The 57671-nt window shown below is 47.5% G+C and carries 47 protein-coding genes (2 of these 47 cut by a window edge); all 47 read left to right on the top strand.

Annotated features, from left to right (window positions below):
- Positions 1–565, top strand: partial view of a dihydroxy-acid dehydratase gene (gene ilvD, locus H9Q78_RS07320; RefSeq protein ID WP_249304776.1) — the 3' end only. It extends 1103 nt beyond the left edge of the window; the window shows 565 of its 1668 coding nt (coding positions 1104–1668); its start codon lies off the left edge, out of view; the stop codon is at positions 563–565.
- Positions 566–594: 29 nt separating this feature from the next.
- A complete protein-coding gene (ilvB, locus tag H9Q78_RS07315) occupies positions 595–2283 on the top strand; it encodes a biosynthetic-type acetolactate synthase large subunit (protein WP_330595098.1) in 1689 nt (562 codons plus the stop codon).
- Positions 2284–2440: 157 nt separating this feature from the next.
- Positions 2441–3526 (top strand): 3-phosphoserine/phosphohydroxythreonine transaminase, encoded by a 1086-nt coding sequence (gene serC / locus H9Q78_RS07310; protein WP_249300573.1) that lies wholly within the window; start codon positions 2441–2443, stop codon positions 3524–3526.
- Positions 3527–3540: 14 nt separating this feature from the next.
- Positions 3541–4713, top strand: a complete 1173-nt coding sequence (locus tag H9Q78_RS07305; protein WP_249300571.1) for a phosphoglycerate dehydrogenase — start codon at positions 3541–3543, stop codon at positions 4711–4713.
- A gap of 10 nt (positions 4714–4723) precedes the next feature.
- A complete protein-coding gene (locus H9Q78_RS07300; RefSeq protein ID WP_249300570.1) occupies positions 4724–5959 on the top strand; it encodes a DUF1015 domain-containing protein in 1236 nt (411 codons plus the stop codon).
- A 118-nt stretch (positions 5960–6077) separates the two neighbouring features.
- Entirely contained in the window at positions 6078–7835 is a 1758-nt protein-coding gene (locus H9Q78_RS07295; RefSeq protein ID WP_249300568.1) for a single-stranded-DNA-specific exonuclease RecJ, read from the top strand.
- A gap of 145 nt (positions 7836–7980) precedes the next feature.
- A complete protein-coding gene (locus H9Q78_RS07290; RefSeq protein ID WP_249300566.1) occupies positions 7981–8505 on the top strand; it encodes an adenine phosphoribosyltransferase in 525 nt (174 codons plus the stop codon).
- A 12-nt stretch (positions 8506–8517) separates the two neighbouring features.
- Positions 8518–9900 (top strand): TrkH family potassium uptake protein, encoded by a 1383-nt coding sequence (locus tag H9Q78_RS07285; RefSeq protein WP_249300564.1) that lies wholly within the window; start codon positions 8518–8520, stop codon positions 9898–9900.
- Positions 9901–10002: 102 nt separating this feature from the next.
- Positions 10003–10653: a potassium channel family protein gene (locus H9Q78_RS07280; protein ID WP_147596236.1), complete on the top strand. Its 651-nt coding sequence runs from the start codon at positions 10003–10005 to the stop codon at positions 10651–10653.
- Positions 10650–11441 (top strand): TrmH family RNA methyltransferase, encoded by a 792-nt coding sequence (locus H9Q78_RS07275; protein ID WP_249300562.1) that lies wholly within the window; start codon positions 10650–10652, stop codon positions 11439–11441. The genes H9Q78_RS07280 and H9Q78_RS07275 overlap by 4 nt, the downstream gene beginning before the upstream one ends.
- 345 nt (positions 11442–11786) lie before the next feature.
- On the top strand, positions 11787–13310 hold the full coding sequence (locus H9Q78_RS07270) for an SH3 domain-containing protein (RefSeq protein WP_249300560.1): 1524 nt from the start codon (positions 11787–11789) through the stop codon (positions 13308–13310).
- Positions 13311–13484: 174 nt separating this feature from the next.
- Complete coding sequence (locus H9Q78_RS07265; protein ID WP_147596233.1) at positions 13485–13916, top strand: NfeD family protein; 432 nt, start codon at positions 13485–13487, stop codon at positions 13914–13916.
- 39 nt (positions 13917–13955) lie between these two features.
- Positions 13956–14894 (top strand): SPFH domain-containing protein, encoded by a 939-nt coding sequence (locus H9Q78_RS07260; RefSeq protein WP_408635201.1) that lies wholly within the window; start codon positions 13956–13958, stop codon positions 14892–14894.
- 99 nt (positions 14895–14993) lie between these two features.
- Positions 14994–15941 (top strand): ornithine carbamoyltransferase, encoded by a 948-nt coding sequence (gene argF, locus H9Q78_RS07255; RefSeq protein ID WP_334298676.1) that lies wholly within the window; start codon positions 14994–14996, stop codon positions 15939–15941.
- Between the two features lie 5 nt (positions 15942–15946).
- Complete coding sequence (locus H9Q78_RS07250; RefSeq protein ID WP_249304677.1) at positions 15947–16258, top strand: DUF6637 family protein; 312 nt, start codon at positions 15947–15949, stop codon at positions 16256–16258.
- Positions 16259–16262: 4 nt separating this feature from the next.
- Positions 16263–17252 carry a biotin--[acetyl-CoA-carboxylase] ligase gene (locus tag H9Q78_RS07245; protein WP_249304675.1) on the top strand — a complete coding sequence of 330 codons (990 nt, stop codon included), beginning with the start codon at positions 16263–16265 and terminating at the stop codon, positions 17250–17252.
- A gap of 1 nt (position 17253) precedes the next feature.
- Positions 17254–17571, top strand: coding sequence for a DUF6145 family protein (locus H9Q78_RS07240; protein WP_249304671.1), 318 nt, complete (start codon positions 17254–17256; stop codon positions 17569–17571).
- A 30-nt stretch (positions 17572–17601) separates the two neighbouring features.
- On the top strand, positions 17602–18579 hold the full coding sequence (dusB, locus tag H9Q78_RS07235; RefSeq protein WP_249304669.1) for a tRNA dihydrouridine synthase DusB: 978 nt from the start codon (positions 17602–17604) through the stop codon (positions 18577–18579).
- Between the two features lie 245 nt (positions 18580–18824).
- Entirely contained in the window at positions 18825–19310 is a 486-nt protein-coding gene (gene greA / locus H9Q78_RS07230; protein WP_147596229.1) for a transcription elongation factor GreA, read from the top strand.
- A gap of 25 nt (positions 19311–19335) precedes the next feature.
- Entirely contained in the window at positions 19336–21273 is a 1938-nt protein-coding gene (gene lysS, locus H9Q78_RS07225; protein WP_249304668.1) for a lysine--tRNA ligase, read from the top strand.
- 297 nt (positions 21274–21570) lie between these two features.
- Positions 21571–21999 (top strand): hypothetical protein, encoded by a 429-nt coding sequence (locus tag H9Q78_RS07220; protein ID WP_249304666.1) that lies wholly within the window; start codon positions 21571–21573, stop codon positions 21997–21999.
- A complete protein-coding gene (locus tag H9Q78_RS07215) occupies positions 21996–23144 on the top strand; it encodes an ABC transporter permease (protein ID WP_249304665.1) in 1149 nt (382 codons plus the stop codon). Before H9Q78_RS07220 ends, H9Q78_RS07215 begins: the two co-directional genes overlap by 4 nt.
- Entirely contained in the window at positions 23128–24009 is an 882-nt protein-coding gene (cdaA, locus tag H9Q78_RS07210) for a diadenylate cyclase CdaA (protein ID WP_147596208.1), read from the top strand. The genes H9Q78_RS07215 and cdaA overlap by 17 nt, the downstream gene beginning before the upstream one ends.
- Positions 23987–25384 carry a CdaR family protein gene (locus tag H9Q78_RS07205; protein ID WP_249304663.1) on the top strand — a complete coding sequence of 466 codons (1398 nt, stop codon included), beginning with the start codon at positions 23987–23989 and terminating at the stop codon, positions 25382–25384. The genes cdaA and H9Q78_RS07205 overlap by 23 nt, the downstream gene beginning before the upstream one ends.
- Before the next feature lie 39 nt (positions 25385–25423).
- Complete coding sequence (locus H9Q78_RS07200) at positions 25424–25687, top strand: HPr family phosphocarrier protein (RefSeq protein ID WP_249304662.1); 264 nt, start codon at positions 25424–25426, stop codon at positions 25685–25687.
- Between the two features lie 5 nt (positions 25688–25692).
- Entirely contained in the window at positions 25693–27069 is a 1377-nt protein-coding gene (locus H9Q78_RS07195; protein ID WP_249304660.1) for an O-antigen polymerase, read from the top strand.
- Positions 27070–27309: 240 nt separating this feature from the next.
- Complete coding sequence (gene leuA, locus H9Q78_RS07190) at positions 27310–28965, top strand: 2-isopropylmalate synthase (protein WP_249304658.1); 1656 nt, start codon at positions 27310–27312, stop codon at positions 28963–28965.
- Between the two features lie 183 nt (positions 28966–29148).
- The gene (gene glf, locus H9Q78_RS07185) at positions 29149–30270 is read left to right on the top strand and encodes a UDP-galactopyranose mutase (protein WP_249304656.1); all 1122 of its coding nucleotides are present in this window, start codon (positions 29149–29151) and stop codon (positions 30268–30270) included.
- Between the two features lie 63 nt (positions 30271–30333).
- The gene (locus tag H9Q78_RS07180) at positions 30334–32160 is read left to right on the top strand and encodes an aminotransferase class I/II-fold pyridoxal phosphate-dependent enzyme (RefSeq protein ID WP_249304654.1); all 1827 of its coding nucleotides are present in this window, start codon (positions 30334–30336) and stop codon (positions 32158–32160) included.
- A 38-nt stretch (positions 32161–32198) separates the two neighbouring features.
- Positions 32199–33056 carry a LicD family protein gene (locus H9Q78_RS07175; RefSeq protein WP_249304652.1) on the top strand — a complete coding sequence of 286 codons (858 nt, stop codon included), beginning with the start codon at positions 32199–32201 and terminating at the stop codon, positions 33054–33056.
- 7 nt (positions 33057–33063) lie between these two features.
- Positions 33064–34338, top strand: coding sequence for a lipopolysaccharide biosynthesis protein (locus H9Q78_RS07170; protein ID WP_249304650.1), 1275 nt, complete (start codon positions 33064–33066; stop codon positions 34336–34338).
- Complete coding sequence (locus H9Q78_RS07165) at positions 34335–35330, top strand: glycosyltransferase (RefSeq protein ID WP_249304647.1); 996 nt, start codon at positions 34335–34337, stop codon at positions 35328–35330. Before H9Q78_RS07170 ends, H9Q78_RS07165 begins: the two co-directional genes overlap by 4 nt.
- A complete protein-coding gene (locus H9Q78_RS07160) occupies positions 35330–36055 on the top strand; it encodes a glycosyltransferase family 2 protein (RefSeq protein WP_249304771.1) in 726 nt (241 codons plus the stop codon). The genes H9Q78_RS07165 and H9Q78_RS07160 overlap by 1 nt, the downstream gene beginning before the upstream one ends.
- Positions 36052–36423 carry a DUF2304 domain-containing protein gene (locus H9Q78_RS07155; RefSeq protein WP_249304646.1) on the top strand — a complete coding sequence of 124 codons (372 nt, stop codon included), beginning with the start codon at positions 36052–36054 and terminating at the stop codon, positions 36421–36423. The genes H9Q78_RS07160 and H9Q78_RS07155 overlap by 4 nt, the downstream gene beginning before the upstream one ends.
- On the top strand, positions 36420–37253 hold the full coding sequence (locus H9Q78_RS07150; RefSeq protein WP_249304644.1) for a glycosyltransferase: 834 nt from the start codon (positions 36420–36422) through the stop codon (positions 37251–37253). The genes H9Q78_RS07155 and H9Q78_RS07150 overlap by 4 nt, the downstream gene beginning before the upstream one ends.
- Positions 37254–37271: 18 nt before the next feature.
- Positions 37272–38858: a DUF2142 domain-containing protein gene (locus H9Q78_RS07145; RefSeq protein WP_249304643.1), complete on the top strand. Its 1587-nt coding sequence runs from the start codon at positions 37272–37274 to the stop codon at positions 38856–38858.
- A gap of 10 nt (positions 38859–38868) precedes the next feature.
- Positions 38869–40815, top strand: coding sequence for a DUF2142 domain-containing protein (locus H9Q78_RS07140; protein WP_249304642.1), 1947 nt, complete (start codon positions 38869–38871; stop codon positions 40813–40815).
- Between the two features lie 237 nt (positions 40816–41052).
- A complete protein-coding gene (gene rfbC, locus H9Q78_RS07135; RefSeq protein WP_249304640.1) occupies positions 41053–41607 on the top strand; it encodes a dTDP-4-dehydrorhamnose 3,5-epimerase in 555 nt (184 codons plus the stop codon).
- Positions 41608–41641: 34 nt separating this feature from the next.
- A complete protein-coding gene (locus H9Q78_RS07130; RefSeq protein WP_249304638.1) occupies positions 41642–43090 on the top strand; it encodes an ABC transporter permease in 1449 nt (482 codons plus the stop codon).
- 19 nt (positions 43091–43109) lie between these two features.
- Positions 43110–43850 carry an ABC transporter ATP-binding protein gene (locus H9Q78_RS07125; RefSeq protein WP_249304770.1) on the top strand — a complete coding sequence of 247 codons (741 nt, stop codon included), beginning with the start codon at positions 43110–43112 and terminating at the stop codon, positions 43848–43850.
- An 11-nt stretch (positions 43851–43861) separates the two neighbouring features.
- Positions 43862–46357 (top strand): glycosyltransferase family 2 protein, encoded by a 2496-nt coding sequence (locus H9Q78_RS07120; RefSeq protein WP_249304636.1) that lies wholly within the window; start codon positions 43862–43864, stop codon positions 46355–46357.
- Between the two features lie 110 nt (positions 46358–46467).
- On the top strand, positions 46468–47319 hold the full coding sequence (locus H9Q78_RS07115; protein ID WP_249304635.1) for an NAD-dependent epimerase/dehydratase family protein: 852 nt from the start codon (positions 46468–46470) through the stop codon (positions 47317–47319).
- Positions 47320–47324: 5 nt separating this feature from the next.
- Positions 47325–49535 (top strand): rhamnan synthesis F family protein, encoded by a 2211-nt coding sequence (locus tag H9Q78_RS07110; RefSeq protein WP_249304633.1) that lies wholly within the window; start codon positions 47325–47327, stop codon positions 49533–49535.
- A 511-nt stretch (positions 49536–50046) separates the two neighbouring features.
- Positions 50047–51384, top strand: coding sequence for a DUF6020 family protein (locus H9Q78_RS07105; protein WP_249304631.1), 1338 nt, complete (start codon positions 50047–50049; stop codon positions 51382–51384).
- Positions 51381–52313, top strand: coding sequence for a glycosyltransferase family 2 protein (locus H9Q78_RS07100; protein ID WP_249304628.1), 933 nt, complete (start codon positions 51381–51383; stop codon positions 52311–52313). The genes H9Q78_RS07105 and H9Q78_RS07100 overlap by 4 nt, the downstream gene beginning before the upstream one ends.
- 47 nt (positions 52314–52360) lie before the next feature.
- Complete coding sequence (locus H9Q78_RS07095) at positions 52361–56491, top strand: GH25 family lysozyme (protein ID WP_249304626.1); 4131 nt, start codon at positions 52361–52363, stop codon at positions 56489–56491.
- A 10-nt stretch (positions 56492–56501) separates the two neighbouring features.
- Positions 56502–57671 carry the 5' portion of a GBS Bsp-like repeat-containing protein gene (locus H9Q78_RS07090; protein WP_249304624.1) on the top strand. Its footprint extends 1149 nt past the window's final position, so the window shows 1170 of its 2319 coding nt (coding positions 1–1170); it begins with the start codon at positions 56502–56504; the stop codon falls past the right edge of the window.

Raw genomic sequence — 57671 nt, 5'->3', positions numbered from 1 at the left:
CCAGACCGGCGGTCTTGCTATCCTGAAGGGAAATATCGCTCCTGATTCTGCGGTGGTGAAGCGTTCGGCAGTGGTCCCGGAGATGATGCAGCATGAAGGGCCCGCCAGAGTCTTCGACTGCGAAGAGGATGCTATCGCGGCCATCAAGGAAGGAAAGATCGTATCTGGAGATGTGGTTGTTATCCGTTATGAGGGCCCGAAGGGCGGGCCGGGCATGAGAGAGATGCTGAATCCCACTTCTGCCATTGCCGGCATGGGTCTGGGCTCCAGTGTCGCGCTGATCACGGACGGACGGTTTTCCGGCGCTTCCAGAGGGGCTTCCATCGGCCATGTATCTCCGGAGGCAGCTGTGGGCGGCCCCATCGCTCTGATTGAAGAAGGAGATATTATTCAGATAGATATTGACGCCAATTCTCTGAACGTAAAGGTTTCGGATGAGGAGCTGGCCGCAAGACGAGCGAAATGGCAGCCCAGGGAACCGAAGATCACAAGCGGCTATCTGGCCAGATACGCGGGCCTCGTGACGTCCGGAAACAGAGGAGCGATTCTGGAGATCAAGAAATAGACGGAAGTTTTTGGAGAGGAGGACGGATTATGAAATTGACAGGTGCGGAGATTGTAGTTGAGTGCCTGAAGGAGCAGGGTGTGGATACCGTTTTCGGCTATCCCGGCGGCACGATACTGAATATATATGATGCGTTATACAAACATTCCGATGAAATCCACCATATCCTGACGTCCCACGAACAGGGAGCCTCCCATGCGGCTGACGGATATGCCAGGGCCACAGGAAAGGTAGGAGTCTGTCTGGCCACTTCCGGCCCCGGCGCGACTAATCTGGTGACCGGGATTGCCACGGCGCAGATGGATTCGGTGCCCATGGTGGCGATCACAGCCAATGTGGCGGTGGATCTGCTGGGAAGAGATACGTTTCAGGAGGTGGACATTGCCGGGGTGGTGATGCCGATCACGAAGCACAGTTTCATCGTAAAGGATGTGACGCAGCTGGCCGATACGCTCCGCAGAGCGTTCCGCATTGCCATTGAAGGAAGGCCGGGGCCTGTACTGGTGGATATCACCAAGGATGTGACGGCAGTGGAGACGGAGTATACGCCCCAGAAACCGGCGCCGGTGCTTCCAAAGGTGAATACGATAAAGGAAGCTGATATCGAAAATGCAGTGAAGCTCATTGAGAGATCCAAACGTCCCTTTATCTTTGTGGGAGGCGGTGTGGTCATTTCAGGCGCTTCTGAGGAGCTGCGGGAATTTGTTGAAAAAGTGGATGCTCCTGTGGCCGATACCCTGATGGGAAAAGGGGCGTATCCGGGAGAGGACGCGAGATATACCGGTATGGTAGGCATGCACGGGACTAAGACATCCAACCTTGGAATCACGAAAAGCGATCTGCTGATCACCATCGGAGCGCGGTTCAGCGACCGGGTTACTGGAAACACCAAGCGCTTTGCCAGGGACGCGAAGATACTCCATATTGATGTGGACGCCGCGGAGATCAACAAGAATGTAAAGACTGAGGCTTCCGTCATAGGAGACGCCAAAGCTGTTCTTAAGATCCTCAACGACCGGCTTACGAAACAGGATCATCATGAATGGGTGGCTGAGATTGAGGAGATGAAGGAGAAGCATCCTCTGACCTATGATCATGAGATGCTCACCGGCCCTTTTGTGGTGGAGACGCTTTATAAGCTGACCGGAGGCGACGCGATCGTGACGACTGACGTGGGCCAGCACCAGATGTGGGCGGCTCAGTTTTATAAATATAAAAAGCCCAGGACGTTTATCACGTCGGGAGGCCTTGGGACTATGGGGTATGGCCTGGGAGCCGCGATGGGCGCGAAAACGGGATGTCCAGATGTCCCGGTATTCAATATCGCCGGTGACGGCTGCTTCCGAATGAATATGAATGAGGTCGCAACGGCGGCCCGCTATAATATCCCTGTGATCGAGATTGTCATCAATAACCATGTGCTGGGTATGGTGCGCCAGTGGCAGACATTGTTTTACGGGAAACGCTATTCCTCCACAATCATCCAGGATAAGGTTGATTTCGTGAAAGTGGCGGAGGCCATGGGAGCCAAGGGCATTCGGGTGACAAAGAAGGAAGAAGTGGAACCGGCCATTAAAGAGGCGATGGCGGCCGGAGGCCCTGTGGTGATCGACGTACAGATTGACTGTGACGATAAGGTATTTCCGATGGTCGCGCCTGGCGGAGCCATTGCAGAAGCCTTTAATCAGGAAGATTTGGACAAGAAAGAGGGTAATTAAGGCAAGAATTTAACAAAAAATGAACCGGGCGGCTTTACAGCTTCCCGGTTTCTGTATTATACTTAAAGCCAGGCGTAAAATATGGCTGCGTAAGGTTAAACTGCCTCAGGGCAGATAAAAGATATGATATGCGGCAGAGACTGCGAGGAGGATTTTGATGAAAAGAGTTTACAATTTTTCGGCGGGACCGGCGACACTGCCGGAGGAGGTACTGAAAGAGGCGGCGGATGAGATGCTGGATTTTCAGGGCACCGGAATGTCGGTGATGGAGATGAGCCACCGTTCTAAAGCGTTTGATAAGATCATAAAGGACGCGGAGCAGGATTTGCGGGACCTGATGGGAATCCCGGATAATTATAAGGTGCTTTTCCTTCAGGGCGGGGCGCATCTGCAGTTTGCCATGGTTCCGATGAACTTTATGAAAAATGGAGTGGCAGATTACATTGTGACCGGAAACTGGGCGAAACGGGCCTGGAAAGAAGCCTCTAAGTTCGGGAAGGCCAACTGCGTGGCATCCAGCGAGGACAGGAACTTCAGCTACATACCGGACTGTTCCGATCTTCCCATTGATGACGATGCCGACTATGTTTACATATGTCAGAACAATACGATTTATGGGACTCAGTTCCACACGCTTCCCAATACGAAGGGCAAGACTCTGGTGGCGGATGTGTCCTCCTGCTTTTTGTCTGAGCCGGTGGAAGTGGAGAAATACGGAATGCTGTACGGCGGCGTACAGAAGAATATCGGCCCGGCCGGAGTGGTGATCGCGATTATCCGCGAGGATCTGATCACAGAGGACGTATATCCGAATACTCCCACCATGCTGCAGTATAAGACTCATGCAGATAAGGAATCTCTGTATAATACACCGCCGGCATATGGCATATATATCTGCGGTAAGGTGTTTAAATGGTTAAAGAAGATGGGCGGCCTGTCCGCCATCAAAGAGCGGAATGAGAAGAAGGCGTCGCTGCTTTACGATTTCCTGGATGGGAGCAGCCTGTTTAAGGGTACGGCTGAAAAGGATTCCCGTTCCTATATGAATGTGGATTTTGTGACTGGAGACAAGGAGCTGGACGCGGAGTTCGTGAAAGAAGCGGAGGCGGCGGGCCTGGCAGGCCTCAAAGGACACAGAAGCGTGGGCGGCATGAGAGCCAGCATCTATAATGCCATGAGCGTTGAGGGAGTAGAGGCGCTTGTGAAGTTTATGAAAGAATTTGAAAAAAGACACAGCAAATAGTGGAGGAAAAAAACATGACTACAAGGATTCATTGCTTAAATCCAATCTCGGAGCATGGTCTTAAGCTTTTGACAGAGGATTATGAGCTGACTGATAAAATAGAAGATGCGTCTGCGGTTCTGGTGAGGAGCGCCAGCATGCATGAGATGGAGCTGCCGGAGAACCTGGAAGCAATCGCGAGGGCCGGCGCCGGTGTGAACAACATCCCCCTGGACAAATGTACGGAAAAGGGAATTGTCGTATTCAATACTCCGGGGGCCAATGCCAACGGGGTAAAAGAGCTGGTGATCGCAGGTATGCTCATGGCTGCCCGGGATATCTGCGGCGGAATCGACTGGGTGAGAGAAAATAAGGAAGACGAAAATATCTGCAAGGATATGGAGAAGAGCAAGAAAAAGTTTGCTGGTACGGAGATCCAGGGCAAACGCCTTGGCGTCATCGGCCTCGGGGCCATCGGCGTAGAAGTGGCCAACGCGGCGGCCGGCCTTGGGATGAAGGTATATGGCTATGATCCTTTTATTTCCGTAAACGGCGCATGGCAGCTGTCCTGCTTCGTAAAGCATGTGACAGACCTGAACAAGATATTTGAAAAATGCGATTATATCACCCTTCATGTTCCGCTTCTGGACAGCACGAGGGCGATGATCAACAAAGAGGCGCTGGCGAAGATGAAGGACGGTGTGGTAATCTTAAATTATGCCCGTGACCTGCTGGTTGATGATGATGACATGCTGGAAGCATTGAAGAGCGGGAAGGTACATCGTTACATGACCGACTTTCCCAATCCTAAGGTCACCCATATGCCCGGCGTCATCGCGACCCCTCATTTGGGCGCTTCGACGGTGGAATCGGAAGAAAACTGCGCGGAGATGGCGGTGAAGGAGCTGATGACTTATCTGGAGACCGGTTCCATCCGGAACTCCGTAAATTATCCCAGCTGTGAAATGCCGCCTTGCCGGGGAATCTGCAGACTCTGTGTCTTTAACATCAATAAGCCGAATATGATCGGGCAGTTTGCGTCCGTGCTGGCAGAGGAAGGCATCAACATTCCGGATATGCAGAATAAGAGCAAGGGAGAGGTCGCGTACACTATCATGGACGCGGATCAGGAAGTGCCCCAGAGAGTGATTGACCGTTTGATGGAAATTGACGGAGTTTATAAAGTCCGCGTGATGAAAGCAGAATAAGGAGATAACGATGGCAGCAGTTAAACCGTTTTTATGTATCAGGCCGGAGGCCTCTGTGGCGTCCAGAGTCGCGGCGCTTCCCTATGACGTATATAACCGGGCCGAAGCAAAAGCTGAGGTGGCCAGAGAGCCCTTGTCATTTTTGAAAGTCGACCGGGCAGAGACACAGTTTTCCGATGAAGTGGATACCTATGCGGACTGTGTGTACGAAAAGGCGAGAGAGCTTCTGGATGGAATGATAGCCGACGGCACGTTTGTGAAAGAGGAAAGTCCGTGCTATTATATCTATGAGCTGACCATGAATGACAGGGCGCAGACGGGAATCGTGGCCTGTTCCTCCATAGACGATTATGCGGGCGGCATCATCAAGAAACACGAGAACACCAGGGCGGACAAAGAAGTGGACAGAATCCGCCATGTGGATACTTGTGACGCCCAGACCGGCCCCATATTTTTGGCTTATCGGGCCAGAGCCGATATCAATGCGGTGGTGGAGGAAGTGAAAGCGGAGAAGCCTCTTTATGACTTCACGGCTCCCGACGGCGTGCGCCATACGGTTTGGAGAATCGGTGAGACAGACAAGGTGAAGGCGTTGGAAGAGGGATTCTCCAAGGTCCCCAATACATATATAGCAGACGGACATCACAGAGCGGCTTCTGCGGTAAAGGTCGGCCTTAAGAGAAGAGAAGAAAACCCCGGATATCGGGGGGATGAGCCGTATAATTACTTCCTTTCTGTGCTGTTTCCCGATGAACAGCTGATGATCATGGATTACAACCGAGTGGTCAAAGACCTTAACGGACTGAGCGAGCAGGAATTCATGGCGAAGGTGAAGGACTGCTGTGAGGTACGTGAGGTGGGAAAGGAACCGTATCGCCCTTCCAGGAAAGGGGAATTCGGTATGTTCCTGAACGATGTCTGGTACTGTCTGACCACGAAGCGTGTCCCGAGCGGGGATCCGGTGGCAGATCTTGATGTATCCGTTCTTCAAAATACGCTTCTTGAACCGGTCCTTGGCATCGGAGATCCAAGAACGGATAAGAGGATTGACTTCATCGGAGGTATCCGTGGACTTTCCGAATTGGAGAGACGGTGCCATACGGATATGAAGGTGGCTTTTTCCATGTATCCGACATCCATTTCCGAGCTGTTTCAGGTGGCGGATGCGTCGAGGCTGATGCCGCCGAAATCCACATGGTTTGAGCCGAAGCTCAGAAGCGGCATTTTTATTCACAAATTAAGCTGAACACTATTTATATAGAAGAAACTCGTACAGAAAAATAAAAAGGCCCCCTGCAGGATGCAGGGGGACCTTTGCAGTTTACCGGGAGTCAGGGACTTGCGCGCTGCAAATGAGGTGACAAATGAAAGAACAGTGGATGGTATATGCAAAAAAAGCGGACTTTAAGGGAATTTCCGAAAGGTTTGGCATTGATCAGGTGACGGCCCGTATCATTCGGAACCGGAACGTGAAGGGCGAGGATGAAATTCAGGATTACCTTTATGGTACGCTGCCCGGCTGCCCGTCTCCCTTTCTCATGAAGGATATGGAAGAGACCGTAGATATTCTGGGAAAAAAGATCCATGACGGAAAGAGAATCCGCGTCATCGGAGATTATGACATTGACGGGATCTGCGCTGCTTTTATCCTTGTGAAAGCATTGAAACGCCTCGGGGCGAAGGCGGATTATGACATCCCGGACAGAATCAAGGACGGATATGGCATTAACGTAAACATGATAGAGCTGGCAAATGACGACGGAATTGACACACTCCTTACCTGTGACAATGGAATAGCGGCGTGGACGCAGACCGCATATGCGAAGTCCCTGGGAATGACTGTGCTCATCACGGATCACCATGAGGTCCCTTTCGAGGAGACAGAAGACCGCGGCGGGGGAGATTCCTATACTTCGGCGGCGCATCGTCTGGAGGTTGTGCCTCCGGCAGACGCGGTGGTGAACCCTCATCAGTCATCCTGTGGATATCCCTTCCAGAATCTATGCGGGGCGGCAATAGCCTATAAACTGGCCCAGGCCCTTTATGAGACCTGGGATATCCCACCTGAGGAATTGTCCCCTTTTGTGGAGGCGGCGGCTTTAGCCACGGTGGGTGATGTGATGACGCTTCAGGGAGAAAACAGGATCTTAGTGAAGGAAGGTCTGAAAAGGATGGCCCATAGCCAGATAACCGGGCTTCGCGCCCTGATGGAGGTCAATGGACTGCAGCCGGCGGAGCTGGGCAGCTACCACCTGGGGTTTGTTATCGGGCCGTGCCTGAATGCCGGCGGAAGGCTGGATACGGCTAAAAAATCCCTGAGACTGTTTTTGGAGGAAGAGGAGGATCAGGCCATGAAGATGGCCTGGGAGCTGAAGGAGCTGAACGACAGGCGGAAGGACATGACGGTCAAGAGTGTGGAAGCAGCTGTCCGTTTGATAGAAGAAAGCGGAATGGAACAAGATGACGTCTATGTGGTCTATCTGCCGGACTGCCATGAAAGCCTCGCAGGGATCGTGGCCGGGAAAATCAGGGAAAAGTATCAGCATCCGGTATTTGTGATAACAAAAGGCGCCGGAGGTCTTAAAGGCTCCGGACGGAGCATCCCGGGATATTCCATGTATGAACGTCTGACGGAGTGCGGGAAGTTTTTGAGCGCGTTCGGCGGCCATCCCATGGCGGCGGGGCTGTCCCTTCCAGAAGAAAACCTGGAACCTTTCCGAGAGGCTCTGAACTGTGGCAGCGGATTAACAGAAAGAGATTTTGATAAACAGATTTGGATTGATGTGCCGATGCCGTTTTCTTATGTGACAGAAGAGCTCTTAAAGGAATTCCGGCTTCTGGAACCTTTCGGAAATGGGAATGAAAAGCCTCTGTTTGCCCAGAAGGGTCTGACTGTCAGAAAAAAGAATCTCATAGGCAGGAATAAGAATGTTCTGAAGCTTCAGCTAGCCGACGAAGCCGGCCGCCCCATTGAAGCAATTCTTTTCCGGGAAGCGGAGGAGGCGGACAGGGAGATCCGGGAGGGGGCTGTGATATCTGCAGCCTATTATCCGGACATAAATGAATACATGGGGAAACGGAGCCTTCAGATGGTCGTCCAAAGTTATCGGACGGATGGATGAGCCGGACGGATTCTGAACGGAAAATTTACGGCTTTACCGGTTGCGAATATGGAAGCGGAAGACTATAATGTGGTTATGCGCGGTTAAAGAAGGAGTCCTTAAAAAGGCAAATTATTGCTGCGCGTAAAAAGAACGGAGGGTAAATATGAAAAAAATAGAAGAGTATGTGAGGAGCATTCCGGATTTTCCGGAAGAAGGGATCATCTTCCGGGATGTTACTTCAATCCTGCAGGATGCAGACGGCCTTCATCTGGCCATTGATGAACTTCAGAAGACTCTGGAGGGACTGGACTTTGATGTAGTCGTAGGACCGGAATCCAGAGGATTTATTTTCGGGGTGCCGATCGCATACAACCTTCATAAAGCATTCGTCCCTGTACGCAAAAAGGGAAAGCTCCCTTGTGAGACAGTTGAGCTTGAATACGATCTGGAGTATGGCAGCGCCGTGATAGAAATGCACAAGGACGCGGTCAGGCCCGGCCAGAGAGTAGTGATCATAGACGATCTGATCGCCACAGGCGGGACCATTGAGGCAATCATAAAGCTGGTGGAGCAGCTGGGGGGCGAGGTAGTGAAGATCAGCTTCCTCATGGAGCTGGCCGGCCTTAACGGGCGGGAAAAACTGAAAGGCTACAATGTGGAGAGTGTCATTTGCTATGAAGGAAAATAATGTGGTGAAGCTATGGTAGAACAAGAGATTCATCCCAAAGAGAAGCGGGGCCTGACGACTACCAGGATCATCGCCCTGGGATTTGCGGCGGCCATCCTGGTGGGAGCAGTGCTTTTGATGTTTCCTTTTGCGTCGGCTGACGGGACTTGGACCAATCCGATCGATGCGCTGTTCACAGCGACTACCAGTATCTGCGTGACAGGTCTGGTGACAGTGGTGACAGCCAGCCACTGGAGTGTTTTAGGACAGTTTATCATCATGCTTCTGGCGCAGCTCGGCGGTTTGGGAGTCATCACTGTGGCGATGTGCGTTCTCGTGATAATTGGGAAGAGAATTACCCTGAAGGACAGGATGCTGATCCAGGAGACCTATAATATGGACACTTTGTCCGGTCTGGTGAAGCTGATCATCCGGATCGCAAAAGGGACCTTCCTCCTGGAAGGGATCGGGGCTGTTCTTTATGCGATCGTTTTTATCCCGGAGTTCGGTTTTTTTCAGGGGCTGTGGAAGTCCATATTTAATGCTGTGTCGGCTTTCTGCAACGCGGGCATGGATATCGTGGGAGACACCAGCCTGCGGGCCTATGCGGGAAACCCCATCATTAATTTTACCACGATGCTTTTGATCATTTTCGGAGGCCTTGGCTTTGTGGTCTGGTGGAATGTCCTCAAGGCATGGAAGGAGCGGAAGGAAAAGAAAAGGGGATTTGCAGCGGGCCTGAGCCTCCATTCCAAGCTGGTGCTGATCATGACGGCCATCCTGATATTCGGCGGAGCTTTATTTTTCTTTTTGTTTGAATACAACAATCCGAAAACCATTGGAAATATGAACTTCGGTGAAAAGGCCATGGCTTCTTTGTTCCAGTCGGTGACGACCAGGACGGCGGGCTTTGAGACGATTCCGCAGGCGGGACTCACGGAGGGCTCCACACTGCTCACCATCATCCTGATGATAATAGGCGGATCTCCGGCAGGAACGGCCGGAGGGATCAAGACCACGACGGTCGGCATTCTGATTCTGATGGTGTTGTCAACAATCCAGGGGAAAAAGGATACAGAATTTATGGACCGTAGAATTTCTGCCGACGCAGGCAGGACGGCGCTGACTGTCACGATGCTGGCGCTGACCGTGGTGCTCAGTGCTTCGGTGCTGCTGTTTGCCACTGATGGGCTGGGATTCCAGGATACACTGTTTGAGGTGGCGTCGGCCATGGGGACCGTGGGTCTGACCAGGGGGATCACAAGCAGTCTTACCGGAGCGGGAAAGCTGATCCTGGTGTGCGTCATGTATATTGGCCGTATCGGCCCTGTTACTTTGGCGCTGGCGCTGGCGTTGAAACGCAAGGGAAAAAAGCAGAACCGGATGCTGCCGGAAGAAAGAATTCTTATCGGATAGGGTTACAAGGAAATAATAATGAGGGAAAGTAAACGGATTCGTTTCTTTTAACAATTTTTCTTAACATAATACAGTAAAATTGACGGGTAAAAGGAGTAGATCATGGCGAAAAAAGAGTTCGCAGTCTTTGGACTTGGGGAATTTGGAAGCAGCATTGCCATAGCTTTGGAAGAAAACGGCTGCCAGGTGATGGCGATCGACAGCAATGAGGCAAGAGTACAGGAAATCTCAGAATTTGTCACCCATGCTGCTTGTGCCAATGTGGCCGATCAGGCGGTGGTCAAATCTTTGGGAGTCCAGAATATGGACGGAGTCATAGTTGGAATCGGCGAGGATATGGAGTCCAGCATCATGGCGACCATCAGCGCCAAGGAGTGCGGCGTGCCGTATGTGCTGGCGAAGGCCAACAGTGATATCCATGCCACAGTGCTCAAGAAGGTCGGGGCCGATCAGGTGATTTTTCCGGAAAAGGCCATGGGCATTCGTTTGGGCCGGAATCTGGCATCCGGGAATTTCATTGACACCATTGAACTGTCCAAAAAGTTCAGCATGGTGGAGATTGAGGTGCCGCAGAGCTGGGTCGGCAAAACTCTCCGGCAGCTGGACCTTCGGAACCGGGGGATCAATATCATTGCAAGAAAGGGTGAAATGGAGGACATTGTCCTCATTGTGGATCCCGACAGAATCCTCCAGGGACATGAAACGTTTATCATAATTGGAAGCAATAAAGATTTGGAACGGGAACTGCTATGAGGATAGAGAGCAGCTCCAACGGACAGATAAAGCATGTGGCAGCGCTCCAGAAAAAAGCGAGGTATCGGAAGGAGCAGGGCAGTTTTGTGGTAGAAGGTATCCGGATGGTGCTGGAGGCCCCTGAAGAACGCCTTGAGGCAGTCTATGCCTCGGATTCTTTCTTAAAACAGGGCGGCCTGGAAAAGCTGGACGGAATTCCTTTCACGGAGGTGTCCGACCAGGCGTTCCGGGCCATGACGGATACACAGACTCCCCAGGGGGTTCTGGCCGTAGTAAAAGCTTTGGACTGGCAGGAGGAAGCATTTTATACAAAAAAGGATGCTCTTCTTCTGGTGCTGGAGAACCTCCAGGATCCGGGGAATCTTGGAACCATCCTCCGGGCGGGGGAGGGGGCCGGAGTGAGCGGCGTGATCATGAGCCGGGAGACGGTGGACATTTATAATCCAAAAGTCATCCGCTCTACCATGGGTTCCATATACCGCGTGCCCTTTGTAACAGCAGAAGATCTGGGGACCGTCCTGGAGCAATGCCGGAAGCACGGAATTTCATCCTATGCAGCGCATCTCGAGGGCAGCATAAATTATGAGGCTGCAGATTTCCGGAAGCCCACCGCGTTTCTGATCGGGAATGAAGCCACAGGCCTCAGCGATCGTATTTCTGCTGCAGCGGATTTTCTGGTGAAAATTCCCATGAAGGGCTCTGTGGAATCCTTAAATGCGGCAGTCGCAGCATCAATTTTTATGTATGAAACGGCCCGCCAAAGGCGCGCAGAATCAGTCGGAATATAGAGAAATGATACGAAAAAATCCATATGTGCCGTATCGGCCTGCAAACACAATATGATGTGTAGCAGGCCGATACGGCTTTCTACATATAGGTGATAATGTAATAATTTCTTTACATTTTTATGAAGGAATTCTTGTCGAAAATTAAGAACTAAATGGAAATGGGAGTAAAGTGGTGGAGGGTACCCCTGGATGGACTCGAAAAGAGCATAAAGTGGGAAATGGTTGACAAATCAGAAAGACAGTGATATCATGACGGTGTAACAAAGTTGTAACAATTGGAACATCGGCTTAATAATTGAGAAGATGGAGTTCGGATTGCTGCAGCAGGAAACAAGGAGGTATACAATGTTAACCAAGAAGAAAAGCATCGTTTCATGCTTTGTTATCGGTGCATTGCTTTGTACTCTGACTTCTCCCGGAGACAGAGGCAGTACGGCCGCGAAAGAAGCTTTGACTGTGGCAGCGGCAGAGGTAAGCCAGGATTCCGGAAACGGGAAGCAAGACATCAGGAACACCTCAAAAGAAGAGCATACTAGAGAAATTGTAAAGACAGCGATAAAGAGTACAGAGAAGGGCAGCTCTGACACTGCGCCGGAAACGGCAGTGGTCAGAATCGCCGGCGTATCTGTGAAAAGCGGTGCTGCTGATTATGAGACGGCAGTCCAGAGTGAACAGACCGTGAAAGCTTTCGGGCAGTCGGCAGTCCAGCCGCAGGAAAATCCAGCGGATGGAGCACAGTCAGCCGCGGGGAATACACAGGCGGCAGCACAGACCGGGGATGCAGTGTCAGCTATAGCTCCGGAGCTGGAGAACAAAGTAGTCACAACGGTGGACACCTATCTGAATATCAGACAGGAGCCCTCTGAAGAGAGCGAGATCATCGGACGCCTTTACGAGGGAAGCGCCGGGGATATGCTGGAAAACAACGGCGAATGGACCAGAATTTCGTCCGGCGGCGTAGAAGGCTGGGTACACAATGAGTTTGTGGTATCCGGTGAAGCGGCGCAGAGCTTTGCACAGGAGGCGCTGGAACAGCTGGCTACTGTGACGGAAGAGGGCGTGCGCGTCAGAGCGGGAGCTTCTGTGGATTCTACCTGGATCGGCGTGGTGAACGCCAATGAGACTTATCAGGTGGTGCCGGAGGAAGTAAATACGGCAGAAGAAAATACCGATACAGAAAATGCGGGCGCAGCAGAGCAGCCTGAAACGGCAGAGACAGCCGGACAGCCGGAAGAGACTCAGTCTCAGAATGCCGCAGATGCGGACAATGAAAATGCGGCTTCCCAGCAGGAGGCCCCTGAACTTAAATGGGTCAAGATCCTTTATGGGGACGGCGAAGAAGGATATGTCTGCGCAGACTACGTGACTACCGCGTTCAATCTGGGCCAGGCCAAATCCATGGAAGAGATAAAGGCGGAAGAAGAAGCCAAAGCGGCGGCAGAGGCTAAGGCAGCAGAAGAAGCCAAGGCGGCGGCAGAAGCTGAAGCGGCAAAAGAAGCCAAAGCGGCTGAGAAAACAGCCCCCAAGAAGGAAGAAGCGGCGGCTCCGGCTCAGTCTGATTCCGGATGGGTCGCGATGGGTGAGTTTAAGATCACTGCGTACTGCGGCGGCGCATGCTGCAATGGAAAATGGGCAGGGACCACCGCGTCCGGAGCATCACCTTCAGAAGGGCGTACCATTGCCGTAGCTCCCTGGATCATCCCTTATGGGACCCAGGTCAGGATAGAAGGACTGGACGGCGTTTATGTGGCCGAGGATACAGGCGGTTTTGCCAACAGCAACCCTTATCAGATCGACTTGTTCGTATCAGAGCATTCCCACGCAGGAAGCTGGGGCGTACGCTACAGACAGGTGTGGGTAAAACGATAAAACTGAATAAAGAGACAGTTACTGAGAAAGGCCGGTGTTTCTGCACCGGCCTTTTTGCCCCATCTTATGCAGGAAATTGCTCCCACTGCCTTGTAATAAATGGGAAAATGGGGTAGAATGATAAAAGACGCGAGACGGCGTCTGGAAGGAATTTAAAAGAAAGGGGTGCATGATATGACGGCGATATATTGGCTCATCGGCATTGTTGTCCTGTTGGTGATCGAAGCGCTTACCATGGGGCTTACGACTATCTGGTTCGCCGGCGGTGCCCTGGTGGCATTCATCGCGTGTGTGGCGGGAGCTGGGCTGGAGATTCAGGCGATTCTATTTGTTGTAGTTTCCCTGATCCTTCTTTTTGTTACCAGGCCGTTTGCCAAGCGGTACATCAACAAAGGAACGGAAAAGACAAATGTAGAAGGGCTTATCGGCAAAGAAGCCCGCGTTACCGAGCGGATCGACAACAAAGAAGGAACGGGGGAAGCCGTACTGTCAGGCCAGCCGTGGTCGGCGCGGTCCTCGGATGACGGACAGATCCTGGAACCGGGAGATATGGCAGTGGTAGAGGCAGTCAGAGGAGTGAAGCTGATTGTGAGAAAGCAGAGCTGATGGAACGGAGGATATGAGAATATGAGTGTGAATTTTTTGATGGGAAGCATTAATGTGAGCGCGGTGATAGCTGTCGCCATACTGGCAGTCTTGATTTTATTGATTCTTTCGTCCTGTATTAAGATCGTGCCCCAGGCCAGGGCTGTGGTCCTGGAACGTCTGGGCGGATATAAGACCACCTGGTCCGTGGGACTCCATTTGAAAGCGCCGTTTATAGACCGGGTCGCGAAGCGCGTGAACCTGAAGGAACAGGTCATTGATTTTAAGCCTCAGCCCGTGATCACCAAAGATAACGTAACCATGCAGATAGATACAGTGGTATTTTTTCAGATCACAGATCCGAAGCTTTACGCATACGGGGTGGAGAATCCGCTTATGGCGATTGAGAATCTGACCGCCACCACTCTGCGTAATATCATCGGCGATTTGGAATTGGACCAGACGCTCACTTCCAGAGAACTCATCAATACCAAGATGCGCACACAGCTGGACGTGGCCACCGATCCCTGGGGAATCAAGGTGAACCGTGTGGAGCTTAAGAATATCATTCCTCCCAGGGAGATACAGGATTCCATGGAGAAGCAGATGAAAGCGGAGCGTGAGCGCCGTGAAAAGATTCTGCAGGCAGAAGGCGAAAAGAAGTCTACGATTTTGGTCGCAGAAGGAAAGAAGGAGTCGGCGATCCTGGATGCAGAGGCCGAAAAGCAGGCGGCTATTCTGAGAGCAGAGGCCAAAAAGGAAGCTACGATCCGGGAAGCAGAAGGCCAGGCACAGGCTATCATCAAAGTGCAGGAGGCCACCGCAGACGGTATCCGCTTGATCAAAGAAGCGGGCGCGGACAATGCGGTGCTCCAGCTTAAGAGTCTGGAAGCTTTTGCAAAGGCGGCGGACGGTCAGGCAACGAAAATCATCATCCCGTCAGAGATCCAGGGGATTGCCGGCGGCCTGAAGAGCCTCGTTGAGGTAGTGAAGGATTAACATTTTGTGAAATGATAGAGAGTCCGGCTTGCCGGGCTCTCTGCATCCGAAGATATGCCGGATGCATTAGAAAATACATAATATGCGGAGGATGGTACGATGAAGATTATGGACAGCCTGAAGGGAAGGAACTTTCTGACACTGAAGGATTTTACGCCGGAGGAGATCCAGAATTTTTTGGACCTGGCGGCCGATTTGAAAGCGAAGAAAAAGCAGGGGATCACGGGCAGCAGCCTGAAAGGGAAGAACATAGCTCTGATTTTTGAGAAACCTTCCACCAGGACCCGGTGTGCGTTTACCGTTGCCTGCAACGATGAGGGCGGATTTCCCGAATACCTGGGAAAAGGCGATATCCAGCTGGGCAAGAAGGAAAGTGTGGAGGACACAGCCCGTGTGCTCGGCCGGATGTTCGACGGGATTGAATTCCGCGGCTTTTTGCATACCAATGTGGAAGCGCTTGCAAAGTATTCAGGCGTAGTGGTATGGAACGGCCTGACGGACGATTATCATCCTACTCAGATCCTGGCGGATTTTTTGACGATGCAGGAGTGTTTTGGCCATCTGAAAGGCCTGAATTTTGTATTTATCGGTGACGGCAGGAATAATATGTCCAACAGCCTGATGGTCGGATGCGGGAAAATGGGCGTCAACTGTACGATCATCGCTCCTAAGGCTCTGTGGCCGGAGGAAGAGTTGGTTGAGGTCTGCAGGGGATATGCCGCGGAAGCCGGCAGTACTCTGACAGTCACAGACGATGTGGCGGCTGTAAAGGATGCCGATGTGATATATACGGATGTATGGTGCTCCATGGGCGAAGAGGACAAAGCCGCGGAACGTATGGCTCTTCTGAAGCCTTATCAGGTCAACAAGGCTCTGATGGAGAGCACAGGAAAAGACAGTACGGTATTTATGCATTGTCTGCCCGCGGTAAAGGGAAATGAAGTGACGGAGGAAGTGTTTGAGTCGGAGAGATCCGTGGTATTTGACGAAGCGGAGAACCGTATGCACACCATCAAGGCTGTGATGGTGGCGACTTTGGGAGACTGAGTTTCATGTATGTGAACAGGACGAAAAAAAATCCATATACAAAGCAGACCGTCTTTGATATATTGTCCGTGGTATCAGGACTTGCTGTTATTGGACTGGGAGTGTTCGTATTCCTGAATCCGGAAGAATATGCACAGATGTTTCCTGTTATTTTTCTGCTGGCGGCGGTTTTCCAGATATTATGTGCCATACCGCGGCTGGCAGGAGGATATGGAAAGAAAAGCGGAAAACGGAAGGCAGTTGGTATATGCCTGTGCGCGGCGGCCGGCATCCTGCTGATATTTGCAGTGGTAAGCGCCGTATGTCTTTGGAGGTAAGGATTTGAAAGCTAGAATATTGCAGCTTTTGCGGGAGCAGGAGGGCTATGTATCCGGGCAGGACATCTGCCGGAAGCTCTCCGTCTCCCGCACCGCTGTCTGGAAGGTCATCGGACAGCTGAAGGAAGAAGGATATGTCATCGAGGCGGTACAGAATAAAGGCTACCGCCTTTTAGAAGTGCCGGATCTGGTCACAGAGGGAGAAGTGGCCTCGCGTCTCCATACAGGCTGGGCAGGACATCCAACCGTATTTCTGGAAAGGACAGATTCTACCAATAACGAAGCAAAGCGTATGGCAGAAGCCGGCGCGTCTCATGGAACGCTGGTCGTTGCGGAGAACCAGGAGGCGGGAAAAGGGCGCAGAGGGCGTTCCTGGTCCTCGCCGGAAAAAAGCGGGATCTGGATGACGCTGATCATGAAGCCGGAATTCCCTCCTTCTCAGGCATCGATGCTCACGCTGGTGGCGGCTATGGCTGTGGCGGAGGGCGTGCGTTCTGTCACCGGCTTGGAGGCGGGAATCAAGTGGCCGAACGATATCGTGGTGAATGGAAAGAAGATCTGCGGAATTCTGACGGAAATGAGCGCGGAGCCGGATTACATCAACCATGTGGTGGTGGGCATCGGGATCAATGCGAACATGGAGGAATTTCCGCCGGATATCAGGGAAAAAGCAACCTCTTTATCTCTCGAGCTGGGGGAAAAGGTCAGCCGGGCGGCGGTAATCGCCGAGGTCTGGAACGCCTTTGAATTATATTATGACAAGTTCTTGGAGAATGCCGACCTGTCTTCTCTCAGGGAGAAATATGAAGCGCATCTTCTTAACAGAGGAAAGGAAGTGTGCGTGCTGGATCCCAAAGGAGAGTGGCGGGGCGTCGCGAGAGGAATCGACAGGAATGGACGGCTATTGATCGAACAAACAGGAAGCGGAGACGAGGGCCTGAGAGCGGTGGATTCTGGTGAGGTTTCTGTCCGCGGCGTCTATGGGTATGTGTAATATGGATGAGAAAAAAGTGCTGTGCGGGGCGAATTCCTACACACAGAAATATTACTTTAATGATGAATTCTCCATGCTGCCGGAGAACATCCGGGATGAGCTTAAGATTCTCTGCGTACTTTATGTGGAGGACGTGGGCGGTATTCTGACCCTGGAGTTTGACGGGGAGGGGAACCTGGAACTGCGGGTGGAGAATGAGGAGACCGATTATCTTTTTGATGAGATTGGCAGCGTGCTGAAGATCAAGCAGATCCAAAGGGAAAAAGGCGAGCTTTTGGAGTCTCTGGAGCTGTTTTACAGGACCTTTTATTTGAACTGAGAAAAAGTATTCGTTTAGACAGGAGCATAGATGGATCAGAAAAAAAAGCTGGCGATCGGCAGCGTAGAATTGGACGCTCCGGTAGTGCTGGCGCCGATGGCAGGCGTGACAGACCTGCCATTTCGTGCGCTTTGCAAGGAACAGGGATGCGGACTGGTATGTACGGAAATGGTCAGCGCCAAAGCAGTCCATTATAAGAATAAGAACAGCGCCATGCTTCTTTCCGTAAGAAATGAAGAGCGCCCGGTTTCCCTGCAGCTATTTGGATCAGAGCCGGAGCTTTTGGCGGAGATCGCGGCTCTTTTGGAGCCTGGCCCGTATGACATCATTGATTTTAATATGGGATGCCCGGTTCCGAAGGTGGTGAACAATCATGAGGGTTCGGCTCTGATGAAAGAGCCGGAGCTGGCCGGCCGGATCTTGAAGGCAATGGTAAAAGCGGTGAAGAAGCCGGTGACTGTTAAAATCAGAAAGGGGTTTGCAGAGGATTCTGTCAACGCCGTGGAAATCGCGAAGATTGCAGAGGATGCCGGTGTGGCTGCCATTGCGGTGCATGGAAGGACGAGAGAACAGTATTATTCCGGAAAAGCGGACTGGGAAATCATACAAAAGGTGAAAGAAGCGGTATCGGTCCCGGTCATCGGGAACGGAGACATCTTTACTGCCGAAGATGCGGCTTCGATGATGGAGCAGACGGGCTGCGACGGAGTCATGGTCGCCAGAGGAGCCAGGGGAAACCCATGGATTTTCCGGGAGATAAAAGAGTATCTGCTGACTGGGAACAAACGGGAAAGGCCGGATAGCTTGGAGATACGGGAGATGATCCTCAGACATTCCAGGATGCAGGTTGAATTCAAAGGAGAGAGTATGGGAATCCGGGAGATGAGGAAGCATACCGCGTGGTATACGGCAGGCTGCCCCCATTCCGCGTCTTTGAGGGAGGCCGTAAACCATGTGGAGACACTCACAGAACTGGAGACGCTTGTGAAGGAGCGTCTGGAACTGTGATATTTGTGGAAAAACCGCCTGCAAAGCTCCAGAAATGTTGACAATGCGGTAGCTTTGGGATATAATACCTTGAATGTAAAAACGCGCAGGACCGCATGTATTGGCGCGGATGTCATATAATATAACGTGCCGGCTGGAGCCGGGAGTTTTGAACGGTATCCGGAGCCTTTGTATGGAGCAGGGTGTACAGGGGAAGTGCCGGGCGGAAAAATAGAAAAAGGATCTAGGAAGGGAAAGATAGCAGTATGGCAGACACAAAAAAGAACATTCTTACTTATGCCGGCTTAAAGAGATACGAAGATGAGCTGGCGGAACTGAAGCTGGTAAAACGGAAAGAGGTCGCACAGAAGATCAAAGAGGCAAGAGAGCAGGGCGATTTGTCTGAAAATGCGGAATATGACGCGGCAAAGGACGAGCAGAGAGATATCGAGCTGCGGATCGAGGAGCTGGAAAAGCTTCTTAAAAACGCGGAAGTAGTCGTCGAAGATGAAGTAGAGCTGGATAAGATCAGCGTCGGCTGTGAAGTAAAGGTATATGACGTGGAATACGAGGAGGAAATGGATTTCCGGATTGTGGGATCCACGGAAGCGAACAGCCTTCAGAATAAGATATCCAACGAGTCGCCGGTGGGAAAGGCTCTGATCGGTAAACGCGTGGGAGAGACTGTAGTGGTGGAAACCCAGGCGGGAGAGATTGAGTACAAAGTCCTTGATATCAAACGCGTTTCTTAGAATAACAGCAAAAGAGGGAAAAAAATTGGCAGAGCAGAACAGAATCCAGGAACAGGATATAAATCAGCTTCTGAAAGTGCGCCGCGAAAAGCTGGCGGGGCTTCAGGAAGAGGGAAAGGATCCTTTTCAGATTACAAAATATGATGTAACGCATCACAGTGAAGAGATCAAGGCCGGATACGGCCAGCTGGAAGGAAAAGAGGTATCCATCGCAGGGAGGATGATGTCTAAGCGTGTGATGGGGAAAGCCTCTTTTTGCCATATCCAGGATCTGCCCGGAACGATCCAGGCATATGTGGCAAGAGACAGTGTGGGAGAAGAAGCATATAAGGAGTTTAAAAAGTATGATATCGGCGATATCGTCGGGATCAAGGGCACCGTATTCAAGACGAAGACGGAAGAGATTTCCATTCATGTGTCTGAGATCACTCTCTTGTCCAAGAGTCTGCAGATTTTGCCTGAAAAATTCCACGGTTTGACCAACACGGATATCCGCTACCGCCAGAGATATGTGGATTTGATCGTGAACCCGGATGTAAGAAAGACCTTTGTTATGCGTTCCCGGATCATCAAATCCATCCGGGATTATCTGGACGGAGAGGGATTCATGGAGGTGGAGACTCCGATTCTCGTATCCAATGCGGGAGGCGCCGCGGCCCGTCCCTTTGAAACTCATTATAATGCGCTGGACGAGGATGTGAAGCTCAGGATCTCTTTGGAGCTTTATCTCAAGCGCCTGATCGTGGGCGGCATGGAGCGCGTATATGAGATTGGCCGTGTGTTCCGGAATGAGGGTGTGGATACCAGGCATAATCCGGAATTCACACTGATGGAGCTTTACCAGGCGTACACGGACTATCACGGTATGATGGATCTGACGGAGAACATGTACCGTCATGTGGCAAAGGAGGTCCTCGGAGACACCATGGTGACATATGGCGACGAGCAGATCGACCTGGGAAAGCCTTTTGCGAGACTCACGATGGTGGACGCGGTAAAGCAGTATTCGGGAGTTGATTTTAATGAAATACCGGATACGGAAGCGGCGAAGGCCATGGCGGACAAGCACCATATCGAATATGAAGCCAGACATAAGAAGGGCGATATTTTGAGCCTCTTCTTTGAAACCTATGTGGAGGAGCACCTGAGGCAGCCTACCTTTATCATCGACCATCCGGTGGAAATATCTCCGCTCACAAAGAGGAAACCGGACAAGCCGGATTATGTGGAACGATTTGAGCTGTTCATCACAGGACGTGAGATGGCAAACGCCTACTCAGAATTAAACGATCCCATTGACCAGAGAGAACGGTTTAAAGCCCAGGAAGAGCTGCTGGCCCAGGGAGATGAGGAAGCTAACAGCATGGACGAGGATTTCCTGAACGCATTGGAAATCGGAATGCCGCCCACGGGCGGAATCGGCTATGGAATCGATCGTCTGGTGATGCTCTTGACGAACAGCCCGGCTATCCGGGACGTGCTTCTGTTCCCCACGATGAAGAGCATTGGCGGAGCGGATGCGAAAAAGGCTGATAAGACGGAAGATAAGCCGGCTGTGGAAGCCACAGAAACGGTAAAAGAAGTCATAGATTTTTCTAAGGTGGAAATTGAGCCTTTGTTTAAGGACGAAGTCGATTTTGAGACATTCAGTAAGTCTGATTTCCGGGCTGTAAAGGTTCTGGAATGTGAGCCTGTGAAGAAGTCTAAGAAGCTTTTAAAGTTTACTCTGGATGATGGAACCGGTGAAAACCGTACGATCTTAAGCGGAATCCATACCTACTATGAGCCGGAAGAGCTGGTCGGAAGGACGCTGATTGCGATTACCAATCTGCCGCCAAGGCCTATGATGGGATTTGAATCCTGTGGGATGCTTCTTTCTGCGATTCATACGGAAGAAGGAGAAGAAAGACTTAATCTTTTGATGGTCGACGATCATATTCCGGCGGGTGCGAAGCTGTACTAATAGATTAAAATCCGCGCCCAGTTTACACTCTAATAATTGAAAAAGCAAAGAATTGTTTCTGATTTATTAGAAAAATGCAGACGATAAATAAAATATTGAATTAATGGTAATTCAATCAAAGGGTATAGAAAATAAATAGCAGCCGCCTGGTACAGATAATGAACCGGGGCGGCTGTTTTATTTTACCGCATGTATGGGAATGATACTTTATAGAAAAATAATAATATCTTCTCGAAATTTTTCACTTGGTATGTTATACTACTATAAAGCAGTATGCTTGGATGAGGAGTATGTAATATGGTAAATGCGGAACGCACAAAGCTGATGACAAAAGCAGAAATATTCAGAGTTAAGGAAGAGCGGAACGCCCTGCGGCTGAACCACTTTTATAAAGGCGACTATATCAGCTACGAAATGATCCGTTCCGGTATTTTATTTATTTTTGCCTATTTGCTGCTGACAGTGATGTGGGTTCTGTATTTTGCGGAGCCTCTTATGACGCAGACTCGGATAGAGGATTTGGCCATGATGGCTGTCCAGGCGGGTATTGCTCTTGTTTGCCTGCTGGCATGTTTTCTCGTGGCGGCATATTTTGTATTTAAGAGCAAATATCAGAAAGCAAGAGCGAAGGTAAAGGACTATCAGGCTATTCTTAAGCAGATAAGCCGTCTGTATGAGCAGGAGACGGTTAAGGTCTGGAGGGAATCGGAGGAATACAGAGTATGATGACTCTTTTGGTTCTGCGGGAGCGGATAAAAAAATTCTACGCCCGATATGGGGTGCATATCATAAGAGTGCTCCGATTTTTGATTTCATTGGCGGTCTTTATGGCAGTTGACGGATCCATGGGGTATATGGAGAGACTGAATCATATATGGCTGTCGGTAGGCCTGGCGGCTGTCTGCGGTTTTCTTCCCAATGGAGCGATTGTAGTGGCGGCAGGTATATTCGTACTGGTGCATATGTATGCGGTATCGCTGGAGGTGTTTTTCGTGGCGGCAGCAGTCCTTCTGCTGTTTTTCTGCCTTTATTATGTTTTTCAGCCGGGAGACAGCATTGTGCTTATTCTGATGCCGCTCATGTTTGTATGCCGGATTCCCTTGATCATACCTCTTGCTCTTGGGCTGACGGGATCTGTTTTCAGCGTCATTCCTATGAGCTTTGGGATAGTCATTTATTATATGCTGAAATTTGTCAAAGACAATGTGGGGGTCCTCGCCTCCACAGGCTCTCTGTCCATGCCGGGAAGATATACCCAGATGATCAACGGCATTCTGGGGAACCGGGAAATGTGGATCATGGTTGGCGCGTTTTGTGTGACGCTTCTTGTGGTCTATATGATTCGGCGGCTGTCGGCGAACCGTGCCTGGGAAATTGCCATTGTAACAGGCACGCTCGTGAACATCCTACTCCTGTTTGCAGGTGTATTCTTGGCGGATATCGACTTGTCTGTGGTGACCGTCATAGTAGGTGCTGTTCTGGCGGCGGCGGTCGGGTTCCTTTTGGAGTTTTTCTTGTTCCATTTGGACTATTCCAGAACCGAATATGTACAGTTCCAGGACGACGATTATTATTATTATGTAAAAGCTGTGCCTAAGGTGGCGGTAACGCAGCCGGAGGTGACGGTGAGAAAGATAAATCCCAAGAACCAGGGAGAGACAGGGGACGGAGAAGAGCTTTTCACCCTGCACCAGGATATGGGGAGTACGTCGGAGATAATGACGGCCGGAAAAGATCTGGAAAAGACGAAGGATTTATTTAAAGAAGGGAAAATGAAAGATTTGGAGGATACCCAGGTGCTTTCGGGAAAGACCCAGCCTTTAGAGAAGGCAGAGGAGCGACGGGAAACGGATTATGACGAAACTGTTTGATGGAATGAAAACCTATCTTATGCAGAGCATCCCTGATATTAGGGTCACCGATGTGGTCGAGATGATCATCATCGCAGTCCTTTTGTATAATGTAATGCTCTGGATTAAAAATACAAGAGCCTGGGTGCTCCTGAAGGGAATACTTGTGCTTCTGGGATTCATCCTGGTCGCTTATCTGTTCCATATGAATACGATCTTATGGCTGGCCGATAAGACCATCAACGTCGGCATCATCGCGGTGGTGATCATCTTTCAGCCGGAGCTTCGCAGGGCTCTGGAACAGCTGGGGCGGAATAAGGTGCTCGGATTTCTCGTTTCAGATAATGGAAAGATGGTGGATGATAAGTTTTCCGATAAGACGATGAATGAAATCGTAAAGGCCACCTTCGAGATGAGCAAGGTAAAGACAGGGGCCCTTATTGTAATAGAAAGAAAAACTCCGCTGGCGGAATATGAGAGGACCGGGATCTTAGTAGACGGTGTGGTCACCAGCCAGCTGCTGTTAAACATATTTGAGCACAATACGCCGCTTCATGACGGCGCCGTGGTAGTGAGGGGGAACCGTATCGTGGCGGCCACCTGTTATCTTCCGCTGTCTGACAACATGGCGATCAGTAAAGATCTGGGAACCAGGCATAGGGCCGGGGTCGGGGTCAGCGAAGTGAGCGACAGCGTAACGATCATTGTTTCGGAAGAGACAGGGACGGTTTCTGTTGCTTTTGACGGAGGACTGAGGCGGGGTATGGATCCGGATACCCTCAGGGAGGAGCTTAAGCGGATCATAGAAGAGAATGAGGCGCCCAAGGGACGGCGGCTTAAGATTTTGAAAGGATGGCAGAAGCATGAAAAAAAAGCTGACAAATAATTGGCTGCTGAAAATCATCTCCGCCATCGGTGCCGTTCTTCTTTGGATGGTGGTCATAAATATTGACAATCCTACGGATACCTTCACAGTGTCGGGTATTCCGGTGACCGTACTGAATGAACAGTCGGCCATTACGGATAATAATCTGACATATGAGCTGATGGGGGACCAGACCGTCAGTGTGGAGGTCACCGCCAGAAGGACGGACAGAAGGAAGATTTCGGCGGATGATTTTGAAGCTGCCATAGATATGAATGAAATATATGGAGCCACCGGCTCTGTGGCGGTTAAGATTACAGTGGTAAACAATAAAAGCCTGATCCGTTCTTGGACGCAGATCACCAGAAGCATAAAAGTAAACGTTGAAGAAATGCAGACGAAAGAGTTCAAGATTCAGGTGATTCAAAATGGCGAGCCCGCGGATAGCTATGCTTTCAGCGAGATCGCCGTATCTCCCAGCACCGTGAGGGTGACGGCGCCCAAGTCTGTAATGGATAGTATTGACCATGCCGGGATAAACGTGGATGTGTCGGGAGCCGCCGATGATGTTCGGACGGCGGGGGCCGTCAGGCTGCTGAAAGCCAATGGACAGGAAATTGATATGTCGGACGAGCGGATATCCATGAGCGCTGCGGAAGCAGAAGTTGTCATGACTGCAGTGAAGACCAACCAGATAAGCGTTGACGTAAAAGTTACCGGACAGAATGAGGTGGCGGAGGGCTACAAGTATATCAACTTTAAGTGCGATCCCCAGACCATATCGGTGACCGGCGCCAAAAGCCTGATAGCGGAGCTGGATAATATACTGGAGGTCACGGTGGATTTAACAGGCGCGGACAAGGATGTCGTCAAAACAGTCAAGGTAAGTGACTTGCTGCCGGAGGGCCTTAAGGTGGCCGACGGACAGCCGGATACCATAAATATCGTATTTCAGATTGAGAAGCTGACACAAAAGAGCTTCCGTATCAGCAAAAATCAGATCAGTATGACAGGCGCTTCTCCTGACCTTGGATACCGGCTGGGAAATGAAGACGCGGTGACAGTAGTTCTGACAGGTTTAAGTGAAGATCTGGAAAAGGTAAACAACAGCGATCTTTTTGTAACTCTGGATGTGAGTTCGATTGAGTCTCCCGGGACCTATGAGCTGGAACCTCAGGTTGAGATCACGGATGAGTATAAGTCTTATTTTACGGTGACAGCAGCGCGCGTAGAGGTGACGGCGACTTCTCTGACAACAGATACGGAATCGTCGCAGGAGAGCCAGACAGAAACCAGCAGTGAAGCGAGTGAGTCGGTAAACGGGACGGAGAGTACGGAGACTACGGGTACTACAGGCACATCTGCGTCCTCTGGAAGCAGTGAGCAGACAAGATAAAAGTCTTGAATAGATATATGAGGGAATGGAGGGATTATTATGGTTAGCGAGAAGGTGGTTGTTAAAAATCCCACCGGTCTGCATTTAAGACCGGCCGGGGTGCTGTGCAAGGAAGCGATGAATTATGCTTCCTCCATCACATTCCGTTTTGAAAATATAACGGCAAATGCGAAGAGTGTGCTGAGCGTTCTGGGAGCGTGCATTAAGACGGGAGATGAACTGGAGTTCATCTGCGATGGCCCGGATGAGGAAGAGGCGCTGAAAGCGATCGTAGACATAGTGAAAAGCGGCTTGGGTGAGTGAAGGATATGAGAAATAAAAAAAACGCGGTGATGGCAGCGAACTTAGGAATCTACATACTTGGATGTGTGCTGGCCTGCGTATTGAGCAAAACCGGAGAATACGTATTTTCCGGTTTTGTTTTAATTATGCTGGCCGCGGGGGAATATGCCTTTTATTTCCGCAGGCATGGATATCTGTTTCAGATGGAGGCGGTGTTTTCTTTGTTCTGGACGGGAGGGATGGGACTTTCGGCCATGAAGCTATCTCGTCTGGCGGAGGACTGGGAATATCTGACCTGGATCAGCTTTACTCTGGCGTATATATTCTTTATTCTGGGATATGAGTGGGCCGGGAGGAGAGAATGCGCCGGCAGAGAGCTGTTCAGGAAACTGCGTGTAAAAATCTGGGGAGACGAAAGAACTGGAAAACCGGGCAAAGACGAGACGGCAAAAAGGCTTTTTCGGTGTATCCTTGCGATACTGCTGGTTTCCTATGCCTGTTTTCTTCTGGAGGCCGCGGTCATCCGTGAGATTCCTCTTTTTTCGGACAAGCCTCATGCCTATTCATATTTTCATCTGTCAGGAGTACATTATTTCACAGTCAGCAGTATATTTGTATTGCCTCTGTCTGTGCTGTATAAGAAAGTCAGGGGCAAGCTGAGCGTAAAAGAGTGGACAGCTCTGGGTGTGAGCTGCTGTGCCGCTCTGGCCATTCCGGTCCTCTGTGTGTCCCGGTTCCAGCTGATGCTGGCAGTGCTTCTCTCCATATGTGTGGCAGTGGCGGCTTATCCACAGATCAAGCTTCGGTACATCATATTGGTCCTGGCAGCTCTGATTCCGGTTTATGTGGGTTTGACGGTGGCGAGGAATCATGATGTGGCGTATTTGAACGGTATCTTTGAAATGAAGAATGCAGAAACACCGATTTTTGTGACACAGCCGTACATGTATGTTGCCAATAACTATGATAATTTTAACTGCCTTGTCAAAGAGCTTCCGGCCCATACATTTGGCCTGCGCCAATTGTTTCCTGTGTTCGCGCTGACCGGACTTAAATTTTTGGCGCCCGGTCTGGTGAATTTTCCAATCTATGTTACGAAAACGGAGCTGACGACCGTCACCTTGATATACGATGCCTATTATGACTTTGGAGTTTGGGGAGTGGCGCTTTTTGGACTGGTGCTCGGAATGGCCTGCAGGAAAGTGGCGTCTTCCCAGAAGAAAAGCGGGAATCCTGTATCCTGCCTGTTTTATGCACAGATTGCGATGTACTTGGTCTTTTCTTTCTTTACGACCTGGTTCAGCAATCCGACGACCTGGTTCTGGCTGGGGCTGACTGCTATAATTTATGTTTATGTCGGCCATAGACAGAAGGAATATGTTTCGGGGAAAATACAATTGTAATCTTTGGGGCGGTATGCTATACTTAGTCTACGCCGGCGGCGGTGACGCCTTGCCGGCGAATCTATAAGATGGGACTGATGACTCATGGGGCTGGACCTAGGAAGAACAGCACAAAAATTAAAATGTATATTATAGCAAAGTACAGTGTGATCTATCGACTATGAAGCTTTTCCAGAGATATGTTGGAGCAGAGCAGACAGAAAAACGATTATGGAGAAGATCCAGGGAGGACGATAGATCATGTTAAATTTTAAGAGATATAAACGAGTACCGGTGATGGATTATCCGGAAAGACAGTGGCCGAATAAGGAGATAGAAAAAGCTCCCGTGTGGTGCAGCGTTGACCTGCGGGATGGAAACCAGGCTTTGATCGAGCCTATGGTCGTAGAAGAAAAGATTGAGATGTTTAATCTTCTTGTAAAGCTTGGCTTCAAGCAGATCGAGGTCGGATTCCCGGCGGCGTCTCAGATCGAATACGATTTTTTACGGCAGCTGGTCGACCGGAATCTGATTCCAGATGACGTGGTGATTCAGGTATTGGTACAGTGCAGAGAGCATCTGATAGACAGGACTTTTCAAGCCCTTCAGGGCGTTAAACGCGCGGTGGTCCATATCTACAATTCCACTTCGACTCTTCAAAGAGACGTGGTATTCGGCATGGACAAAGAGCATATTAAACAGATTGCCGTCGAAGGCACGAAGATGGTGAAGGAACGGGCGAAGGATTTCCCCGGTGAGATCGTGCTGGAATATTCTCCGGAGAGCTTTACCGGGACAGAGATGGATTATGCGCTGGAGGTATGTACGGCGGTACAGGAAACGTGGGGGCCCACCAAGGAGGAGCCGATCATCATCAATCTTCCCGCTACGGTGGAAATGACGACTCCCAACGTATACGCGGACCAGATTGAATGGATGCACCGGAATTTTAAAGACCGGGAGACCATAGTATTGAGTGTACATCCCCATAACGACCGGGGGACCGGAGTGGCCGCGACGGAGCTTTCTCTGCTTGCGGGAGCGGACAGAGTGGAAGGCACCTTGTTCGGAAACGGAGAACGTACCGGGAATGTGGATGTCCTGACTGTGGCTTATAATATGTTTTCACAGGGAATCGACCCGGAGCTGGATATCGAAAATATCCGGGAGATCATTGAGGTATATGAAAGATGCTGCAAGATGGAGATCGACCCCAGGCATCCATATGCGGGCAAATTGGTGTTCACCGCTTTTTCAGGATCCCATCAGGATGCCATCAACAAGGGCGTCAGGGCGCTTAAGGCCAGAAAGAATCCGTATTGGGAGGTCCCGTATCTTCCTGTGGATCCTTCCGATCTGGGCAGGGATTACGAGCCCATCGTCCGGATCAACAGTCAGTCCGGAAAAGGCGGCGTAGCCTTTGTCATGGATACCTTCTATGGGTTCAAGCTGCCTAAGGGAATGCACAAGGAGTTTGCGGATGTGGTGCAGGCCGTGGCGGAGGCCCACGGAGAAGTGGCGCCGGAGCAGATCATGGAGCTTTTTAAGGCCGAGTATCTGGCTGCCAAGGAGCCGTTCAACTTTATCCGGTGTGAGACTACAGACGTGGGAGAGACCGATACCCAGGCCAAACTGACCTTCAAGTACCAGGGAGGAATCCTGTCGGCGAAGGGAGTCGGAAACGGGCCCATTGACGCGGCGCGGGATGCCATCGAGCAGACGGTGAATGTTCACGTAAAGGTACTGGACTATTCGGAGCACGCGTTGGGCGAGGGTTCTCATGCACAGGCTGCGGCTTACATTCAGGTGATGGATGTGGATACCGGAAGGGTGACCTTCGGTGTCGGCGTGAGCCCGAATATTACGAGAGCTTCTCACAGGGCGCTGTTCAGCGGACTGAACAGGCTGTTTAAATAAGGCTTTGGGTTTAAGGAAAGCTTAAGATTATAAAGAAGATCGTAAGGAACTCCGGCGGTTATGACCGCCGGAGTTCTTGCATTTACAGGTGAGATGTAGTAAAATGATATCCGATTGTAAGCACTGGGAGTAGTGCGCCCTGAAGGAAGCCGGTCAGGGCAGAAAGGAATCCGCGGTAATTTTATGAAAAAATTTGACTATGTGATCGTGGGCGGCGGCCTTTTTGGCGGGGTCATGGCCTGGTACGCAAGAAAAAACGGGAAGACCTGTCTGATAGTTGAAAAGCGGAAACAGCTGGGAGGCAATATTTACTGTGAAGATATAGAAGGGATACCGGTGCACCGGTATGGCGCCCATATTTTCCATACATCTGACAAAAATGTATGGCAGTTCGTAAATGGACTGGTAGAATTTAACCGGTATACCAATTGCCCTGTGGCTAATTATCATGGTGAGATGTATAATATGCCTTTTAATATGAATACGTTCAGTAAAATGTGGGGGATTTCCACGCCGGAAGAAGCCAGGGCCAAGATTGAAGAACAAAGGGCGGGGATATTCGGACAGCCGGCGAATTTGGAGGAACAGGCCATTTCCCTGGTTGGGACTGATATTTATGAGAAACTGATCAAAGGATATACAGAAAAACAGTGGGGAAGGGCCTGTAAGGAGCTGCCCAGCTTTATCATCAAGAGACTCCCGGTCCGCTATACGTATGACAATAATTACTTTAATGATCGGTATCAGGGTATTCCAATCGGCGGTTACAACGGTATAACGGAGAAACTGTTTGAGGGCTGTGAGGTGATGCTGGAGACGGATTATCTGGCAGATAAAAAAACGTTCGATGCCATGGGAGACCGGATCATCTACACCGGGACCATAGATGCGTATTTTAATTATCGCTATGGGAAGTTGGAATACAGGAGTCTTAGGTTTGAGGATGATATCTTTGATGTGGACAACTATCAGGGAGTGGCGGTGGTGAACCATACGGCCAGGGAAGTGCCTTATACGAGGACCATTGAGCACAAACACTTTAACTGTACCGTACCCTATTCTGAAATTCCCAAGACTGTGGTCACCAGAGAATACTCAGTGGCCTGGGAAGAAGGAATGGAACCGTATTATCCGGTCAACGATGAGAAAAACCAGGAGCTTTATCAAAAGTATGCGGAGCTGGGCGCCGGAGAGAAGAACGTGATGTTCGGCGGCCGTCTGGCAGAATACAAATATTATGATATGGATAAGGTCATAGAATCGGCCATGAAGAAAGCAGAGGCGGAATTTGGGAGCCTTGCCTGACTTTGAGATATCAATGACAGGACGTATGCAGGGCGCTTGGAAAACCAGGCACAGGAGGAATATATGCAGGCAATCATCTTAGCGGCAGGTATGGGAAAAAGGCTTAAAGAGCTGACGAAGGACGCGACGAAATGTATGGTCAAGGTCGATGGTGTCACGCTGATCGAGAGGGCGCTGACTCAGCTGGACGGACTTGGTTTGTCCAGGATTGTCATTGTAGTAGGGTATGAAGGAAAAAAATTGATGGATTATATCGGGACCTTGTCCATAAAGACTCCCACCATATATGTCGACAATCAGATCTATTACAAGACCAATAATATCTATTCCTTATATATGGCAAAGGATTATCTGACAGAAGAGGACACGCTTCTTTTGGAGTCGGATCTCATATTTGAAAAAGCCGTCTTGGAAAAGCTGGTGAATGACCCCTATCCCAGCCTGGCTCTTGTGGCGAAGTATGAGAGCTGGATGGACGGAACGGTAGTGACGCTGGATGAAGAAGACAATATTCTGGATTTTATCGGAAAGAAAAGTTTTCGCTTTTCCGATGTGGACAAGTACTATAAGACGGTAAATATCTATAAATTCGGGAAGGAATTTTCCAATTCCCACTATGTTCCCTTTTTAGAGGCATATTGTAAGGCATTGGGAAACAACGAATATTATGAGCAGGTGCTGAAGGTGATCACGCTCCTCGACACGCCTGTCATCAAAGGACTGCGCCTGGACGGAGAGCTTTGGTATGAAATCGACGATGAACAAGACCTGGATATCGCAGAGTCCCTGTTTGCCGAGGGGAAAGAGAAGCTTAAGAAAATTTCCGGCCGTTATGGCGGATATTGGAGATATCCGCATCTTAAGGATTTCTGTTATCTGGTGAATCCTTTTTATCCCGGAGAAAAGCTGGTGGATGAGCTGAAGGCCAGCTTTACAGAGCTTTTGACCAATTATCCTTCCGGCATGGAGGTCAACAGTCTCGTGGCGGCAAAATATTTTGGACTTAAAAAAGAGCAGGTCTGTGTGGGAAACGGCGCCGCAGAGCTGATAAAGCTCTTGATGGAAATGGTGCCCGGAAAGCTTGGTACGGTATATCCCACCTTCGAGGAATATCCAAACAGAAAAAAAGATGAGCTGGAGGTGTTCACACCCGGCAATCGTGATTTCACATATACGGCAGATGAACTCATGGAATATTTCGGGGAAAAGGATATTGCCATTTTGGTGCTGATCAATCCGGACAATCCCTCCGGCAGCTATATTCCCAGGAAGGATGTACTTCGGATGGCAGAATGGGCGGAGAGAAAGAAAATCCGCTTTGTCTTGGATGAGTCCTTTGTGGATTTTGCGGATGGGGATATGGAAGAAAACTCCCTGCTGTGCCAAGACGTCCTGAATCGTTATCCGGCGCTCTTTGTGGTAAAGAGCATATCAAAATCCTACGGAGTACCGGGGCTTCGCCTCGGGGTAATCGCGGGCGGTGATACAGCGTTTATCAGCAGGATGAAGAAACAGGCGGCCATTTGGAATATCAATTCTTTTGGGGAGTATTACATGCAGATCGCTGAAAAGTACAAAGGGGATTACAGCAGGGCGATGGAGCAGTTTAAAGAAGTGAGGAGCAGATATCTTGCGGCTCTAGGCGATATTCCCCATCTTCGGCCGGTCCCTTCCCAGGCCAATTATGTGATGTGCGAGCTTATGGATGGATTTGACAGCGGCAGGCTGGCCGCTGTCCTTCTGGAAAAATACAATCTTCTGATTAAGGATCTGTCCGCGAAGAGAGGATTTGGGAACAGGCAGTATATACGTCTGGCGGTGAAGCGGCCGAAAGAAAACGAACAGCTTTTAGAAGCTTTAAAAACGGAGCTTTCCGGACCCGTAAGGTGAGGAGGGCATAGATCCGGACAGGGAACGGAGCACATGATATGTTTAAGGAATACGACGATTCGACACTTAAAACTCTTCAAAGGATCGAGCTTGGAATCTTAAAGGATTTTCTATACCTTTGCGGTAAATATGAGCTGACCTATTTTTCCTTTGCCGGGACGGCCATCGGGGCGCTGCGCCATCAGGGATTTATTCCGTGGGACGACGATATAGACGTATGTCTTCCACGGAAGGATTATGAGAAATTCATCCAGGCTGCCAAAGAAGAGTTTGGAGAAAAATACACGGTGATGAATGCAGAGTATGATGAAAATTATCCTCTGACCACCACGCGCTGGATGCTGAAGGGGACAAAATTTCGGGAAGAAGCCCTCCGGGATATTGACTGTGAGCTGGGTATCTTTCTGGATATTTATCCCTTTGACAACGTATCCGATGATGATAAGGAATACCGGAAGCAGGCGAGGGACGCGTGGTTTTGGAGCAAGATTCTCATACTGCGCTGTATGCCGGAGCCGGTGATATTGGGAAGCGGTTTTAAAGTGGCAGCCGAGAGGGCTGTCTGCAAGGCCGCACATCTGTTTCTTAAAGTTTTCGGGTATTCTAAGAAAAAGATATATCAGAAATGTAAAGCGGCCATGACCCGGTATCAGGACAGGGAGACAGGCCGGCTGAGCTATTTATGCGATACGGACCGGTTCTGGAATACGATTGAAAAAAAGGACCTGTATCCGCTCAGACAGGAGCCCTTTGAGGATATAAAATTGAATTTTCCGAATCATATCGAGAAAATGCTTTCCCAGATGCATCCTGATTTTATGACGCTTCCTCCGGCGGAGAAGCGCAAGAACCACTATCCGTATCAGCTTGATTTCGGAGAATATGGGAGAGAATAAGAATAATATGAGTAAATGGAAAGCCCTGATAATGGGAAATGGAAAGAACCAGGGAAAAAAGAACGTCATTTGGAATATGACAGGAAGCCTGCTGTTCGCACTGTCCAGCATCCTGCTTTTTGCAGTGGCGGCAAGAGCCACGGGAGAATACTACGGCGGTATTTTTTCCATCGCTTTTACTACGGGGCAGATGCTGCTTACGATCGGCTACTATGAAGTGCGCCCTTTTCATGTCACAGATGTAAGCCGTCAATATTCTTTTCCCGAATATCTTTCAGCCAGGATGATCACAAGCGCGGCGATGGCGGCGGCGGGATTTGTCTATGTCTTTGTGAGCAGGCCTTCTGCAGTAAAAGCGGCTGTGATACTTCTCATGTGTTTTTATAAGCTGATGGATGGTGTCGCGGATGTGTTTGAAGGAGAGTTCCACAGACAGGGACGGCTGGACATCGCCGGGAAGTCTATGGCTTTCCGGACCGCTTTCTCAGGAGGAGTATTCATCCTGGTGGTGATCTTATCAAAAGATATTGTTGTGGCAAGCGCTGCTGCGGTTGCTGCTGCGGTATTTGCGTTTGCGGTCTTTGACCTGGTGATGATAGGAGAGTTTGAGCCGCTCCGGCTCTCTCGCGCCTGGGGCCGGGTGTACCATCTGCTGAGAGACTGCTTTTTTCTTTTTATAGGCAGCTTCTTATATCTTTATATCTGCAATGCTGCAAAATATGCCATTGACGCCCATATGACAGAAGAGGCGGTCACATATTATACGGACATCTATCTGCCAACTTCGACCATTAACCTTTTAAGCGGCTTCATGTTCAAGCCGCTTCTGACGACAATGGGAAACAGCTATGAAGCAGGAGAATGGAAAAAATTCAAACAGATCGTGAATAAACTCCTTTTAGGGATTGTGGCGCTGACGGCAATCTGCTGTCTGGGCGCGTTCCTTCTGGGGATTCCGGTGCTTTCTCTGATATTTGGCCATGATCTGACGCCGTATCGCGGCGCACTGGTCATTTTGATCCTCGGCGGAGGATTCAATGCGGCAGTCATGCTGCTTTATTATGCGCTTACCACCATGCGGCGGCAGACCCAGATCCTGATATGCTATGGAACCGCCTTTATCCTTGCGGCGATCGCGGCGCCTGTGCTGGTGAAGCGCTTGGGAATCATGGGCGGAGCAGTATGCTATACACTGGTGATGGGGGCTTTGGCTGTGCTGTTTCTCGGAAACGTCTGGTTTCAGTATCGGAAAGCGAGCAGTCTGTCTGGAGGCGAGATATGACAGAGGATAAAACAGGGAAGATAAATGTGGTAATACCCGTTTATAAGCCGGATGGGAAATTGGGACATTTGCTTCATATGCTGAACAGGCAGTGCAGAAAGCCGGATAAGGTTGTCCTGATGATCACAGACTCCGGTGATGCCTCCGGTGATAATCACGGAGCACAGCTGGAACGGTGGATATTGGAAAGCGATATACCGACGGAGTGTCATTTTCTTTCGCAGGAGGAATTTGATCACGGCGGCACCAGAAACAAAGGGATGGAATACTGTGACGGAGAAGTCGTGGTATATATGACGCAGGATGCCGTTCCGGAAGACGATCATATGATAGAAATGCTGACAGAGCCTTTTTTCGGGGAGTTCTGCGGAGCATCAGAAGGGAATCTGGAAGGGACGGAAATCATCCTCAGCTATGGACGCCAGATGCCTGACAAGGACTGCAGGCCTGTTGAACGGTATACCAGGAGCTTTAATTATCCGGCGCAGTCTCGCATCAAGACGAAGGATGATATCCCTGCCATGGGAATAAAGACCTTTTTTGCGTCCAATGTCTGCGCCGCTTATCGAAAGGATTTATTTTTACTGCAGGGGGGATTTCCGGAAAAGACCATTTTCAATGAAGACATGATATTTGCCGGGAGAGCGGTGCAGGCCGGATACGCGGTGGCTTATGCCGCAGGCGCTCGGGTCATTCATTCCCACAATCTCTCCAATAAGGTACAGTTTCAGAGGAATTTTGATCTGGCCGTATCCCAGGCGGAGCACCCAGAGGTATTCCAGGGAATCCGTTCAGAACGGGAGGGCTTTGCGCTGGTGATAAATACCATGAAATATTTGGCCAGATGCGGGCGGATTTATCTGATTCCCGGAATGCTTTTCACTACAGCCTGCAAATACACAGGATATCTTCTGGGAAAACGATACAAAAAGCTTTCTGCTAAAATGGTGCTGGCCTGCAGCATGAATAAGAGTTATTGGAGGAACAAATGATGGCGGACGTCCTGATTGTAATACCGGCCTATAATGAAGAGAAAAATATCGAGCGGGTGGTGGACAACCTGATCTTTTATTATCCCCAGTTCGACTATGTGGTGGTCAACGACGGCTCAAAAGATAAGACAGCAGAAATCTGCAGAAAAAAGGGGTATCACCTTCTGGATCTGCCGGTAAATCTTGGGCTGGCCGGAGGTTTCCAGGCAGGTTTAAAATATGCTTACCGAAACCACTATCAGTATGCCATCCAGTTTGACGGGGACGGTCAGCACCGGCCGGAATTCATCCAGGCGATGCGGGATAAGATGGATGAGGGGTATGATATTGTCATCGGATCCCGGTTTGTATCGGAAAAGAAACCAAGGACCATGAGGATGCTGGGGAGCAGCCTGATTTCTGCCGCCATTCGGCTGACGACCGGCGTAAGGATAAAAGATCCGACCTCCGGGATGCGCATGTTCAGCCGCCGGATGATGGAGGAATTTGCTTTGAGCCTGAATTATGGGCCGGAGCCGGACACGATTTCCTATTTGCTGAAGCAGGGAGCTAAAGTAGCGGAGGTCCAGGTGAAAATGGACGAGCGTATCGCCGGGGAAAGTTATCTGAATCCGGTGAACGCGGCGAAATATATGAGCAAGATGCTGTTTTCCATTTTACTGATTCAGAATTTCAGAAAGCGGGATAAGCGTTACCGCAGGAAGAATGGAGGAGATGAACGATGACGACGGTACTGCGGGTGATCTTGATTTTGATGTCCCTTCTTGTCTTGCTGCTGATGATGAAAAAAATACGCCAGGCTAAGGCGCAGATCGAGGATTCTATGTTTTGGGTGTTCTTCGCTTTGCTGCTGGTGATCTTCAGCGTTTTCCCCAAAGCGGCGGACTGGCTGTCAGGATTGGTGGGGACCATGTCCACCGCGAATTTCATTTTTCTGCTGATGATCTTTCTGCTTCTGGTAAAGAATTTCTCCATGTCGATCCGGATCTCCCAGCTGGAGACCAAGATGAAAGAGCTGGTGCAGAAAATTGCGCTGGATGACAATGAAGCGGAGAAGAGACTTAAGGAACAGGAGAAGGAGCCAGAGAAATGATGCCTTTAGTGAGTGTATGTATTCCGGCTTATAACAGCGCGGTTTATATAAAGAAGACCATTGAATCCATATTGGATCAGAACTATAAGAATATTGAGCTGGTCGTGGTGGACGACTGCTCTAAGGACAATACGGTGGAGATCGTGAAGAACATCGAAGATCCCAGAATGCGCCTGGTCCAGAATGAAAAGAATCTGGGCATGACCGGTAACTGGAACAAATGCCTGGCGGAAGCGAAGGGAGATTATATCAAGCTGGTCTGTGCAGATGATATCCTATATGCGGATAGTATTCAAAAAGAGCTGGGAGCGCTTCTTAGGCATCCGGATGTGACGCTGGTAATGAGCGATACGGCTCTGATTGATGAAAACGGGATGCGGACAGGGTGTTTTAAACGGTATCCAAAGGCGGGACTCCTAGAGGGTAGGAAGGTGGCTAAACGGGCGCTGATATTCAAGAGCTTCTTTGGCGCCCCCTGCAATACGCTGTTCCCGAGGAGCTCTTATGAGAGAGCGGGAGGATTTGATCCTGAATTTCCGTATATCCTGGACTTTGATATGTGGCTTCGGATGGCCTGTCTGGGAAAGATCTATGTGATTCATGAAGAGCTGAACGGATTCCGGGTGCGGAATGATTCCAATACGGGAAACCTGATCAATGATGACAGGAAGACCTATAATCTGGAACATAAGAACCTGTTAAAAAAGCATAACGCGCTTGGGGCCGTTCATCTGAACCGATTTGAGCTTTGGGTCAGTATGATGATTCGTCATGCAAGAAATGAATTGATTCAGATATATCTGAGGTTGAATGCGAAGAAGAAACGATGAATCATCGTGAGGATATTTATGGGAGCGGAGATGGAGAAATGGAAAGAAATATGGCGCCGGATAAGTGAAAAAAAATTGTGGGTGTTTTGGACTGGCGCCGTCCTGATTCTGACAGCTCTATGGTTCACGACCTTAAAGGCATGTGTTTTACCTGTATTAAAACCATTCAGCACACGGCTTTTAGTTTTGTACTGTGTGTTTTCTCTTTTTTTACTTTTGTTCTGCTTTGGACTTTCTTTTTATCTGATAAAGGCGAAGAAGATAAAAACAGAAAAACTGTTTCTGGTCTGCTGTCTTACGGTTGGAATCGTCTATATGTTTATTCTTCCTCCCCTCACGGCGCCGGATGAGATCGCCCATTATGCCACCGCCTATAAGTGGTCCAATGTTATGATGTTTAAGGAAGCGGCCGATGAAGAAGGTCATGTTTATATGCGGGCAGAAGACGCCAGAGCTCCGTTTGATCACCGAAATACGAAAGAGAATTATCTGACATTGGCAGATTCTTTTTTTAAGCCTTGTCAGAGTGCGGAAACGGTTGTCTTTGATTATAAACTGGTAAATACAGGACCAGTGCCATATATCCCTCAGGCGGTGGGCATCACGTTGGGAAGGCTTATGAATCTTGGATGGGCTATGACCATGTTTCTTGGCCGCCTTATGAATTTATTGGCATTTACCGGATGTGTGTATTGGGCTATAAAACGGATACCGTTTGGAAAGATGGTGCTGTTTTCAGTAGCTATGCTTCCGATGACGATGGAGCTGATTTCTTCCATGTCCTATGATACACTGGCATTGGCGATGGCTATATTGTTTACAGCGGTATGTCTTCAATATAGCCAGACTGCGGACAAGATAGGAAAGAAAGAAGTCGCGGTGCTTGCGGTATTACTAGGTCTGCTGGCTCCGTGCAAGACGGTGTACATTCTTTTGGCCGGCCTTTGTCTGCTGATTCCACGGAAAAAATTTGGCTCGAAAAGATTTTACTGGATATCCGCAGGAGCAGTAATGGGAGCAGCAGTCCTTTCTCTGCTGCTTAATAACATGACAGCGATAGCGGGCTACATCGGAACAGGAGAAAACTATATATCCTGGGCTGGCGAGCCAGGATATACGTTGGGGATGCTCGTGAAAGATCCCGTCAGATTTCTTTTTCTTCTGTTCAATACGGTGAGAGAGTACGCCGGCTTTTATTTGACTCATATGATCGGCTATGAACTGGGATGGAGAAATATCTGTATAGGAGAACTGGCGGTGCTGGCATTTTTGTTTCTTCTGTTTTTATCCTGCCTGAAGACGGAGGATGAAATAGAGGGTATGAAGAGCGGACAAAAAGCGTGGTGTATCGTGATATGCTTAAGCATTGCGTTTTTGATCGGTATGTCGATGCTTTTTGGCTGGACGCCTGCCAGCTGGAGCTTTATTGAAGGGATCCAGGGGAGGTATTTCCTTCCGATTCTGCCGCTTTTTCTATTGACTTTGAGAAATAATAAGATTGTTTTGCGGAAGAATATGGATAAGTGGATCATTGTGCTGGCCATATGCTTTAACGCACTTGTAGTACAGAAAATAGCGGCAGTTTCTCTGGGTACGGTTTTTTAAGGAGATATAGATGGATAAAAGAGGAAATGAGAAAATAAAAAAGCTGTCCGTTGGATTAATCTTGATTGTATTATTGATGTTTTTAGTTGAGATTGGCAGCAATTTTTTTTATTTTAGGCTTTCAGAGGGAGAAAAAGGAGTCCGGAAAATAGCCGACGGCAGCATTGATACGACAGGATTCATACAATCTGCAGAGGGATACCGGCTTGATGGGAATGGAGGAACCCTCCGTATTGAGCTTGGTGGCAAATATGTGGAAAAATTTATGTATTCCTTTGATTATGACGGACTTTTAGATATGATGGTCACAATCCAGTACCACAGCGAATTTGGAAAAGCGGAGCAAAAAACGATTCTTGATAAAAATAGTGCGGTGATTCGTCAGTCAGTGATCAACATAGGAAAGAATGTGGACTGGATTGAGCTTTATACGGACACTTCCCTGCTTCTTGAGGACGGTGTCAGCTATATTGATCTGTCTGCGCTTCCTTTGAACATAACAGATTTATTTGTAAAAAATACTTTTCAATGGAACACTATAAGAATGTTGTGTGTGTTTTTATTTGGTGTTACGATTTTGCTGTTAGTTATATACCGCGCCTTTTTTGGGAAACAGATCGCATTTTCCTTCCTTTTGATTAGTATGACCGGCGGGGTCTTAATACTGACGTGTTTTCCTGTAACGAAAGTGGGCTGGGATGAAGAAACTCATTTTAGAAGAGCTTATGAATTGTCATTGTATCCTGGAGGAGAAGAAGTATCTCCGGAGTTTGCCAAGCTATTTAATTGTGGAATCGAAACCTGGCCGCTGAACCTTCCGGCTTCCATAGAAGAAAAAAAGGAAATAAACGCGTTTTTTGATGAGAACTGTACTGGAGGCGAAGGGGCAGTAGTTCAAAGCTCCGGAATCGATACCTATACAACAGGCTATATTGTTCCGGCATTATTTTTAAAGATAGGCAGATTTTTGAACATGCCATTTTCTCTACTGTATCAGTTTGGCCGTTTGGGAGGACTCCTGCTATACTCTCTTATTATGGCCTTAGCCATTAAAATACTGCCGGTGGGCAAACGTTTGTTGACAATGGTGGGCCTGATGCCGACTCCTATGTTTTTGGCATGCTGCTATTCCTATGATGCGGTTGTTATTGCGTTTGTGTCTCTTGGACTTTCTATTCTTTTACGGGAAGCGCTTGCAAAAGAAGGGACCTTTTCCTGGACAAATTATTTCGTGGCGATGGCTTGTTTGGTTTGGGGGATATTGCCAAAGGCGGTATACGCCCCATTGGTGCTGACAGGCTTACTGATACCGGCTTCCAAATTTAAGGATAACCGCCAGAAATGGCTGATGAGAGCGGGAATCCTCTTTTTTTTCCTGGCTCTCATGTCCACGTTTGTGCTTCCGAGCCTCTTGTCGCCTTCCAGCTATGGAGACAGCAGGGGAGGAGATGTGAGCGTGGCGCTGCAGATGAAAAATATATTAACGCAGCCTTTATCGTATATCAAGGTCCTGACACGGAATGTCTGGAGAAGTCTTCCCAGCTATTTGATCGGAGGAGGTGCTTTTCAGATTTTGGGGCATTGGGGAATAGCCGGATTTGGCAGTGTTACAATGATCTTTTCATGTTTTGCCGTCCTGACGGATAGCTCAGGGAATGAAGAAGAGGTATTGTCCAGAAAAAATAAGATTGTGTTATTTGTAATATCTTTGATGACGGTAGTATTAATATGGACCGCGTTTTATCTGACCTATACGGTGCCGGGGAGCAGTACTATAGAAGGTGTGCAGGGAAGATATTTTCTGCCCGTTCTTCTGCCGCTTTTTCTTGTGGCAGGTGTCCGGCGGCTTCAGATACGATGCTCGGATTCTGCCCGGAATATGATTGTTACAGGATTTTCTGCCTTTTTGCTGTTTACCATGATATGGACACAGCTCCTTATGATTAGGAACATGTAATGGAGGCAATTATTGTGCGAAACAGAAATTCCAATGAAGATACGATGAAGAAAAGAGCAGGTAGCTTGATAAAGCAGGCAATAAATGCTATAATTCTCTGGACTTGGTTATAAAATTGGAACTAAGAAAGGAGTAAGCTGGATGTCAAAAGAACAAAAACGAGAGAAAGACAAAGTACATTTGAAAAAAATGAATAAATAGATTGAAATTTAAGAGATATCAGAAAGGAAAAATAAAATGGGAAAGATTAAAGTAACTGCATGCGATATTGAGGGATTATATGTAATCGAACCGACTGTATTTTCTGATGAACGTGGTTATTTTATGGAAACATATAATCTTAATGATTTTAAGGAAGCGGGGCTTAACATGGTTTTCGTACAGGACAATCAGTCCATGTCCACAAGAGGAGTCCTGCGGGGACTGCATTTTCAAAAACAGTATCCGCAGGGGAAACTGGTGCGAGCCGTAAGGGGGACTGTATTTGATGTGGCGGTAGATTTACGTTCGAAATCGAATACTTATGGGAAATGGTTCGGAGTGGAGCTGTCCGCGGAAAATAAAAAACAATTTTACATTTCACCCGGGTTTGCCCATGGTTTCCTTGTGTTGAGCGATGAGGCTGAATTTGCCTATAAATGTACCGATTTTTATCGTCCGGGAGACGAGGGCGGAGTTGCATGGAATGATCCGGATATTGGAGTGGATTGGCCTCTGCAGGATGGTGTAGAACTGATTATTTCAGAAAAAGATCAAAAATGGCTGGGTTTAAAAGAGACGTTTAAATTTTAAACTCTGGATACTTATGAGAGAAAGGTTCATACCAATGAGTCAGAAAAAATTTAATGTAAAAAAAATCAGCGCGATTTTGCTTCTTGTATATGTGCTGTGTGCGGTTTTCTTTTTATATATTGCGCGGGATAAGATTGAGTACACGTCCGATGAGCTGTACCAGATCGCAAACGTGCCGGAGAAAGATTTAGATGAGCTGACAGACGGAATGACGATTCTGCAGACATTTAAAAGCGAACACCAGTACTTAAACCAGGTACAGGGATATTTCCTTACTTACGGGCGTACAAACAAAGGGACCGTACATCTGCAGGTCCTGGATATGGCGAAGGGTACAGTTCTGGCAGAGAGCACCGTTGAGGCGTCTGAGCTTGGAAACGGCGAATGGCAGACCTTTAAGCTTGGAAAAATGATAGACACGGGGGAAGTGGAAAATCAGCAGATTGGACTTGCGTTCACATTTGAGGGTGGTGAAGCAGGAAGTTCTGTGACAATGACCACCCAAGCCGTTGAAAATGCCGGGGGGAAGCTTCTGGTAAACGGTCAGGAACTGGAAGGCCGTGCTCTTTGCGCCGGCGCTATACAGTCGAATGATTCAGACAAGGCAATGTGGTATCCGGTAGCCCTTTTAATTGTTTTTGTACTGCTTTTGCTGTATTGTGCCTGGAATATCCTTGCGGAGAAAAAGGGCAAGATGACAGCAGGGTTAAAATTCTTATACACCTTGGAACGCTATAACTTTTTGCTGCATCAATTGGTGGCAAGGGATTTTAAAACAAAATACAAACGTTCTGTTCTTGGAGTTTTTTGGAGTTTTTTAAACCCTCTCCTTACAATGGGAGTCCAGTATGTGGTTTTTTCACGGATATTCCGGTTTGATATTCCGGCATATCCCGTTTATTTGCTGACCGGTGTGGTTTTCTTTAATTTTTTTACAGACGCTACGAGCCAGGCAATGAATGCGATCACCGGAAATGCATCGTTGATCACAAAGGTATATGTGCCGAAGTATATTTATCCGATATCAAAGGTATTATCTACCTCCATTAATCTTTTATTGTCGTTGATTCCGCTGTTTTTGGTGGCGGTCATAACCGGCCAGAAAATTACATTGGCATATTTGCTGATTCCGTTTGGAGTCATCTGTTTTTTGACTTTTGTAATAGGGGTTTCATTTATACTTTCAACTGCAATGGTATTTTTCCGGGATATGCAGTTCCTGTGGGGAGTTTTTACCATGCTTTGGATGTATGCGACCCCGATCATTTATCCTGTATCTTTATTAGAAGGAACCTTTCTGCTCACATTCCAGAAAATCAACCCCATGTATTACTATATGTGCTTTTTCAGGACGATCATCATAGACGGGGTTTCTCCGGAGCCGACACAGTATATTATGTGTCTGGGGTTTGCTTTAGCAGCGCTGCTTGTCGGCGGCCTGATTTTCCGAAAGGCCCAGGATCAGTTTGTCCTGCACATTTAAAGAGGTAAATGAGATGACAATGATAAAGGTAAACGATGTGTCCATGCGCTTTTTAATGGCGAATGACAATATTTCCAGCATAAAGGAGTTTGTCACGGCTTTTTTAAAAAGAAAGCTGAAGTTTAAAGAGTTCTGGGCTTTGGAGCATGTGAGCTTTGACGTGAATAAAGGAGAAGTGGTAGGCATTATCGGCCGAAACGGCGCCGGTAAGAGTACCACCCTGAAGATTATTTCCGGGATATTGAAGCCGACGCAGGGGAATGTTGAACGGTACGGAAATATTGTCCCCATGCTGGAGCTGGGATCGGGATTTGATATGGATTTAAGCGGAAAAGAAAACGTATTTCTCAATGGAGCTATTTTGGGATATTCCAAAGAGTTCCTGGAAAGTAAATATGATGAGATACTGGAATTTTCAGAACTGGGCGATTTCATCTACAGTCCCATCCGCAATTATTCTTCTGGTATGCTCATGAGACTGGCATTTTCCATCGCGACAGTAGTAGAGCCGGAAATATTGATCGTAGATGAGATTCTGGCAGTAGGTGATGAAAGTTTTCAGCATAAGAGCAAAGATCGGATGCTGGAGTTGATGAGCGGAGGAACGACTGTCCTGTTTGTATCCCATAGTATGGAGCAGATCAGGGAAATGTGCGATCGTGTAGTCTGGCTGGAAGGCGGGACGGTGAAAATGTTCGGTCCCACTGCTGAAGTATGTGACGCATACGATATTTCAGGACCGGACAGCCGCAGGAGATAATGGGAGAATTCATGAAAAAATTTCAATATCATATTGACGCAGCAGAATGCAGGACAGAGGAACGGCTTCTTAATATAAATGTCAGCGGCTGGTGCGCCATTGATGGCAGGGATAAATTTGATATATTAGTTTTTCAGGACAGTGAGCTGCTTGAGGAACAGAATGTCACAAGAGTAGAACGACAAGATATATGCAGCCTTCTGAAACAGGACGGTAAATTTGGATTTTCATTTCAGGGGGTTTTTAACCTGGACAGTATCAATGACAGGATTCAGATTTTATGCGTAGGGGCACAGACCTTTGAGCTCTTTTCCATGACGAAAAAAGAGCTGTTGGATAAAGCTGAAAAACTTGAGATTTCTTATGCTGTGGACTTCATGGATTTTGATAAAGGAAAATGTACGCTGCGCGGATGGGCTGTTACCCCGGATCATGCGAAGCTGCGTTTTAAAGTCCTGGATGAAAGTGGTGATTCCTGCCGGATAAAGTTTAAGGAAACGGCCAGAAGCGATGTAAGTAAGCTGTTTTTTGGAAGTGTTGATTACAGCTATTGTGGATTTGATATTCGGCTGGATGATTGGACTGATAATAAGCTGATTCTCCGGATTTCTTCAGATACCCATCAGGTAGAGCAGGAGATCAGCAGAAAACAGATTATTAAAGAATCAAAAAAAAGGAAGCAGAAATATTTAAGTGTAACAGAAATCTGTAAGAAGACAAAAGGGGCGGATATTGCGTCTGATGCAAAGATTTTTTTTACGAAGGGACCGGCAGCATTGGGAGCGCAGTGGAGAGAGCGGTATGCCAGTGAGGGCGGGAAATATGAACAGTGGCTGAGAAACCGTACTCCGGGGAGATCAGAGCTGAGGCAGCAAGCGATGGCGGAATTTCCCTGCATGCCTAAAATAAGCATTCTGGTTCCTGCCTATCATACACCGATTTCTTTTTTGAAACAGATGGTAGATTCGGTCAGGAAACAGACTTACCAGAACTGGGAGCTTTGTGTGGCAGACGGCGGAGTGGATGATGATACTGTTGAACGGGAGATGTTGAAGTTTAAAAAGAAAGATCCCAGGATCCGCTATAAAAAGCTTGAGGACAACCTGGGCATCTCAGGTAATACCAATGAAGCTCTTGCCATGGCGGCAGGGGACTTTGTGGCACTGCTGGATCATGATGATATCCTGGAACCGAGCGTCCTTTACGAAGTGGCTAAAGCGTTGAATGAGGACGAGAGCATAGATGTGGTATACACGGATGAGGACAAGGTTTCCACAGATTTAAAACGGTATTTTGAACCGAATTTTAAGCCTGATTATAATCCGGATTTTTTGTGTTCCAATAATTATATCTGTCATTTTTTTGTGGCAAGGAAGGAAATTGCCGAAGAGATAGCTGGTTTTGACAGTAAATTTGACGGATCCCAGGACCATGACTTCATATTCAGGTGTATAGAAAAGGCGAGGAAGGTTTATCACATTCCGAAGATTTTATATCATTGGAGAATGCATATGAACTCGATGGCTGAGAATCCGGAGAGCAAAATGTATTGCTATGAAGCGGGACGTGCCGCAGTGGAAGCGCATTTAGAGCGGATTGGAATTCAGGCGGATGTAGTTTTCTGCCCCAATGTGCTGGGGCGCTATCAAGTGCGCTATCGGGTTCAGGGAAAGCCGATGGTATCAGTCCTGATTCCCAATAAAGATCATATTGAAGACTTGTCCAAATGTATCGACTCTATTTTGGAGAAGACAATATATGACAATTATGAAATCATCATAATTGAAAATAATAGTACAGAACAGGATACTTTTGCATACTATGAAGAGATTTCCAGAAATGAAAAAATCAACATTGTATATTGGAAAAAAGGGTTTAATTATTCGGCCCTCAATAATTATGGGGCTGCTTTTGCCAAAGGAGAATTTCTCTTGCTCCTGAATAACGATACAGAAGTGATAGATGGAAACTGGATGGAGCAGATGTTGGGAAGCTGTCAGCGAAATGGTATCGGTGCGGTGGGAGCAAAGCTCTGTTTTCCGGATGGGACCATTCAGCATTGTGGAGTGATCATTGGTGAGGGAGGCGTTGCGGCACATATCTTTTCCGGGGAGCCTGGAGACTTTATTGGAGAGTTCGCCAGAGCACAGCTCCAGCAGAACCTGAGTGCGGTGACGGCGGCATGTATGATGATAAAGCGCAGCGTTTATGAAGAGGTCGGAGGATTTAATGAAGAATTGGCAGTGGCGTTTAACGATGTCGATTTTTGCCTGAGAATCCGTCAGAGGGGGTACTGGATTGCCTATGAACCGCAGGCGGAGCTGTATCATTACGAGTCAAAAAGCCGTGGGTATGACAAAGACGATGTGAACAGAATTCGTTTTCAAAGAGAAGTGGATTCCATGCAAAGAGTGTGGGGAAAGGTATTGAGTCAGGGGGATCCCTATTTCAATGTTAATTTAACATTGAAAAATGGACAATGTAAATTGAAAACTTCCCATAATTAAGAAAATATAGGAAATAAGACTTTGGTAATTGAAACGAGGCTGGTAAAATAGTATAATTAACCTAGGATATTAGATGGATGATGTATAAAAACGGATGACGAGGTTGAAAAATGCAGAATAGAACAATACTGGTGACAGGAGCCAATGGCTATATTGGCCGGCATGTAGTCAAGGCATTATTGGATATGGGAAACAAAGTGATCGCAGATGATTTGATACTCGACAGCATTGACGAAAGAGCAGAAAAAATACAGGTCCCTATTTTTTCTGGAGCGGAGGACATATATGAACAGCTGGGATCTCCTGATGTTGTAATTCACATGGCATGGAGGAATGGGTTTGTTCATAATGCAGATTCCCATATAACTGATATACCGGCTCATTATACATTTATTCGAAATTTGCTGGCTGGAGGTTTAAAACATATTGCAGTCATGGGCACTATGCATGAAGTGGGGTATTGGGAAGGTGCGATCAAGGAAGATACGCCGACTAATCCAAGCTCTTTTTATGGTATGTCTAAGAATGTCCTGCGTCAGATAACCCTGCAGCTTGCAGGTGAATTTGAGGCAGTGTGCTATTGGATCCGGGCTTTTTATATTTATGGAGATGACCTGAAGAATCACTCTATATTTACGAAGATCGGGCAGATGGAGCGGGAAGGGAAAAAGACGTTTCCTTTTAACAGTGGGAAAAATCTGTATGATTTCATTGAAGTTGATGCTTTGGCCGATCAGATAGCGCATGTGGTGAATCAGGACGAAGTTAAGGGTATCATAAACTGCTGCAGTGGAATACCAGTTTCATTGGCAGATAAAGTGGATGCTTATATAAAAGCAAATAATTTTAAGATCAGGCCGGAATATGGTGCGTTTCCGGACAGGCCTTATGATTCTCCGGGGGTATGGGGAGATACGGAAAAGATAAAGGCGATCATGGGCTGCTCAAAAAAAGAGGATTGAAAAATATGAAATTGGAAAAAGGCACAGAGAATAGAGGCATAATATTTTTTTTCTACGACAAGCAGGGAATTGTAGACAGTTATGTCACTTATATGCTTCGGGAAATGAAAAAATGTGCCCGTGATATATACGTAGTTGTGAACGGGACTCTCAGCGCTGAGGGAAAACGACGCTTTAGTGAGCTTACGGATTATGTTTGGGAGCGGGAAAATAAAGGGCTCGATGTGGGTGCATATCTATATGCACTGAAAAAGATAGGATGGAATAAGCTTAAAGAGTATGATGAATTGGTCATGATGAACCATACAATCATGGGGCCAATCTATCCGATTCAGGAAATGTTTGATGACATGGGCCAGAGAGAGGTCGACTTCTGGGGGCTGTCCATGTTTTATGGGGCCGAATTTGACCCCTTTGATCTTGTGGATGGCGGATATATCCGTGCCCACCTGCAATCTCATTTTATTGTAGTAAGAAGACCCCTATTGTGCAGTGAAGATTACAGAAACTATTGGGAAGAAATTCCTGTTATTACCACATATGCAGAGTCTGTGACTTATCATGAATCTTATTTTACCCATCATTTTGAATCATTAGGATACAAATGGCAGGCGTATGCAGATTGGGAAGGGCTGGAGGATTTCAGCAATTATCCTTTATTAAAGACACCCGTGGAGTTAATAAAGAAAACTCGCTGTCCTTTTTTTAAACGAAGAAGCTTTATGCATAATTATGAGGATTTTCTGCATTCTACGTGTGGAGAACCAAGTGTCCGGCTGATGCAGTTTTTGAAGACCGAGACAGAATACGATATAGACATGATCTGGGAAAATATATTGCGTTGTGAGAACCAGTCGGATATAAAGAAATGTTTAAATCTGAATTATATTGCATCCACAAAGGAATCCCATGATATGTCTGAGACCATCCGTAAAAAGGGAGTGGCTCTGATTTATCATTTCTTTTTTGAGGATTTGCTGGATGAATGTCTTCATTATGCCGGTTCTATGCCTGAAGAAGCGGATATTTATATAACGACTGGGAGTCAGGAAAAAAAGAGGATGCTGGAAGAAGCCTTCAGGTGTTTTCCCAATCGTGTTTCCGTGATTCTGGTTGAAAACAGAGGAAGAGATGTAAGTGCTTTGCTGGTCGGAGCAAAGAGCATTGTACCAAAATATGGATATATATGTTTTGTTCATGATAAAAAGGTGGCATATCTGAGACCTCAGTCTCAGGGAGCGAGCTGGTCTTATAAGTGTTTTGAGAACATATTAAAGAATCAGCATTTGGTTAACAATGTAATCCGTTTGTTTGAAGAAAATCCCAGGCTTGGACTTTTGACAACGGCTCCTCCTAACCATGCTGTATATTATCCTACTTTGGGATATGAATGGGCTGCGAATTTTGACAATGTAAAGAAATTGGCAAAGAAGCTGAATATTCATGTTCCCATCTCCCCGGATAAAGAGCCAATCGCGCCGCTGGGTTCGATGTTCTGGTTCAGAAGCAAAGCTTTGCAGAGGTTATTTGATGAGGATTGGGATTATCCGGATTTTCCGCCGGAGCCGTTAAAGGGAGATGGAACTATCTCTCACGCAATTGAGCGGGTTCATAGTTTTGTGGCTCAGGAGGCAGGCTATTATCCGGCATGGCTTTTCAGCGATGAGGGAGCAGCGCTGGAAATGACGAATGCGACCTTTATGCTGCGCGGCCTTAATACGATCCTTTTTTCAGGAGGTCTGGGAGACGACTATTATGACGGAGTTCAGAGCAAGCTGAGAAAAGAAATGGATAATATCCGGACTCAGAATGTGAACGTAAGGCTGACTCCGACTCTGTATCTGGATTGGGGACAGGGATACAGCGAGAAAAATACGATTCATGAGGACAACTGCGGGGAGGAAGGCTTCCTGGAGGCTGAATTTGAATGGGGGGATGAGGACGTCATGCCCCTACGGGTAAGGTTCGATCCGTGTGAACGCGGCATGTTTATGATGGAAGATGTTAAAATTACATTGGAACTTTCCAAGAATAAGAGAGTCAATATACCACTTAATAAGTGTACCTGTAATGGAAAAATATATGGAGCAAGGATTTTGTTTTTAACATCAGATCCATGGATCGATATCACCTGGGGGAGAAAGAAGCCCGTAGGAATGAAAATTACCGCGAAGGTTTCCATAAAAGTGCCGGAAGATATTTTGAGGCTGCAGTGAAATGTTTGAGAGACTTGGAGGATTTATGGAGCATTCGGTTTTGAAAATAGTTAAAAAGGGGGCCGTTTTTGGCGCTGCGTACTTAAGTGTATGGGGACTGACACAAAAATATATGTTAAGTTCCGAGGGTATAGTCAAGCCGAATAGCATAAGTGCTGTGCTGCTGCTTATTATATTTTTGGCGGCAATTTCCTGGTGTCTGGGTCATAGCGACGCCAGAGCGAGGAGATGTTGTATTGCTCCGAGCGCAATTTTAGGCTGCTGTTATAGAGTCGGTGCAGAGTTTTATTCGACAGGCCACTTAAATCTTAAAAATTGGGAGCTTTATTTTGGAATTCTTGTTTTAAGTTTTGTTTTTTGGATGGTCATTATATTCTTGTATGGTAAGCTGAAGGGATTTATTCTTAGGGAAGATGCAGAACCGAAGGGAAAGCTTGCAGCCATTTTGAATGGAAAGTATTCTTTCTGGTTTTGGTTACTTCTCATAATATTGAGCTGGATACCGGCTTTTTTGGCAACCTATCCGGGAATTTATTCCTATGACGCTTATCCTCAAGTCCTGCAGATATTGGGCGGGGAGGGCCTGAGTGCCCATCATCCGTTGATTCATACGTTTTTGCTGAACGGCTGCCTGTATGCTGGGCATTGGCTGACGGGAGATTATAATACCGGCATGCTGATCTATACAGTAGTTCAGATATTCTTTATGGCATCAGTATTTTCTTATGCACTGGACCGAATGAAGGTTTATAAGATTTCTTTATTTATACGGGTGCTGTCTTATCTGTTTTTGGCTTTTAGTCCGATTAATCAAATCTGGGTATGCCTTACGACGAAGGATACGATTTTCGGAGGCTTGCTCTTGCTGGTGTTTTTGGATATTGTAGATATGGTTTTGGACTCGGAAGTATTTTATTCGTCCAAATACCGGCTTGCTCGTTTTATTGTTTTGGGAATTTTTATGTGCCTGTTTAGAAACCAGGGGATTTATCTGATATTTTTGGCGGCTCCTTTTCTTATTTGGGCGTTGAAGGGGTATAGAAAGAAATGTGCGCTGGTGCTGTTTGCTGTGGTGCTGTCGACAAAGATATTCACAGGCCCCATATCGTCATGGATGGGGGCAAAGCCCGCAAATCCCAGAGAAGCGCTGAGTGTTCCGATTCAGCAGATAGCGAGGGTTCTTGTCCAGGAGCCGGATAGTGTGACAGATGAAGAAAAAGAAATTATTTACCGGTATCTGCCGGAGGAATATATCAGCCAATATAATGCCTCTGTTTCGGATGCGGTGAAGGAAGGTTTTAATGCAAAATATTTTAAAGAGAATCCGATGCCGTTTTTCAAGGTATGGGCGTCGGTTGGCCTGAGAAATTTTTCTGCCTATGTAGATTCCTTTTTGTATGGAAGCTGTGGGTATTTTTATACGGATTATTCGCCGTATTGGGTTCAGTTTATTCTATATGATGGTTCATGGACCTCAGAAGAATTCAATTTCTTGAAAATTGAACGGAATACACTATTTCCCGCATATGATAATTATTTAAGAAAGGTATCGACGGAATTGATTCAGGAAAAAATTCCTGTGGTTTCAGTTATTTTGAATGAGGCATTTCCTTTTTTAACGTTGATATTTGTAGGCGGATATTTATTTTATATCAAACGGTATAAGCTGCTTTTGCCGCTGCTTGTAATTTTTGGTTTCTGGGGAACCAATTTATTGGGACCGGTGATTGTGATGAGATACGCTTTTCCCATAGTCATTTGTGTTCCGTCCATGGTGTCACTGATTTTTATACAACAAAAGGATAAAAGGTTATTGCTCTCTAAAGAAAAAGGAAAGGAGAGATTATGAGGGAAATTGCAGTATTAATACCTTGCTATAATGAAGAAAAAACAGTTTCAAAAGTGGTTTCTGATTTTAAAAATGCTTTACCGGAGGCTTCCATATATGTTTATGATAATAATTCTACCGACAACACTGCAAAATTTGCAGAGGAGGCTGGAGCAATCGTTCGCCATGAAAGCAGGCAAGGTAAAGGAAATGTTATACGAAGGATGTTTAAAGAAATTGACGCGGACTGTTATTTAATGATAGACGGTGATGATACTTATCCGGCGGAACATGCGCATGAGATGTGTGATTTGGTATTAAAGGATAATGTTGACATGGTAATTGGCGACCGATTGTCATCGACTTATTTTTCGGAGAATAAAAGGCCCTTTCATAATTTAGGGAATCGTTTGGTCCGGGGATTGATTAATCGTTTGTTTCATGGTAATGTAAAAGATATCATGACCGGGTACAGGGCGTTTAGCTATGAATTTGTAAAAACGTTTCCGGTATTGTCTAAAGGATTTGAGATTGAAACAGAGATGACGATACACGCTTTGGATAAAAATCTTGTTTTAAAAGAGGTGCCGGTAACATATAGGGACAGGCCAGATGGCAGCGAGTCCAAATTAAATACGTATAGTGACGGAGTAAAAGTCTTAAAAACGATAGCAAAATTATTTAAAGAGTATAAACCGACTTGCTTTTTTTCTGTTTTAAGTTTTTTGTTTTTGCTAATATCATTGATTTTTGGGATTCCAGTTTTTACGGAATATTTTAGTACGGGACTTGTACCACGGTTTCCAACGCTGATATTTGCCGGTTTTATGCTGATTATATCGTTGTTGTTATTTATTTCTGGGGTTATTTTGGAAGTGATAGTAAAAAAACACCGTCAGCTGTTTGAACTTGTATTAATTCGAACGAGGCGGGAAAAAGATAAAGGATAGTGGAGTGACATAGGAGTTGTTTTGCTTTTAGGAAGGAATTGACAAAAGTGAAAAAAAAGATTTTTTGGTATCTGGGTACGGTTTTTCTATTGTTGATGGTAATGGCAGGAGCAGCATCTGCAGAAGGGGAGACAGAAGCGTTTCAATTGGGGAATTCTTCTGAAAATATTCTCAACGGAGGCACGATTGCCAGTGATGAAAATGGTCGTGTGTTTTTCTTTGATGAGGATACGAAAAGTCTTTGTTATTATGAAGAAAATCAAAAGGTTGTATTGAATAATGATTATGGAACGTCTTTGAATATATGGGATGGATATATTTATTATATTGTTGATGAAAAAGAAGGTTCTGTTATTAAAAAGGCTGATCTGGAAACTGGGGTATCGGAGAAGGTATTGCAGACTTCGGATAAAGCCAAGCAGTTATATGTGGTGAATGGAAACCAATTTTACTATTTGACAGGAGATGGAGTTGTATGCTATACGCTGCAGGATAAAGAATCTGTCATTTGCGAAGCGGATAAAAATATTACTTCTTTTATTCCTACGGCTGAGGGGATTGTGTACAGCAAGGGAAGCATGCTGGAAAAGGCGCTGTATGTCAAGGGAAGCCGTTTCCTGGAAAATGTATCAACGTATTATATAATTGATGGGTATCTTATTATGGATTCATCTGGGAAGACCTTTGAGTCAGATGTAAATTCACTTTTTTCAGGAAATCCGGCGGATGCCGTCAGTGTATATGATCAGTCATCCTTCTCTATGCCGTGGCTGTTACATGGTCTGAACGATACATGTTCTTATTGTGAATCGGTTCATACGGAAGTTGAGCTGGCTGGGGCATCTGTTGTTGAGTCAGATGCTGTCTCCGTGTTGTCAAGTGTAAGTGCAAAGCAGCAGAACATTGTGAAAAGAGCGAGACAGCAGGCAGAAATAGAGTGGACAGCGTTAGGCGATGTTTCTGGCTGGGATAAAAACTTTACTTTCAGCAAGGGATCTACATATAAAGGAATTCCGTATGGACAGCCAGTGAGCCCGAAGGTTTATGTGCCTTGGGACGTCTCACTGGATGAGTTTGCAGAATATACAAAAGATGCAAACAGTCTTATGTATACTTCATTTGGCTCCTATGGTGGTTCTACGTTTCCCTACTATTCCAGTGACTGCAGCTCCTTTGTTTCCTGGGCTTGGGATCTTGCAGGACGAAGGACTACCAATTCACTGGGACTGGTTGCAGATTATGTGCCGACACAGAGTGTATATTCTGTTCAAGTTGGCGACGCATTTGTCTGTGCGGGAAATCATGCCGTTTTGGTAACGGATGTGGGCTATGATTCCTCGGGGACAAATATAGTGTATGTGGATATCACGGAGCAGACACCTCCGTATCCAAGGACGACAAGGTATGGGGAAGGCGGAGCGGCCGGAAACACACTGAGTTATCTTTATACGAAATATCTGCAGGACAATTACATATTATATCGTTTGAAGGATAAATATTCTGTTTCATATACTCACAATTGTAATGTGCCGCTGGACGGAGAGACGTGTGAGAAATGTGAAGATAAAAAATATAAGCCAGGGACTCCCCAGATACTTTCTCTGAGTCAGACATCGGGCGGGGCGATAACGATAAATTGGTCTCAGGCTGACAGATCAGACGCATATGGAATCATGCGTTCTGAGTCTCCGGACGGTGAATATTCGCTGATTATGACAGTTGCCGGAAACATTTTTAGTTATAATGATATAGGTGTGACTCACGGAAAAGTTTATTATTACAAAGTTTATGGAGCCAAATGGACAGACCAGGGCTGGATCAACGGCGATCTCTCTGCCAGTGCTTCTAAAAAGGTAGTATTGGATGTTCCCTCTGCTCCTTCTGGGCTGACTGTGAAGGAGGCTGAAAATGGGCTGCTTCTCAACTGGTCGGCAACGCAGCATGCAGATGCTTATGGAATCCTTAAGTCCAATTTATCGAACGGGACATATACATGGATTGCTTCTACGGGGGCCCCGACATATCTGGATACGGATGTGATGAAGGGAAACATATACTATTACAAGGTATATGGTTCGAATTATTATGAGGATTTGGGATGGATAGACGGTAGTTATTCTAATTCTGTGAAAGGTGTTGTTACATTGAATGCGCCTGGCAATATTAGGGCGGTTTCGGGTGCGGGTATCCACTCCATTAAACTTACTTGGGACACGGTAGATGGGACGACCCTTTATGGAATTATGCGTTCGGATACCATTGACGGAACATATGAGTGGATCGGAGCGACATGGGAAAATCAGTATTTAGATGAAAATCTAAGCAGCGATCACAGTTATTATTATAAGATTTATAGTGCGCTGCTGATTGACGGAGTATGGTACAACGGAATAGAATCTGAACCGAAAGAGGCGAGAGTTTTATCAGGACCGGACGGTATATCTATCGCGAGCCAGAACGGAAATGCTTTGCAGATTAACTGGAATCCGGTTGCTGGAGCAGCTATGTATGCCATTTATCGGGGACAGGGGCAAACTGAGAATCTGGACCGAATAAGTATTGTTTCGGGTTCTTCCTATGTTGATACGGGTCTTTCTGTCGGAGCTACTTATTATTATGTGATTCAGTCCCTTAGCCTTGACAATGGGCAGATGGGGATAGGCGCGAATTCCGCGACAGTTGGGGCCAGGGTTATCCCGGGCACACCAGTAATAACAGAAGTCGGCCCGGGTGCCGGAGTCCATGGAATCAAAGTCAGCTGGACCTCTGTGAGTGGGGCAGATTGTTATGGGATTTGGCGTTCAGAAGAAAAAGATGGTACATATGAGTGGATAAACGCCGTATATTGTGGTGTGACAAACTATACAGATACGGACCGGGATCCGAATAAAACATATTATTACAAGGTCTATGCCTCGAAAGCAAGCGGGGCAGAATGGATCAACGGACAGGACTCTGCGCCTGTTGGGGGAAATGTTTGCCCTGCACCATCTTATGTAGAGGTCATAAGCGAAGACGCCACATCTATTCGAGTATCATGGTCGGAAGTACCAGGTGCTTTTGGGTATGTGGTTTACCGGTCAGAGTCGGAAGGTGGTGCCGGAGAAAAGCTGGGGATAACAAATTCTTCTTTTTATAATGATAGAAACTTATCCATTGGAAAAACATACTATTATACGATTCAAACGCTGGTGCTAATTGATGGTGACTTGGGAATTGGAAATCATACAGAGCAAGTAAATACTATTACGACTCTTCAGACGCCGAGTATTAATTCTATTTCATCTCCCTCGTTGGCGCAGGGGGTGACTTTGTCATGGAATGCTGTTCCGGGGGCGGATGCCTATGGTATCCTTCGGGCGGATAAAAGTACAGGGGAATATGTCTGGCTTAATGTAGTGTGGAGTACAACCTATACGGATATGCAGATTGAGCCGTCAGCAGGATATTATTATAAGGTATATGCAACAAAATGGAAAAATGATACCTGGTATGACGGCAGCGCATCAGAACCGGCATATGTAGAGACGGTGTCATCTAATATGGCCCATGGTCTGGACGTTTCCAGGTATTCCCTTAATGTGGATTGGCCGAAAGTGAAAAATGCCGGTTATGAATTTGCGATGATAAGAATAGGCTATCGGAGAAATGCTGATGGAGCGTTGATTGAAGACCCGTATGCGAGGCAGAATCTGCAGGGAGCGCTGAATGCCGGAATGGATGTTGGCGTATACTTTTTTTCCACAGCGATTTCAGAAGAAGAGGCAGTGGAAGAAGCACGGTGGGTCCAGAACTACATCTCCGGATATAACATCACTTATCCAGTAGTCTATGATTGTGAAGGATATGATAAAGATACCAGCAGGATGTACGGGTTAAGCGCGACTCAGAGGACAAACCATGCTGTCCGTTTTCTGGATTATATTGCTTCCTCCGGCTATACGCCGATGATGTACGGAAGTAAATATCATCTTGTCAATAGCTGGGAAATCGAAAGATTGGATAGTAATTATCAGGTATGGGTTGCACAATGGCCTGTGCCTACGCCTGCGTACCCAAGCGTAGGTGAGAGCACTTACGAAAGAAATTACAAAATGTGGCAGTACGCGGGAGAAGTATCGGGGGTACCTGGAGTTGAGGGATTGGTGGATTTGAATGTGATGTTTAAAAACAAATAAGGAGGAGCGTATGAAAAAGCTTAAAAAATGTTTACGCAGAAGTATTTCCCTTCTAGTATTGAGTTTCTTATGCATGGGTAATGTAATGCAGATTATGGCTGCAGAGGAAACATCTGCGGCTGTACCTACAGAAGCGGCTCAGACATTAGAGGCTGATGAAGAATCAACGGTAGTTTCTGAGAGCACACCGGAAGAGCCGACAGAATCAGTTGTTGCTGATTTGAATGAACAGAAAGATGAGGTAGTAAATAGTACGTTTCTTCCGGCGCCGTCTAAGATTGATGTAAAGAATGTCTCTGATTATGCGCTGGAGCTGACGTGGCCTTTTGTAGCGGGAGCTTCCGGATATATCGTATATCGATCAGAAGACAATGGAGCAACTTGGGATAGGCTGACAAGTGACTGGAAGAATATTTACCAGGATATGTCGCTTACCTTTGGCGTTGAGTATTTATATAAGGTTCAGACGATTCTTCTGGAAAATAATGTATGGGTGTTTGGTGATACTACAGGACCTGTGTCTGGCAGGATGAAATTGGAGACGCCACAGAACGTGCAGGTTTTTCCTGGTGCTGGAAATCATTCTGTTAAATTGACGTGGAATCAGGCTGGTAGTGCGGCAATTTATGGAGTCATGCGTTCAGATTCTCCAGATGGTCCCTATACACTGCAGGATGTTGTATTCTGTGACTTTAAATATACGGACTCTGATTTGGAAATAGGAAAAGAATATTATTATAAGATATATGCGTCAACTTTTCTCGATGGGATTTGGTACAATGGAGAAATGTCCGCCGCAGTATCCGGCAGAGTGAGGAATGCACCGGCACAAGTAAAGGCGGAGTGTTCTTCGCTGACTTCCATCTCGCTGGGCTGGGAAGCGATTCCGGGAGCGGCAGGATATCTGATCTTTCGTTCGGATAAGGCAGGGGGACCCTGGCAGACAGTCACGTCCACCTGGATGAATGTGTGTACGGATACAGGCTTAGAGCCTTATAAAGAATACTATTATTATGTGCAGACCCTGGATTTTGTAGATGGATTTTGGGGATATGGAGCAGATAGTCAGATCGTGTCAGCAAAGACCGGCTTGGCAGTTCCCGGAAATGTGACGGTTGCAGCGGACGGAGCAAATTATTATGGGATGCGTATAAGGTGGGACGTGACACAGGGAGCTACT

Origin of the sequence: Qiania dongpingensis, assembly GCF_014337195.1 — a bacterium.
In the GTDB taxonomy this organism is placed as follows: Bacteria; Bacillota; Clostridia; order Lachnospirales; family Lachnospiraceae; genus Lientehia; species Lientehia dongpingensis.
This window is presented reverse-complemented; position numbering and strand designations above follow the sequence as displayed.

Excerpts from the sequence above, each read along its gene's own strand:
- H9Q78_RS07120 (WP_249304636.1), top strand. The coding sequence starts at position 43,862 with ATGAAAAAATTTCAATATCATATTGACGCAGCAGAATGCAGGACAGAG.
- H9Q78_RS07265 (WP_147596233.1), top strand. The coding sequence starts at position 13,485 with ATGACGGCGATATATTGGCTCATCGGCATTGTTGTCCTGTTGGTGATC.
- glf (WP_249304656.1), top strand. The coding sequence starts at position 29,149 with ATGAAAAAATTTGACTATGTGATCGTGGGCGGCGGCCTTTTTGGCGGG.
- H9Q78_RS07115 (WP_249304635.1), top strand. The coding sequence starts at position 46,468 with ATGCAGAATAGAACAATACTGGTGACAGGAGCCAATGGCTATATTGGC.
- ilvB (WP_330595098.1), top strand. The coding sequence starts at position 595 with ATGAAATTGACAGGTGCGGAGATTGTAGTTGAGTGCCTGAAGGAGCAG.
- H9Q78_RS07260 (WP_408635201.1), top strand. The coding sequence starts at position 13,956 with ATGGGAAGCATTAATGTGAGCGCGGTGATAGCTGTCGCCATACTGGCA.
- H9Q78_RS07100 (WP_249304628.1), top strand. The coding sequence starts at position 51,381 with ATGAGGGAAATTGCAGTATTAATACCTTGCTATAATGAAGAAAAAACA.
- H9Q78_RS07125 (WP_249304770.1), top strand. The coding sequence starts at position 43,110 with ATGATAAAGGTAAACGATGTGTCCATGCGCTTTTTAATGGCGAATGAC.
- H9Q78_RS07200 (WP_249304662.1), top strand. The coding sequence starts at position 25,424 with ATGGTTAGCGAGAAGGTGGTTGTTAAAAATCCCACCGGTCTGCATTTA.
- H9Q78_RS07220 (WP_249304666.1), top strand. The coding sequence starts at position 21,571 with ATGGTAAATGCGGAACGCACAAAGCTGATGACAAAAGCAGAAATATTC.
- dusB (WP_249304669.1), top strand. The coding sequence starts at position 17,602 with ATGGATCAGAAAAAAAAGCTGGCGATCGGCAGCGTAGAATTGGACGCT.
- H9Q78_RS07290 (WP_249300566.1), top strand. The coding sequence starts at position 7,981 with ATGAAAAAAATAGAAGAGTATGTGAGGAGCATTCCGGATTTTCCGGAA.
- H9Q78_RS07180 (WP_249304654.1), top strand. The coding sequence starts at position 30,334 with ATGCAGGCAATCATCTTAGCGGCAGGTATGGGAAAAAGGCTTAAAGAG.
- H9Q78_RS07270 (WP_249300560.1), top strand. The coding sequence starts at position 11,787 with ATGTTAACCAAGAAGAAAAGCATCGTTTCATGCTTTGTTATCGGTGCA.
- H9Q78_RS07205 (WP_249304663.1), top strand. The coding sequence starts at position 23,987 with ATGAAAAAAAAGCTGACAAATAATTGGCTGCTGAAAATCATCTCCGCC.
- argF (WP_334298676.1), top strand. The coding sequence starts at position 14,994 with ATGAAGATTATGGACAGCCTGAAGGGAAGGAACTTTCTGACACTGAAG.
- serC (WP_249300573.1), top strand. The coding sequence starts at position 2,441 with ATGAAAAGAGTTTACAATTTTTCGGCGGGACCGGCGACACTGCCGGAG.
- H9Q78_RS07275 (WP_249300562.1), top strand. The coding sequence starts at position 10,650 with ATGAGGATAGAGAGCAGCTCCAACGGACAGATAAAGCATGTGGCAGCG.
- cdaA (WP_147596208.1), top strand. The coding sequence starts at position 23,128 with ATGACGAAACTGTTTGATGGAATGAAAACCTATCTTATGCAGAGCATC.
- H9Q78_RS07240 (WP_249304671.1), top strand. The coding sequence starts at position 17,254 with ATGGATGAGAAAAAAGTGCTGTGCGGGGCGAATTCCTACACACAGAAA.
- H9Q78_RS07110 (WP_249304633.1), top strand. The coding sequence starts at position 47,325 with ATGAAATTGGAAAAAGGCACAGAGAATAGAGGCATAATATTTTTTTTC.
- H9Q78_RS07215 (WP_249304665.1), top strand. The coding sequence starts at position 21,996 with ATGATGACTCTTTTGGTTCTGCGGGAGCGGATAAAAAAATTCTACGCC.
- H9Q78_RS07165 (WP_249304647.1), top strand. The coding sequence starts at position 34,335 with ATGACAGAGGATAAAACAGGGAAGATAAATGTGGTAATACCCGTTTAT.
- H9Q78_RS07170 (WP_249304650.1), top strand. The coding sequence starts at position 33,064 with ATGAGTAAATGGAAAGCCCTGATAATGGGAAATGGAAAGAACCAGGGA.
- H9Q78_RS07280 (WP_147596236.1), top strand. The coding sequence starts at position 10,003 with ATGGCGAAAAAAGAGTTCGCAGTCTTTGGACTTGGGGAATTTGGAAGC.
- greA (WP_147596229.1), top strand. The coding sequence starts at position 18,825 with ATGGCAGACACAAAAAAGAACATTCTTACTTATGCCGGCTTAAAGAGA.
- rfbC (WP_249304640.1), top strand. The coding sequence starts at position 41,053 with ATGGGAAAGATTAAAGTAACTGCATGCGATATTGAGGGATTATATGTA.
- H9Q78_RS07145 (WP_249304643.1), top strand. The coding sequence starts at position 37,272 with ATGGGAGCGGAGATGGAGAAATGGAAAGAAATATGGCGCCGGATAAGT.
- H9Q78_RS07175 (WP_249304652.1), top strand. The coding sequence starts at position 32,199 with ATGTTTAAGGAATACGACGATTCGACACTTAAAACTCTTCAAAGGATC.
- H9Q78_RS07155 (WP_249304646.1), top strand. The coding sequence starts at position 36,052 with ATGACGACGGTACTGCGGGTGATCTTGATTTTGATGTCCCTTCTTGTC.
- H9Q78_RS07305 (WP_249300571.1), top strand. The coding sequence starts at position 3,541 with ATGACTACAAGGATTCATTGCTTAAATCCAATCTCGGAGCATGGTCTT.
- leuA (WP_249304658.1), top strand. The coding sequence starts at position 27,310 with ATGTTAAATTTTAAGAGATATAAACGAGTACCGGTGATGGATTATCCG.
- H9Q78_RS07195 (WP_249304660.1), top strand. The coding sequence starts at position 25,693 with ATGAGAAATAAAAAAAACGCGGTGATGGCAGCGAACTTAGGAATCTAC.
- H9Q78_RS07295 (WP_249300568.1), top strand. The coding sequence starts at position 6,078 with ATGAAAGAACAGTGGATGGTATATGCAAAAAAAGCGGACTTTAAGGGA.
- H9Q78_RS07160 (WP_249304771.1), top strand. The coding sequence starts at position 35,330 with ATGGCGGACGTCCTGATTGTAATACCGGCCTATAATGAAGAGAAAAAT.
- H9Q78_RS07150 (WP_249304644.1), top strand. The coding sequence starts at position 36,420 with ATGATGCCTTTAGTGAGTGTATGTATTCCGGCTTATAACAGCGCGGTT.
- H9Q78_RS07300 (WP_249300570.1), top strand. The coding sequence starts at position 4,724 with ATGGCAGCAGTTAAACCGTTTTTATGTATCAGGCCGGAGGCCTCTGTG.
- H9Q78_RS07250 (WP_249304677.1), top strand. The coding sequence starts at position 15,947 with ATGTATGTGAACAGGACGAAAAAAAATCCATATACAAAGCAGACCGTC.
- H9Q78_RS07140 (WP_249304642.1), top strand. The coding sequence starts at position 38,869 with ATGGATAAAAGAGGAAATGAGAAAATAAAAAAGCTGTCCGTTGGATTA.
- H9Q78_RS07130 (WP_249304638.1), top strand. The coding sequence starts at position 41,642 with ATGAGTCAGAAAAAATTTAATGTAAAAAAAATCAGCGCGATTTTGCTT.
- H9Q78_RS07285 (WP_249300564.1), top strand. The coding sequence starts at position 8,518 with ATGGTAGAACAAGAGATTCATCCCAAAGAGAAGCGGGGCCTGACGACT.